Below are 57,671 nucleotides of genomic sequence, written 5' to 3'. Positions count from 1 at the left end.
TTCAGGTTGTTCTCATGCCAGACCAGGCTTTGCCGCTGCTGGGTCATGGCCGTTTCCAGCTGGGCCAGGAAGCGCTGGTAATTGAGCAGCCAGCTGCCATTCACGCCCTGCCCGCCACGATTGATCCACTGCGCCTGATACCCTTCACGGAACGACTCCAGCTCGGCCAGCTTGGCCTGGGCCTGAACCACCTGCTGCTGGAAGTGCCCCACGCGCTGGGCAGCCTTGCGCTCCGCCTCTTCGGCCATGTTGACCACGGGGGCCAGGCGCGCGGCGCGACCGGGCAGGCTCATGGCTTATCAGCCTTTGGCCGGAGGCGTGAAGATCGCCCCCAGCTCGTCGCGGCTCTGGCCCATGCCGACATTCTCGTCCAGGCCCTGGCGCAGGAAGTCCACCAGCCTGGGCTGCAAGGCAATGGCCAGGTCGGTTTCCGGATCGCCGCCGGCGACATAGGCGCCAACGCTGATCAGGTCACGGCTCTGGGACAGGCGCGACCACAGTTGCTTGAATTTCTGCGCCTGGCGCAAGTGGTCGGGATCCACCACCTGCGGCATGACCCGGCTGATCGAGGCCTCGATGTCGATGGCCGGATAATGACCTTCCTCGGCCAGGCGCCGCGACAGCACGAAGTGGCCGTCGAGCACGCCCCGCGCCGAGTCGGCGATCGGATCCTGCTGGTCGTCCCCCTCGGACAACACGGTATAGAACGCGGTGATCGAACCACCGCCAGGCTCGCCATTACCGGCGCGCTCCACCAGCTTGGGCAGCTTGGCAAATACCGACGGCGGGTAGCCACGTGTGGCCGGCGGCTCGCCGATGGCCAGGGCAATCTCGCGCTGGGCCTGGGCGAAACGGGTCAGCGAGTCCATCAGCAGCAGGACGTTCTTGCCCTTGTCGCGGAAGTACTCGGCAATACGCGTGCAGTACATGGCTGCGCGCAAGCGCATCAGTGGCGCATCATCCGCGGGCGATGCCACCACCACCGAGCGCTTGAGCCCCTCCTCGCCGAGGATATGCTCGATGAACTCCTTGACCTCACGGCCCCGCTCGCCAATCAGGCCGACCACGATGATGTCCGCCTCGGTGAAGCGGGTCATCATGCCCAGCAACACCGATTTACCCACACCGGTACCGGCGAACAACCCCAGGCGCTGGCCGCGACCGACGGTCAGCAGGCCGTTGATGCTGCGAATACCCACGTCCAGCGGCGTGCTGATCGGGTCACGGTTGAGCGGGTTGATGATCGGGCCATCCATCGGCACCCAGTCTTCGGCGCGCATGCCGCCCTTGCCGTCGAGGGCGCGCCCGGCACCGTCGAGCACCCGGCCGAGCATGCTCATGCCCATGGGCAGGCGACCACTGTCGTCCAGCGGCACCACACGGGCACCTGGGGCGATACCGGCGATGCTGCCCACCGGCATCAGGAAGACCTTGTTACCGGCAAAGCCCATCACCTCGGCCTCGACCTGCACCGGGTGGTAGCTGTCGTCGTTGATCACCAGGCAACGCCCGCCTACCGCAGCGCGCAGGCCTTCGGCTTCGAGGGTGAGGCCGACCATGCGCAACAGGCGGCCTTCGACCACCGGCTGCACCGGCAGCTCGATCGCCTCGGCGTAGCCGCCCAGGCGCTTGCCGAAGCTGGTGCGGTCAAGGCGCATCGTGGGCGTCCAGTTCGACTGTGAGGTCCGCCGCCGCCGGGTGCAGGGCCTGGTCGTGCAACTGGTCGAACAATTGCGCCACGGCTTTTTCGATGCGGGTTTCCATGGTCGCGTCGATGCGGCTGTGCAGGGTCTCGATCCGGCAGCCGCCTGGCAGCAGAGCTTCGTCTTCGAGCAGCTTCCAGCTCTCCTCGTGGCGTTCGCGCAAGGCCTTGGCCAGCTCGAAATCCTGCGGGTTGAGGTGGATGCGAATGTTGTCGGCGCCCATCGGCAGCAGCTTCAGCGCCTCGCGCAGCACCTGGGTGATCTGGCTGGAGTCGCTGCGCAGCTCGCGGCCGATGACCTGGCGCGCCATGTGCGCAACCAGATGCACCATGCTGCGTTCGATCTGCGTGTCCTGCTCGGCGATCGGCTCGAGCAAATGCCCCATCAGTTGCTCCAGGCTGGCCAGCTTGGCGGCGAGCGCCTCCTCGGCCTCCTGGCGCACTTTCAGTTGCGTGCTGTGAAAGCCCTCCCGCTCGCCGGTGGCGAAGCCTTCGTTGTAGGCCTCCTGGCGGATCGCTTCGAGTTCTTCGAGGGTCAGCGGCTGGACTTCTTCCAGCGGCACCTCTTCGACTTCTTCGATGACTTCCGGCTCGGGCTCGGGTTCCGGCTCAGGCTCCGGGTCGAAGCTGGGCAGCGCCCAGACATCGACGCCCTCGAGGTCGCGGGCACGAATCAGGTCGCTGGGGTGGGATTCTTTGGTGGGCATGTTCTCAGCTACTCATCTGCAAGCGACACGATCCTTGTAGGAGCGGCCTTGTGTCGCGAAAGGGCTGCAACGCAGCCCCAGCAATATATGCAACAACGCTGAAATCCTGGGGCTGCGTTGCAGCCCTTTCGCGACACAAGGCCGCTCCTACAGGGGCTCGCGTCGCCTGCAAAATCAGATCATTTCCTCGGCACCCTTGCCGCCGAGCACGATCTCGCCGGCCTCGGCCATGCGTCGGGCGATGGTGAGGATCTCCTTCTGCGCCGTCTCCACGTCGCTGACGCGCACCGGGCCCTTGGCCTCGAGGTCGTCGCGCAGCAGCTCGGAGGCACGCTTGGACATGTTCTTGAAGATCTTGTCCTTGACGCGCTCGTCGGCGCCCTTGAGCGACACCACCAGCACGTCGGACGACACTTCGCGCAGCAGCGCCTGGATGCCGCGGTCGTCGACATCGGCCAGGTTGTTGAAGACGAACATCAGGTCTTCGATCTGCTCCGACAGGTCGCTGTCGATCTCGCGGATCGCGTCCATCAGTGCACCTTCCACCGAGCTGTCGAGGAAGTTCATGATGTCGGCAGCACGCTTGATACCGCCCAGGGTGGTGCGCGCCGCATTGGAATTGCCCGAGAACTGCTTCTCGAGGATCTGGTTCAGCTCCTTGAGCGCCGCCGGTTGCACGGTATTGAGCGACGACACGCGCAGGACGATGTCCAGGCGCACCTTGTGGTCGAAGTTGCTCAGCACTTCACCGGCCTGGTCGGGGTCGAGATAGGCGACCACGATTGCCTGGATCTGCGGGTGCTCGTAGCGGATCACATCGGCCACGGCACGCGGCTCCATCCACTTGAGGCTGTCCAGGCCACTGGTGTTGCCACCGAGCAGGATACGATCGACCAGGCCGTTGGCCTTGTCCTCGCCCAGCGCCTGGTTGAGCATCTTGCGGATGTAGGCGTCAGAGCCCACGCCCAGGCTGGTCTGGTCGCCGACGATCTCGACGAACTCGCTCATCACCTGCTCGACCTGATCGCGATGCACGGTGCCCATCTGCGCCATCGCCACACCGACCCGCTGAACTTCCTTCGGGCCCATGTGCCGCAGCACTTGTGCAGCATCGGTCTCACCGAGCGACAGCAGCAGGATCGCGGCCTTGTCGACACGGCTCAGCTTGGCGGTAATGGCTCGATTGTCACTCATCGGCGTTGATCCACTCTTTGACGACCTGGGCTACGCGGCCCGGGTCTTCGGCCACCAGGCCTTTGATTGCGTTGAGCTGTGCTTCGTAACCCTCGGTCGGGCTCGGCAACAGAATGCTTGACGGGCCACCGAGGCTGACACGGTCGTTGGCCAGTTCGCCATCCAGACCGATCATCCCGCCCAGTTCCATGTCGCTGTCCGCAGCAGCCTGCTTGCCGCCACCGGTGATGTTGTTGAGGACCGGACGCAGCACGCCGAACACCAGCACCAGGATGAACAGCACGCCCAGCACCTGCTTGACGATGTCCCAGAACCACGGCTGCTGATAGAACGCGATATCGGCGATCTCTTCGCCACGGTCGGCGGCGAACGGCACGTTGATCACGGTCACGCTGTCACCACGGCTGGCATCGAAGCCCACCGCGTCCTGCACCAGGCGAGTGAAGCGCGCCAGGTCTTCGGTACCCCATGGCGCACGGGTGGTTTCGCCGTTGGCACCGACCTTTACCTGGTCGTCGACCACCACTGCCACCGACAGGCGGGTCAGGCGACCTTGCTGCTGGCGGGTGTGGCTGATCGAGCGGTCCAGCTCGAAGTTCTTGGTGGTCTGCTCACGCTTGTCCGACGGGTACGGCGCCAGCATCGGCTGGCCGGTAGCCGGGTCCATGATCTGCTGGCCATTGGCATCCACCAGCGGCTGACCAGGCTGAATGGCACCGGCCGGCGCCGCGGCACCACCGGTGGTTTGCGGCGCCGACGCCGGGCCTGGTGGCTGGTTGCTCAGCGCACCCGGCACGCCCTGCGGGCCCTGGCTGCTGGCGCGTTGTTCGTTGACGGCCTGTTCGCTGCGCAGCGCCGGCTGGTCCGGGTTGAACTGCTCGGAGGTCGACTCGACCGCACTGAAGTCCAGGTCAGCGGAAACCTCCGCCTTGTAACGGTCGTTGCCCAGCACCGGCTGCAGGATGTTGTGCACACGCTGGGTCAGCATGCCTTCCATGCGGCGGCTATAGTCGAACTGCTTGCCGGCCATGGTCAGCGCGGTGTCCTGCAGCTGCTCGGAAAGCAGGTTGCCTCGCTGGTCGACCACGGTGACTTGCGACTTGTCCAGCTCAGGCACACTGGTGGCGACCAGGTTGACGATGGCCATCACCTGACCGGCTTCCAGCGAACGGCCCGGGTACAGCTCGACCAGTACCGAGGCGCTTGGCTTACGCTCGTCACGCACGAACACCGAGCTTTTCGGGATCGCCAGGTGCACGCGAGCGGCCTTGACATTGTTCAGGCTGGAAACGGTACGCGCCAGCTCACCTTCCAGACTGCGGCGATAACGGGTGGCTTCCATGAACTGGCTAGTACCCAGCCCCTGCTCTTTGTCGAGCAGCTCGAAGCCGACATTGCCATCGCTCGGCGCCACGCCAGCCGCCGCCAGTTTCAGGCGCGCGCGGGAGAGGTCGTCGGCCTTGACCAGCAGAGCACCGGAGTTGGGCTCGACGTGATAGGGGATGTCTGCCGAGGCCAGGGTATCCATGACCTGCTTGGTGTCCATGCCGGCCAGGCTACCGTACAGCGGCCGGTAATCCGGCTGCTGCGACCACAGCACCACGGCGAAGCCGATCGCCACGCTCGCCGCCAATCCGACCATAAGGCCGACCTGACGCAGCATGGGCATCTGCGAGATGTTTTCCAGGAACGCCATGTTGAACCGCGCTGGCTTGGAACCAGGCGCACCGCTCTTGGCGGGGGCGTTATCGACGACTGCTTCAGCCATGACTTACTTCCGCCCTCAAACCGGCATCTGCATGATGTCCTGGTACGCCTGGACCAGCTTGTTGCGTACCTGGGTCAAAGCCTGCATGGACACGCTGGCCTTCTGCGAAGCGATCATCACGTCAGTCAGGTCGACACCGCTCTTGCCGATCTCGAAGGCATTGGCGAGCTGGGTTGACGCCTGCTGGGTCTCGCTGACCTTGCCGATGGCCTGCCCGAGCATGTCGGCAAAGCTGCTTTGGCCAGGCGCAAGCTCAGGGGCAGCGGTGGCTTTGGGCAACGACATGGCATCGGCCTGCATGGCCCGCATGTCCAACATCAGACGATTGAATTCAACACCTTGGCTCATGACCTTCTCTCTCCGGCGGCCGCATTTTTTTGACACTCATGCGGCGGATAGCCCTGAACTAGCAACTCATGTGCCAGCCCGCACCGCAAACATATAAATGACTGTCTTCAGCCGAACAGACTGGCTTCCACATCGAGCCCGGCGTCACGCATCTGCGCCAGCTTGTAGCGCAAGGTACGCGGACTGATGCCCAGTTTTTCGGCCGCTTCCTTGCGACGACCGCGCTCGGCGCGCAGGGTGTCGATGATCATCTGGAATTCATGGCGACGCATGTCGTCGCCCAAACCACCCGAATCCACCGCCACGTCCGCGGATAATGGCGATGTAGTGGCCATTGCTCCAGCCGACAATGGAATGGCACCTGCCAGACAGAAATCCGCCGCTTCGATCACCCCGCCCTGTTGCAGGATCAACGCCCGCTGCAAGGCGTTGTCCAGCTCGCGCACGTTGCCCGGCCAGGCGTGCGCCTGCAGGCAGGCGCGCGCCTCGGCCGACAGCCGCACCGGCGCATGCTTCATCTTCGCCACGTGGCGCGCCAGCAAGCGCTCGGCCAGCGGCAGGATATCGCCAGCGCGCTCGCGCAGCGGCTGCCAGGCCAGCGGGAATACCGAAAGGCGGTAATACAAGTCCTCGCGGAAGCGCCCCGCCGCCACTTCGCCCGCCATGTCGCGGTTACTGGTGGCCAGCACACGGATGTCCAGGGCGATCGGTTTGCGCCCACCGACCCGCTCCACCTCGCGCTCCTGCAACACGCGCAACAACTTGGCCTGCAGGCCAAGGGGCATCTCGGAGATCTCATCGAGCAGCAAGGTGCCGCCCTCGGCCTGCTCGAACTTGCCGGCCTGGGCCGCGATGGCGCCGGTGAAGGCGCCCTTCTCGTGACCGAACAGCGTGGCCTCGAGCATGTTGTCCGGGATCGCCGCGCAGTTGATCGCAACAAATGGCTGCGCCGCCCGCGGCGACTGCTGATGGATGTAGCGCGCCAGTACTTCCTTGCCAGTCCCCGACTCACCGGAAATGAGTACGGTCGAGTCGCTGCGCGCCACGCGCGCCGCCAACTCCAGCAGGTGTCGGCTGGCGGCCTCGCACGCCACCGGCCCTTCGTTGTCGGCTGCCGCCAGGCGCCCGGTAGCGTGGCGCTCGACCAGGCTCAGCAACGCCCTGGGCTCGAACGGCTTGACCAGATAATCCGCGGCCCCTTGGCGCATGGCCTCCACGGCACGTTCGACGGCCGCGTGAGCGGTCATTAGCAACACCGGCAACTGCGGATAGTGACGGCGTAACTGCGCCAACAACTGGTGCCCGTCCATGCCCGGCATGTTCACGTCGCTGACCACCAGGCTGTAAGCCTCGCCCGCCACCGCCTCCAGTGCCTCCTCGGCACTGCCGACCGCATCAAAGGCGAAACCGCCGATCTCCAGGGTATCGCCCAGCGCCTGGCGCAAAACGCGGTCATCCTCGACCAGCAGCACCTTGATTGCCATCACACGACCTCCGTTGCCTGCCCGTCGATCAACGGCAGTTCAACCTTTACACAGGTGCCGCGCCCGACTTTCGAGCGCAGCTGAAGCTTGCCCTGGTGCGCACGCACCACGGCCTTGACCACCGCCAGCCCCAACCCGGTGCCAGTAGCCTTGGTGGTCAGGAACGGTTCGCCCAGACGCCCCAGCAGCTGCGCATCGATACCACTGCCGGCATCGCTGATGTTCAAGTGCAGGGTGTGCTCACGACGGAACAGGTGCACCTTGAGCCGCGCCGGGCTGTCGCTGGCCTGCAAGGCGTTCTCGACCAGGTTGAGCAAGGCGCCGACCAGGGTGTCGCGGTTGCACAGCAATTCACCCAGTTGGCTGTCGCACTGCCAGCGCACTGCATGTCCTTGCACGTGGGGCTGGGCAGCCTGCTGCAGGGCCTGGAACAGGCCCTTCGGGGTCAACCGGTCACCCAGCGGCAGCTCGCCACGGGCAAACACCAACATGTCACGCACCTGGTGCTCCAGTTCGTGCAGGCGTTCCTTCAGGCTGCCGGCGAAGCGCTGGCGGGTTTCTGGCGCAAGCTCGCGCTCAGCGTCAGCCAGATGGCTGGCATAGAGCATGGCCGCCGACAGCGGCGTACGAATCTGATGCGCCAGCGAGGCGACCATGCGCCCCAGGGAAGACAGGCGTTCATGCCGGGCCAGCTGATCCTGCAGGCGACGGGTTTCAGTCAGGTCGTTGAGCAGCACCAGCTGGCCGGGTTCAGCATCCAGCGAACGCGTGGCAATGGACAGGCGACGACCGTCCCGCAGCGAAACCTCATGGCCGTCATCCTTGCGCGGGGCGAAGCTGCGGGCGATCACCTGGCGCCACAGCTGGCCGACCAGCGGCTCGCCGAGCAGTTCGCAGGCTGCCGGGTTGGCTTCACGCACCAGGCCCTGGTCGTCGATCACGATCACCCCACCCGGCAGCAGGTCGAGCAAGTTCTGCAGGCGGTTGGCCAGGCGCTCCTTCTCGTTAAGCTCGGCCATGCGCTGCGCGCCGACCACCGCCAGTTCGCCCTTGAGTTCGCTGACGCGGGCTTCGAGCATGCTGTAGGACTGGTTGAGCTGGGTGGATACCTGATTGAACAGGGCGAACGCCTGCTCCAGCCCCTGTCGACTCTCCTGTTCGACCGGGGTACGCCCCTGCGGATCAGGGACTCGGGAAAAGTGGGCGGCCTGGGGCATCGTGCTCTCTCGCGTGGCTGACCGTCATAAAAACGGTGTGATGCCAGCGGTGTAGCAATAGCCGTGCCGGGGATGGGGATTAGCGCTTACAGGCCCGGCCTCTTCGCGGGTAAACCCGCTCCCACAGGTACATCACAGGCACAAGCCTTGTGAGGCTCCTGTGGGAGCGGGTTTACGCGCGAGGAGGCCGGTACAGGCGGAATCAGTCTTCCACCTGGTCCTCGCCGCCCTGGCGGCTCATGCCGTACTTGCGCATCTTCTCGACCAAGGTGGTGCGGCGAATGCGCAAACGCTCGGCCGCGCGCGCAACGATACCATTGGCATCGTCCAGCGCCTGCTGGATCAGACCCTGCTCGAGACTGCCAAGGTAGTCCTTCAGGTCCAGCCCTTCTGGCGGCAGCATCGCATGGTTGCTGAAGTTCGGCGTATGCCCATTGATCGCCACGCGCTCTTCGAGGTCGCTGCGCAGGCTGTCGACCAGCTGCTCGTCCTCGTCGTCGATATAGCGGAACTTCTTCGGCAGCTCCGACACACCGATTACGCCATACGGGTGCATGATCGCCATGCGCTCGACCAGGTTGGCCAGCTCGCGGACGTTGCCTGGCCAGCCGTGGCGGCACAGCGACATGATCGCGGCCGAGTTGAAGCGGATCGAACCGCGCTTCTCGTGCTCCATGCGCGAGATCAGCTCGTTCATCAGCAACGGGATGTCTTCCACGCGCTCACGCAGTGGCGCCATCTCGATCGGGAACACATTGAGGCGGTAGTACAGGTCTTCGCGGAAGGTCCCGTCCTCGATCATGGTTTCGAGGTTCTTGTGGGTGGCCGCAATGATGCGCACGTCGATGCTCTGGGTCTTGTTGCTGCCCACGCGCTCGAAGGTGCGCTCTTGCAGCACACGCAGCAGCTTGACCTGCATCGGCAGCGGCATGTCGCCAATTTCGTCGAGGAACAGGGTGCCACCGTTGGCCAGCTCGAAGCGCCCGGCACGGCTGGTGATCGCGCCGGTAAAGGCGCCCTTTTCATGGCCGAACAGCTCGCTTTCCAGCAACTCGGCCGGGATCGCACCGCAGTTGACCGGCACGAACGGCGCTTCGCGGCGCTTGGAGTGGTAGTGCAGGTTGCGCGCCACCACTTCCTTGCCGGTGCCGGACTCACCGAGGATCAGCACGCTGGCGTCGGTATCGGCCACCTGCTGCATCATCTGCCGCACATGCTGGATGGCACGGCTGGTGCCGACCAGGCTGCGGAACAGGTTGGGCTCGCGCTGACGACCGCGCTCACGGGCCTGGTCGTACATCTCGCGGTAGACCTGGGCACGGTGCAGCGAATCGAGCAGCTGGCTGTAGCTCGGCGGCATCTCGAGGTTGGACAGGACGCGCCGGCGCAACTCTTCCGGGTAGTCCGCAGAAGAAATTTCACCAATCAGCAGAACCGGAAGGAACTCATCCCACGCAGCCACTGTCTTAAGCAGCCCAAGGACACTGCCTGGGGCATTGACGGTACCGATCAGCACGCAGAGCACTTCACGACTCGAAGACAGACTCCCTACGACCTGCTGCCAATCCTGGCTGGAGCATGGGAGGTTATCTTCGCCGAGAAAGTTCAGGACCACCGCCAGATCGCGGCGGCGGGCGCTGTCGTCATCGATCAGGAGAATCTTGGTTTCACGCCACATGCAATAGCAACTTCCCTAGTCATATCGGCGCCCTTCTCGGGCATGCTCGACATCTCCGACTGAATGGTCAGTGTTCGGACGTCTGAAATTCGAAAACAGCCACTAGTAAAGTCAAAAAAACCCGTGCAGTCAAATTAATGGCGCACGGCTTTCTGTATCATCTGTGGTCAACTGAACAGATGGTATACCTTGGCAGCGTTTTTCGCCTGACGGATTTGCGTCATCTCGTCGACTATTGATTGACGCTCGCCACTTGCAACGTCGATTAGTTGCCGGTAGACCTCGAGCAGCTGCTCCAGGCTGTCGCGCACATCCGCTTCCTGGCCCTGGGCTTCACCCAGCACATCATTGATGCGCAGACGGCATTCCAGGTCCAGTTCACCCACGGCATCCCAGTCGCGCTTTTCCAGCGCCGTCAGCAGCAGCTGACGGGTCTGTTCGATACGGGTGATCACATCGCTCATGTCATCCTCCTGGCTCAGGAAGCCGACGACTGGTCGCCGAGCGCGTCCCAACCTTCCTTCACAGTGATCAGCAAACGTGCGACTTCGTCGATGATGGCAGGGTCATTCTTGGCGTTGGCCTCGACAAGCCGACGGCTCATGTAGGTGTACAGGCTGTCCAGTTCGGCCAGGCTGTCGGCGTGGTTTTCCAGGTCCAGGCCTTCGCGCAGGCCACCGATGATGTCGATGGCCTTGCCGATCAGGATACCCTTCTGGGCCACATCCTTGCGCGCCATGGCACCCTTGGCCTGGGCCATGCGATCAAGTCCGCCTTGCATGAGCATCTGCACCAGACGGTGCGGACTGGCTTCGGACGTCTGAGCCACACCGTTGACTTTCTGGTATTGCCGAAGGGCCAACATCGGGTTCATGGATCTACCTCGTTGCTGCGAAAAAGGTTGCTTGTACCCTGTGTATCGCCGGGACGTCAAAAAACTTTAGAAGAAAAGCAAAAAGCCCGGGGCATCCACAGGACGCCGCCGGGCTTTTGGCAGAAACGCCTGATCAGGACTTCTTGGCCTGGGCGTTGATCGCTTCGAAGATCGAGGTGATCTGGTCGGCCTGGGCTTTCAACTTGCCCAAGGCGGTATCCAGCGCTACGTACTGCTTGGTCAGCGACTCGGTCAGCGACTCGGTGCGTCGATCAAGAGCTGCCTGCTGGTCCGCCAGCTGGGATGCAGTCTTGTCCAGGTTTGCCTTGCGCGTGGCCAGGCTGCCATCGGTCTTGTTGTACGGATCGATGGCCTTGTTCATCCGCTCGAAGATACCGTTGGTACCGGTGAACAGGTTCTGCACCTCAGGGCCGAGCTTCTTGTCGCTCATCGCCGAGGTGAACTTGGTGCTGTTGAACTCCAGCGTACCGTCCTTCTGGGTATTGATACCCAACTGGCTCAAGGTCGTCAGGTTTTCCCCTGCACCCACCTCGCTCAGCACCTTGCGCACGTCACCCAGCAGCGAGCGGGTAGTCGGGTCATTGGTGAGCGGGCCAAGCACCAGGTTGTCATCACTGTCACGACTGGTGGAGGTCAGCGAGGTAATTGCCTTCTGCATGGTGTTATAGGCATCGACGAAACTCTGAATCGATTTCTTCAGACCATCGTTGTCCGCTGCAACCGTCACAGCGGTAGGCGTACCCGTGGTGCCACCGGTCTTGGCGCTGACCCCGGTGAGCTGCAGCGTCATGCCACTAATAGCCTTATCGACAGTGTTGGACGCACTTTTGACCTTCAGGCCATCAATGCTCAACTCGGCATCCTGGGCCAGGGCACTGATGTAACCCGCGCCACTGCCGGACATCTGGGTGGTGCCGTCGATTTCCAGTTCGGCGATGCCGCTCAACGAGATATCGCTACCAGCGCCAGTGGTTGTGGAGCTCAGCACGAGGCGAGAGCCACCCTCTTCATTGACGATGTTGGCGGAAATGCCGTTTGCGCCCATTTCCTTGTTGATCTGGTCGCGCACGCTCTGCAGCGTGGCACCACTGGCAACGTCGAGGCTATAGGTTTTCCCACCCTGGCTGAGAGTCAGCTGGCCGGCGCTGATGGAGCTGCTCGCGCCCCCGGCGAACTGCTGGCTGGCCACTTTCGAGCTGGTCGCCAGTTTGTCCACGACGATGTCGTAGCTGCCGGCCACCGCAGAGTTGCTCGACGTGATCTTGACCACCGACTCATTCGCCGACTTCGCAGAGTAGGCATTGAAGGACGGTGCATCCTTGTCGTTGAGCTTCTTCATGGCGTCCTGGAACGCCGTCAGAGCACTGCGCAGCGAGCCGATTCCCGAGATCAAGGCCGTGTTGTTGCTGGTTTGGCGGGTGATCTGGGTTTGCTTTGCGGATGTGTCAGCCTTGACCAGCACGCTCACGATCTCGCCGATATTGAGACCAGAGCCCAGGCCAGTGGTAGGGGTGAGTGCGCTTGCCATGCCGTTATCCCTCTTGTCAACGCGCCGGCTCCGCTCCTGCAGCGCCGACATGCATCACTTCATTGATGTTCGCCGCCCATCATACCTTGGCGTCGAACAGAACACTGTTTACATCGCTCAGGCTATGGGCAATCCGCAACGCTTCTTCCGAAGGCAGTTGGCGAATCAATTCACCACTGTCACTGGCAATGACTTTGACAACGATTTTGCCGGATTCTTCATCTGTGGAAAATTCCAGATTGCGCTGGGAAGCCTTCAGGAACTTTTCGATTTCCGCGACAGCGCCCTTGACCTTGTCGGCATCCGGCACCGCCGACTGGCTTTTATGGCCGTCTTTTACAGGTTTTACTTCTTCCGGCGACCGAACTACCGGTTTGTCGACGGCCTGTTCGGCCGGTCGTGCGGCCGGATAAGACAGGTTCAGCTTTACGCTCATGTCCATGACCACAACCTCGCAATGAAAAGGCGGGGAAGCGCCGTATCAGCGCTCCCCCGCCGGCAACTAGGCAGATTAGCCCAGCAGCTTCAATACTGCCGACGGCAGCTGGTTGGCCTGAGCCAGAACCGAGGTGGATGCCTGCTGCAGAGTCTGCTGCTTGGTCATCTGAGCGGTTTCCGAAGCGAAGTCGGTGTCCTGTACGCGGCCACGAGCGGCTTCGGCGTTCTCGTTGATGTTCTGCAGGTTGTTGATGGTGCTGGTCAGACGGTTCTGCACGGCACCCAGGTCAGCACGGTTGGTGTTGATGGTCTGCAGAGCGGTGTCGATGGCAGCGATGGCAGCGCTGTAGTTGGTTTCGGACAGAGTGCTGCTCGAACCTTGAATGTTGATGCCCGAGCCGATGCCCAGCGAGGTGGCGTCGAACTTCTGGTTCAGGTCGATGGTGATCTGGTTGGCGCTGCCGGTGTTCGAGCCAACCTGGAAGGTCATGGTCGAAGCCGAACCGTCCAGCAGGTTTTTACCGTTGAGCTGGGTGCTGCTGGCGATACGGGTCAGTTCCGAAGCCATCGACTGGAATTCTTTGTCCAGAGCGATACGGTCATCGGTGCTGTTGGAGTCGTTTCGCGATTGAACGGCCAGTTCGCGCATACGCTGCAGGATGTTGGTCTGCTCTTGCATCGCGCCTTCAGCGGTCTGGGCGATGGAGATACCGTCGTTGGCGTTTTTGATAGCCATGGTCTGACCACGGATCTGCGAGGTCATGCGGGTAGCGATCTGCAGGCCAGCGGCGTCGTCTTTGGCGCTGTTGATTTTCAGGCCGGAGGACAGACGGGTCATCGAAGTGGCCAGTGCATCGGAAGCACGGTTCAGGTTCTTCTGAACGCCCAGGGAGGTAGTGTTGGTGTTAACAGTCAAAGCCATGACGAATTCCTCGTTGGATTGGGTACTACGGCTTCCGGCCTTGGCAATTCGCCGGGTGTGGCACAGAGAACCTTCGTAATGGTTATCGTCGTCAGGGCGGGTTGCTTTAGGAGATTTTTCAAAAAAATTGCTGGCATCCTGCCAGCCCAATGAAATCAAGGAGTTGGCGCCAGATTTCAGGCACGCAAACCAGCAGGCCGGAAAATGAAAACGCCGCCTGAAAGAGGCGGCGTTTCTGCAAGGCCATGAGCGGTCAGTCGCGGCGCTCGATGATTGCGGAGCCCCAGGACAGGCCCACACCAAAACCACTGAGCGCGACACGCGAGTGCTGCGAGCCCAGCACGTGTTTCTCCAGCAGCAGCGGGATGCTCGACGACACCGTGTTGCCGGTCTCGACCATGTCCTTGACGAACTTCTGCTTGTGCTCACCTTCGACGAAGCGTGCCGACACCGCGTCGACGATCGCTGCGCTACCCTGGTGCAGGCAGTACAGGTCGATATCATCGGGCTGCAGTTCACTGGCTTCGAGCAACTGCTGAAGGTGTGCCGGCACTTTGACCAAGGCAAAATTGTAAACCTGACGGCCATTCATGAAGAATTTGCCATCGGTAGTGCGCAGGTGTTCGGCGCCGGCACCATCGCTACCGAACAGCGATTTACCCAATTGCCAGATGGCGCCCTCGCCCATCCAGGTGGCTGTGGCGGCATCACCGAACAACATGGTGGTGTTGCGATCTTCAGGGTCGACGATCTTTGAATAAGGGTCGGCGGTGATCAGCAAGCCGTTCTTCAGACCGGCTGCTTCCATGAACCCCTTCATGGCGTAAAGGCCATAGACGTAGCCCGAGCACCCCAGCGAGATATCGAAGGCAGCGATCGCGGTGGACAGGCCCAGCTTGTGCTGGACGATTGCAGCAGTGTGCGGCAGGCCTTCGGCATCACCGTTCTGGGTGACCACGATCACCGCGTCGATGGATGCCGGGTCCAGGGATGGATTGGCAGAGAACAGGTTTTTCGCGGCCTCTACACAGAGGTCGGAGGTTTCCTGGGTAGCTTCCTTGCGTGGCAAGAACGTCGAGCCGATCTTGCCAAAGATGAAATCCTGATCCTTGCCGAATTTCGCGCCCTGGGCGTAGTTGTCCACGCCTTCAGTCGGCACGTAACTGGCGATGCTTTTAATGCCAATCATATGGCTTCCCAATTCAGTAACAGCGAAATACCCACCCCGCTCCAAATGGCAAAACGCCAGGCGATTGGTTGAGTTCCGATCCCTGACGGTTTGCCCGGGCGGCGAGGCGGTTCCCGGTTTCGACAATATACAGTGAAGATGCCCGTTCTGACTCCCGAGTCACGCGCTTTTTGTCGCCCGAATTGAACTGGGGGTAGTTCGCCCTATCCAGCGATACCTTGTTGGCTGGCCCATTGCCCCATGCTGGTGATGGATTGCTCCAGCGTGGTCCAGTCATCGAGGCCCAGGGCACGGGCTTTGGAGATGTCCGGCACATAATATGAAGGCGCTTGCGTCATGCCATCTTGGCCGAGGATCAGCACAGGCTTGCCAGGAGCCAGGCAAGCGACAACCCGGCGCGCCAGATCGGCAATGCTCAGTGCTTTGTCCGAACCGACATTGTAGGCCTGCCCACTTCCCCCCCTGACCAACAGCATCAGCAACCAGCCAGCCAGGTCTGCGCCGTGAAGGTAGCTGCGCACCGCAGTACCACTGGAACTCAGCGATAGCGCATTGCAGCGCAAGGCATCGCGCACGAAATTGCCGATGGCAAAATGTGCATCCATTGCCAACCCAGGCCCGGAGAACGCGAAGCAGCGGGTGAACACCACTTCCAGGCCATGGCGCTGTGCATAGATGGCGGCCAGCGTCTCTTGAGCCCGCTTGCCCTCCGCGTAAGCGCTGGCCGCCTGGGTAGAGTCACAGGCGCCAAGGCTGCTTTCAAGCACCGGACATCCCCATTCGATTGCGCCGTACTGCGCCCCCGAGCCGGTGAACAACACACGCCTGGCACCACTACGCACTGCCAGCTCCAGCACGCTGCGCGCGCCTTCGATGATCGTATCGTAGAGCCGCAGTGCGTCCGCCTGACCACCGGCTAGGGTATCGGTCGCCGCATGGATCACGCCGTCCAGGCGCACACCCGCCAACTGCCGGTCGAGCGACCGCACGTCAGCCTCCAGCCAATGTATCCAGTCAACGTTGGCATATTCCGGGTACTCAAGGAGAAATCGGCCCGGCGACCGCGATACAGCTGTCACGCGGACCGCAGCCCCCCTTCGATTGAGTTCGGCCAGCATCGCCAGAAGCCACTTGCCGAAGAAGCCTGTGCAACCGGTCAGCAGCAAGTGCTGCCCGGACAACGCCGTCACATCAAGGTACGGAGCAATTCGCTGGACATCAGCAACCATCACGTTTTTCATCGATACCTGCCTCATGCTGGCGACCCACCCAACCATCCATCGCGCCACCGGACCAACGCAGCCTCGTCGAGCATCCAGCCTTGCAATACGCACTGGCGCAGGTAATCGCCCAACTGGGCCACTGCCTCCAGGTCGCTGACATGAAGCCGGATCGCATCCACCCAGGCGGCAGTCTGACCAGCAACGCGCTTGACCGGCAAGTCGCCATGATGCGCTTCGATATCACTGCAGATCACCGGCACACCACAAGCCCCATGCTCCAGCAAACGCAGATTGCTCTTGCAGCGGTTCAGCAAAGAGCGCTGCAAGGGCACCACGGCCAGATCGAGATTCAATGAGGCAAGCTTGTCTGCATAACGCTCGGCGGGTACTGACGCGTGGACTTCATGCATGAAAGGACGCAGATGCTCAGGACAGCTGCCCAGCACCACCCAGTGCACCTCGTCGGCCAGGTCCTTGACAGCTTCGGCAATCAGCTCAAGGTCGTCCTGCTCGCCCAACCCACCAACCCAGCCGACTCTGGGCTTGTCGTCACAGCGGCGCTGGCATTGCAGGCCTGCCCATTGTTCAGGCGCAAGTCGATCCTCCAGCACCTGGATATCTGCATTGAAACCTTCGCAAACCTGCGCCATGAACGCTGTCGGCACGACCAGACGATCCATGCACTCGATGCCCAGGCGCAGCAGCGCCAGCACATCTTCAGGACGTTTGCGGGCAAACGGGCCCTGCAACCGAGCGTCCGGCAAGTAAGTACCAAGGTCATAGACCTTGAACGCCTTGCTGAATGCCTTCATGCGCCGCATGGCCTGGATGTGTTCCGGGTCGGTGTGTCCCTGCAGAATGATCGCAGCGGGTGCGAACCGCTCCAGGCCCGGCACACTCAGCCATTTGCCATGTACCGCACCCTGAATCAGGCCTCGCTCGTACAAGGCATCGAATGGCAGGGTCAGGCGATGCTGAATGGCCAGCGACGCATCGGTGTGAACAAGTACTGTCGGCAACGAAGCCTGCGCTGCCAGCGGGCGCCAGGATATCTGCGGGTCGGCATAGCTGAACTGATACCCGCGCTCGCCATGAACCAGGTTCGGGTTGCCCGCCGGATCCCGCGCGATCACGGGCAACCAGCGGGCGTACAGGCAATCTTCCTGCTCAGCGGTGGCAGAGGGTATCTCGGTGCCACTGACCAGCAATTGCGCACGGGGCGTCCATACATTGAGGTAGCCGGCCTGCTGCAGCTTCAGGCACAGGTCGACGTTTGCCCACGGCCCCATCTGCCCATCAAAGCCACCCACCGTGTCAAAAAGTTCGCGTCGTACCATCAGGCATTGCGAGCCCAGCGCGCTGTAATTCTGGTCAACCTCCAAACGATGCATGTAACCTGCGGCGTCGCCGGGCAGCCCATCGAAAGGCGCAGTTACCGGCCCCGACAACCCCAGCAGCAATCCCCCCTGGCGAACCCGACCATCACCATCGAGCAACTTGGCCGCGACCCCCGCAACTTCCGGGCGCATGGCATGGTTGAGCATCTGCGCCAGCCAACCGCTATCGATGACTCCGACATGCGGATCGAGGAACAGCAGGAACTCTCCCCTGCTTTGTGCAGCTGCATGGTTCAAGACCGTCTGCTGATCGAGATCTGCGTCAAAACGCAAGACCCGCAGATGCCCGACTTCCATGCCCTCGATGCCGCCAAGCCACTGCTCGGTTACCGAGTCGTCATTGAGCCGGTTCAGCAGCAGTACTTCGTAATTGTCGTAATCAGTGCTTTCCAGCAGGCTCTGCACGCAACGCTGGGCATACGCCAGTTGGCCCTCCAACGCAATCAGGATACTGACAGGTGGGCAGACATCATGGCCGTAGTCCAGCTCATAACGGCCTGGCAGGCGCGAGGTCACATGGGCTGCTGGGTAGCCACGCCTGCGCAAGTGAGCCTCGATCACTTCACGCTGCTCGGGCTGATCCTGAAGCATCGGTGGCTGCCCCATCACCAGCGGCTCGCTGATATGCCCCAAGCCTTCCAGACCGCCGGCCTCAACCAGGCGCAGAACATAGTCGAGCTCGAACGCCTGCGCATACCGGGCATCGAAACCTCCCAATCCTTGCCATACCTCACGGTCGAACAGCCAATGGCGCGCCATCGCGGCCGGCAAGCTCAACAGCAGATCGAGGTTCAGCGCCGGGCGCAGTTGCAGTTCGATCATGCCATTACCATCACGCATGACCTCATCGGCATACAACGCACGACAATTTGGCGCAGCTACGCGCTCCAGCATCAGGCTGAGCACGCCAGCGGCAGTCAGGGTTTCGCCAGCCTCGAGCACCATGAACAGCTCGCAGTCAGCATCGGCAAGGCACGCATTGACGGCACTTACCACATTTGGCGCGCCCCCGATCACCATCGGCACCAGCACGATGTTCGGCTCGGCAATTGCCGCCAGGCTTTCAAGCGTTCTGCTCAGCGCGGGCGTATCGGCCTGCTGATCGACCACCACCACCCCCAGCCGCAACGCCGGCCGTGCCTGCAGGTACTGACCGACTTGCGTGCGCTGTACATCGCCAAGCGTGCGTTGCTCGAGCCAGCGCTGCGCGTCACTGACCTGAGAGCGGACACGATACTGCTCGACCGCCTCTTGGGTGACGACGATGAAATGGTCAAGAGCCGACCAGAAGGTACGCTGGTGCTGCAAGAGACTCTCGCGCAGCAGCGGCATACTGGCCCTGGCTTGTTGCAGGCTCTGCTCAGAATTGCCCCAGGCTACGCCATAGCTGTTGTTCTCGTGCTGCGAGAGCGGCTTTGGCGCATAGGCATTGGGAAGGATCACCGCAACACAGCCGCACAACGCCGCTTCCGCCGCCAGGCCTGAGGGTTCGGTGCAGTAGAAGTATTCGCAGCTTTGGAACAACGCAGCCAGCTCCTCCCAGGAGCCCGGGCTCTGACCTGTTATTTCTACGGCATCTTCACCCAGCAATGCCGGGTCTATTTCCACTTGGCTCTTTCTGCCTCGGTAGTAGCAGACCTTGCCGGGCGTGCGAATGCGGCTATCGGAAGGGGGGCAAAAAATGCTCAAGTCGACCGCCGGCATGTAGAGCACACGGTCCTCCTCCATACCCGTTTGCAGCAACTCGCGGGTATAGGAAAACAGTACGTCCGTTTCGGCATACGGGCTGACGTTGTTGAGAAAGCCCGGTCGATTCAACAAGTAGCGAACCACTACGTTGCCCTTGAAGGGGTTACCGTCGACCACTTCCGGATAGACGACGATGGGCTCGACGCCTTGAGCCTTGTGCAGCGCGACAACCGTATCGGTCAAGAGGGGTGTCATCAGGCCAGGGTGCATGCCTTTTGCCGCGATGTAGGCCTCCTGCCCCGCACGCATCAGGGCGTCGCACAACATGTGCAGCACACGGATGCCCGCCGAACTGCGACGGTAGTCCGGGGCCATGATGTAATAGGGGCTGGGTCGCTTGGCAAACAACGAACGGACCATCTGGGTACTCCTGACAGCTGACGGGCATGCGCGAGCGGGCCTGCGCCTGGCCCGCCCGCTAGCTGATGGTTGAGTTACAGCGCGCGAATCGAATTGTCGTACTGTTCGAACTGCACTTCACCGGAATTGTTGTAGTCGGCAAATGACATGTCCTTCTTCGGTACGCGCCACTCCCCATACACGAAATCCAGGTAACCCAGCGCATCACTGGGTGCCTTGAGCGTGGCACCGAACAACTGGACCGGATCAAAACCGTCGAAATGCCGCTCCGGGCAGAACCACTCCGGCATGGCGCCGATTACCACTGCAGAGCCGTCGCGACGCACTCGGCGGGCGATGTCGGTCTCGAACGGGATGATCACCTCGCCTTCGCCGACGTTCTCGCAGGTGATGCGAATGGCGAAATCGACACCATGGGTAGCGATGACCTCCATGCGCCATTGCACACCCTCGAGCACCGGCAGCGCGGCACGATTCTCCCGCACCAGCTCGACCAGTCGTTCGAACTGCGCGGCGTTTACCGAAAAATCGATATCGTCATCCCAGGGAATGAAACCGCCATCACGGTAAGCGCCAAGCAAGGTGCCAAAATCGAGATAGAGATCGATACCGGCGGCATCAGTCATGGCGCCCAGCACCACGACCAGGTCCTCAGCCAGTTGGCGGGTCACAGGGTGGGAGAAAGGGTGAATGTCACGCATCCCCTTCATCTCGCGCTTGCCCGGAATGACCGTCGGAATGTATCCCAGACCCAGTTCGGCCAACTGTTTGAGGATGCTGTCGGACCATACGCTGGTGATCACCAGCACATCGCAGCCAGTCTCGGCGATCTGCTCGGCGGCGATGATCGGGTAACCATTGAACTCGCCGCCTTGTTTGCCTGGGTCATTGTCGGCCACCGCCAGGATGTTCAGCTCACGATTCTGCTCGATGAACAACCCACCACTCTTGCCAGCGCCGAAAAGGACGATTTTCTTGCCTTGCAGGTCCTGCATGTCACTTACCTCGATTCAATGCAACTCAATTCTTCTGCGCGACACAACGGCCGACCTTGGCGTCTTCATCGCGAAACTTTGCCAAGCCATGCCCTTCGATCTGGTACACGATACGAAAGCCAGCCCGTTCGATGCTGGCCAACGCACTGGCATGTTCCAGATAACGACGGTAGTGATCGGTACCGAAGATCTTTTCCTGATCGGCATCGTTCACTGTGCGGTATTCGAAGAAAACCTGGCTGCCAGCTGGCAGCAAGAGCCCGATCAGGTCAAGCAATGCCGCCGCCTCTAGCTCATCGATGGCATGGAGGAAGAACCGGGCATAGACTGCGACCTTGCGTTTGCCTTCGAGAAACCCCTGAATGGCACCACGGGCGTCACCCGCAGTGGAGTGCACGTAACGGGCACGAGCATGCGCGGAACGCGACCGGCACAGCTCGATCGCCTCCGTCGAAGCATCCAGCGCCAGCAACTCAAAGCCGTTAGCAGCGAAGAACTCGCTGTCGCGGCCATTGCCACAGCCGAACTCGATGATGCCGTCGACATCGCTGAGCTCGTTGATGACAAACGCGGCGAACTGCGACGGGTACGCAGGGGCGCCCTTTTTGCGACCGCTATAGAAGCTGTCCCAATAGCTCGACTTTTCCAACAGGCTCATGGTGTTCCCTCGTTCTCACTCATCGCATAGAGCACGGTGTCAAAGGTGCTGTGCGCGTGGCAGCGCAAGTAGAATCGGTAATTCAGGTCGTACCCGCGCAGCTGCTCGAAAATGCTCCACAGGTGTTCGGCCCGGTGATAGATACTGATCGCCAGGTTCGGCCGATAGCGGGCCAAGGTTTGCCGAGCGCCTTCCAGCGCTGCTGGCTCTTCACCTTCGATATCCATCTTGATCAGGTTGGGGGCAAATCCCGGCAAGGCGTCGTCGATGCGCACGCAGGTCACCGTCTCACCACCAGTCTCGACCAGATGCCCACCAGCGCCCAAGGCGCCGTCGAAACCGACCTGCCGGTTGCGGTCTGACACCCCGCAAGGGAAATTCACCGCATTCAGGTCACGCACGCTGTCAACCAGCGCTGCGTAGTTCTCAAGATTGGGCTCAAAACAGGCAACCGACGCGAACTGCAGACCCGCCTCACGCATTTCTGCCACGCTGTCGCCCACATAGGCACCACAGTCGATAAAACGCAGCGGCTGTGGCCATTGCGGCAGGTCTGCAGGGAAGTACTGGCGCGGCGACGGTGCGGGCAAGCACAGATAATCACCGCCGGTTCTGAACTCGACGATACGGTCGAGCAGTTCCTGGCTGGCTGCATCGGCCAGGTGCGCACGCATGAACGCGATCCGCTCTGCGTTGGCCTGGTAATAGCTGCCTTCGACAAGCCAATAACGGAACGGCTGATCCTGCGGGAACAGGTTGACGAACTCGACCAGGCTCAATACACGCCCGAAGCCAAGCGCGCGCAAGTCACGCACTACTTCAGCAACGTCTACGTAATTGTTGAAAAGCCCGATTACCACGCAGGCAGTTGCGGGGTCATGGCTATTGGCCCAGCCCTGCGCGGTAGCCACGCTGATTTCACCCACTTGGCCCAATGACGCATCACGGTCAAGAAAACCGTCCACGTCGATACCGCGATCGGCCAGGTAAGCCTGCACGCGCTGCCCCGCCAGGCGCGCGCCGTATACCAGCACATGCTTGAAGCGCTCCCGGTCAAGCATGGCAGGCCCCTCCGGCAACGCGCACCAGCACTGCATGGCCGTTGAGGTTGTGCATGAAGCGGAAGTCCGGGTTATCGACCATGAAGGCGTTCACAAGCCGGGTCACGCCTTCACACCCGAAGAAGCCATAGTCATCGAACACCACCACCGCGCCTGGCTGCAAACGCGGCAACGCCCAGTCCAGGACATCGCGCGCCGACTCGTAGACATCGACATCGATATGCAACAAGGCCAGACGCCCGGTTACACGCTCGGCGTTCTGCTCCGGAAACATGCCTTGCAGCAACTGGACCCGGTCGCTCACGCCGCATCGACGCGCCAGCGCCTCGACCATGCCGATGTCGGTATCGGCATGCTCGCCACCCTCATAGCGGGTATCGTAGTTCCCCGCCTTCACCACACCTGCGAAGGTGTCGGCCAGGAAAACTTGCCGGCCCGGCCGTTGAGTGGCAAGCGCCAACAGGCAACCGGAGCCACCGCGCCAGACACCGACCTCGAGAAAGTCACCGTCCAGCAGCTCCAGTTGCCGCGCCAGTGACCACAGCTCGTGCAAGCGATACTTGTCGACCAAGGTATTGGCCTGGACCAATTGCAGGGCATGCTCGAACGCCTGATCGCCGTGCCAGGGGGCATAACTGGCATAAGGCAACAGGCGCTCATGGTGGATTTCAGGCGAGCGAGCGTGTGCCCACGAGTGGGTGCCTCGCAGGTAGCGATAGCTCCAGCCCGTGAGCTTTCTCTTCAGCCACGCCATTTCAGTCGTGCTCCGAAACGGCCATCTGTGCCGCGAACTCATCCCGTGGCAGGAACGGGTACAGGTCTTCCAGCGCACCTGTCTCCGGCTTGCCTTGCTCGTTGATACGGGTCATCACACGCGGCACTCGCGCTTCCTCGACCTGCACGACGACCTCACACACCACCGGGCCATCACGGTCGAGCACCGCCTTGAGCTTTTCATCCAGTGCCGCATGGCTGTCTATCTTTGCGTACCCAACGCCATAGGCAGCAGTAAGCTGCTGCAGGTCGGGCAGCTGCAGGCCACTCTCAGCGTCGGCACCCACCAGCAGTTTGAAGTGCGCGTTCTGCGAAGTACGGATAGAGGCATAGCCTTGGTTGTTGATGACGAAACACTTGATCGGCAACTTCTGCGCCGCCAGGGTCGCCAGTTCCTGAATGTTCATCTGCACCCCGCCGTCGCCATCGACACAGATGGTCTGCTTGCGGCCGGCAGCCAGGCAGGCGCCGATGGCCGCTGGAACGCCGAAGCCCATCGAGCCGGTACCACGGTTGTGGAAGCAACGCTGGTCCTTCTTCAAACGCAGGTTGAGAAGGAACAGTTCCGACGCGAAACCGGAGCTGCCCGGCGCAATGACATCGCCCTCTTGCAGCAGGTCGGACAGCCTGTCACTGAAGTGGTACATGCTCACGCCGAGACTGTCATCGGCATGCTCGGCCTGCAGCAGCGGATAACGGGCACGCCAGGTCGCGATCTGTTCGCGCCACGCGCCGAAGTCCGGGAGGCGCTCGGCATTCACTGCGGCCTGCAGTTGCTCGATGAATGGTTTGACGTCACAGACCACCGGAACTGCAATGTCCATTTGCAACTTGGCGATTTCGGTCGCGTCGATATCAACCACGACCTTCTTGGCCTTGGGCGCGAAATGCGCATGGTTATAGGCAGTCAAGGCCATGTCCAGGCGCGACCCAAGGACGATCAACAGGTCGCAATTCTGCAGCGTGAAGTTGCTCCAGCGTGGCGCGATCGAACCTGGTCGCCCGCCATACAACGGATGGTCGTCTTCGATCAGGTCCATCGCCAGCCAGGTCGGCATGACCGGCACACCAACGCTCTGCGCCAGATTGCGGAAGGCTTCGACAGCGCCAGCCATGCGAACGCCGCTGCCTGCGATGATGCCAGGGCGTTTGGCCCCCTTGAGCAGCTCAAGGGTACGCGCGACCGGCTCGGTCAGGTCCACAGCCTTGGCCACTGCCGGCAACTTCGCACGACGCAGGGTCGATGGGTCGATCTGTACCGCCTGCACATCCAGCGGCACATCCAGCCACACCGGGCCACGACGACCGCTGAGCGCCGCATGCTCGAGTTCGTCGAACACCTCGGCCACTGCCAGAGGATCGGTCAAGGTCACCGCCCGCTTGGTGATCGAGGAAACGATCGAGACAATATCGGCCTCCTGCACGCCAAGCATGCGCAGACCGCTGTCGGCCTTGAGGTCGGCAGTCTTGACCTGCCCGGAAATGAAGAACACCGGGGTGGAGTCCAGCCAGGCTCCCAAGGTCGCAGTGACGGCGTTGGTCGCGCCCGGACCGCAGGTGGTCATGCAGGCGCTGGGGCCACCAGACAATTTGCCGGCAGCCTCGGCGGCGACTCCGCAAGCTTGCTCATGCAAGCACAGAATCGGCTCGAGATCGGGGTGACGCCCCAGGGCATCGTTCAGATGCATGGCGCCGCCACCCGGCAGGAAGAACACCTGCTTGATGCCCAGTTCCGCCAGCCGATTCATGATGTAGTCAGCAACTCGCACTTTGTTTCCCATCTCTCAAACCCCAGTTCGCCGAGCGTTCGGCTCAATTCAATCGATTCAAAAACGCCAGCGCCGACCAGAAACCTGCGCCGTGATCCTTATGGCCCTGCCATACCTCTGGAATGAAGCTCACCTGCGGATGGGCCTTGATCTTCGCCCAGCTCGCCGGCCAGTCGATGTCTCCGGTCCCCATCAACACACCTTCTCCATTGGTACCTTTGGCATCAGCTACATGCAGGTGCGCCGAGTACGGCAACAACAACGTCAGGGCCTGCTGGAAATCGAGACCAAAGTGGAAGCAGGTCATCTGCAGATGCGACAGGTCCAGACAAAGGCGCATACCGCTGTCTCGGGCCTGGGCAGCCAGCTCTTCGGGCATCATGAAAATGTTCTGATGGCGCTGGCCGCCGAAGTGCCAGGGAAACGGCGCCATGTTCTGCGGAGTCAGTTCGGTAGTGGCGAAGTCGACACGCGCGCACGACTCGTAAAAGCGCTCATAAAGCTGCGGACGCATTGCCAATGGGCGCGGCGCGTCTGCGGAGAACCCGCCGATGTTGGCCACGATCAGCCGGGCGTCGGCGTTGGGAAAGTACTCGGCGATTTGCAGGGTCGCATCCACCACCCGTTGCAAGTTGTCGATCGAGCGCTGACGGTAGGCCGGGTCATCGGCAACCAGGTCCAGCAGTTCGCTGTTCTCGAACAGCTCCGGTGCATGTACCACCAGGCGCGAACACTCCACTGGCGCGAGGTATCGCTGCGGCTGCAGGCTCAGATCGCGGTATGACAGATGAAACTCGAACAGGTCTGGCTGGATCCGCCGACGGTAATCGAGGAAGTCGTGATAGCGGACCGGCACACCCCAGCGGACCGGCATGTCGAACGCCAGCTTTTGTTCGGCCTGCTGCTCCTCAAGGTCACTTTCGAACAGGAAGTCGCCCAATGCGATGTCGCGCTGGGCCGCCTTGCCGAGCAACTCAGGCAAACGATAAGGCGCAAGTCCCTGGCCGGGGCTGGCGATGCGCAGCATGTCGGGCTCAAGGGTGCTGCCACGCGGAATGTCACGCGCCGCGATCACGCTCTTGGCCAGGTTTTCACGGTTGAGCAGCTCACCTTGACTGGCGTGGCGGCCTGGCCCCTTCCAAGGCAACGCCAACTCCAGCTGCCGGATACCCTCGACCATCTGGCGAAATTCGGCAGGCTCCAGGCTGGCCAGGTGGTCGGGGCCCTCCATTTCGCGGTCCAGGGTGATGTGCCGCTCCACCAGCTTCGCACCCAGGGCGACGGCTCCCAGGGTAATGGCGATACCTCGCTCATGCCCTGAGTAACCGACCAGGTCATGCAGTTCCTGCAGGCGTCGCAGGTAGCCCAACTGAATGTCAGACTCCGGCGCCGGATAGGCACTGTTGCAATGCAGCAGCGCAAACGGCGTGCCCAATGCCTGCAACTGCTCCACGGCACGAATGATTTCATGCTCGAAGGACATCCCGGTAGAAAGGATCAGAGGCTTGCCCAGGCTGGCGGCCTTGGCGATCAGATACGGGTTGCACAGGTCGGCCGAAGCAATTTTCAGCGCCGCCACGTCGAACCCGGCCAGCGCATCGACACTAGGCTCGTCCCAGGGAGTGCAGAGGTAGGTCACGCCCTTGAGCGCACAGTACTCACGCACCTGACGGTGCTCATCGAGGCTCAGCTCGACTTTGTCCAGCAGGTCCTGAATGTACTCGACACCCAGGTCCTCGGCGCGCGAGCCATCAGCCTTGCGTCGATACAACGCTTCACGGTTGCGCAACTGAAACTTGACACAGTCGGCGCCGGCCGCAATGGCCGCATCCACCAGCTGCCGAGCCAGCTCCAGGGAGCCGTTATGGTTGTTGCCCACTTCGGCGATGACGTAGACGCGCTCACCGCCCAGCGGGACGCCGTCAAGAAGAATGGAAGTCATTGGATTTTCGCTCGCCATGAGGTTACGCCGCTGGATTCAAAGCGGAAATTCTGGGTTTGGCAGCCAAGCTCGGCCAGTACGCCAATCACGCGCTGGCGCAGTTGTGGCTGCACATAGAACAGGAAGAAACCACCGCCACCGGCACCTAGCAGCTTGCCGCCCACCGCCCCCGCAGCGATTGCCGCGTCATAGATCTGGTCGAGGCGGCCGTGGCTGATTGCAGAAGAAAAACGCTTCTTCAAGCGCCATGCTTCATCCAGACAGACACCGACACCGCGTAGCTCGCCACGGATCAGGTGGCGGTGCATGCGCCGGCAGAGTGCGACGCTGGCATGCAGCAGTTCGGTTTGCGATTCTTGCGCCTCGATTTCTTCACGCTGCAGCTCGTGCAAGCGACCCGAGTCGTGGGAAATGCCGGTATTGCAAAGCAGGAGGCATGACTCGAACTCATTACGGATAGCCTCCTCCAGGCGAATCGGGTGAACCAGATTGCGCTGGTTTTCGAATTCGATCAGATTGAAGCCACCGAACGCTGAGGCGTATTGATCTTGCCATCCCCCCGCGATGCCAAAGCACAAGCGTTCTGCCTGGAACGCCAGTTCAGCGATCTCGTAGGTGCTCCAGCGGTCCTGGCGCAACTCGTTGAACACTGCGATGGTGGCCGTGGTGGCGGCCGAAGAGCCCCCCAGCCCAGAGCCCACCGGAAAGTCCGAACGCAGGAACAGGTCAAAGCCGTAGTTGGGCTTGATGACCGCAACGATAGTGGCCAGCAAGCTTTTCTCATCGGTAGCCAGCAAGTCTGCCAGGCAATCGAAATGCTCCTCGCGCCCCAGATCCTCAGCGTGAATACTGATCTGCTTGTCCTTGCGCGGCACCAGCGTGGCGTGGGCATACAGGCCAACCGTACAGCTCAGCACTGCCGCCGGGTGGTCGATGAAAAAATAGGTTAGGTCGGTGCCACCCCCACAGAAACTCATGCGCACAGGGGCTCGCGCCCTGGCCAGCACAGGCACTTCGGCGCTGGCGGCGAGTTGGCGGGTGTATACCTCGACCAACCGCTGCTCGCCGTCCAGGCCCGGCAAGGCGATGTACCCAAGGTCGAACAACTTCAGCAGTTCCTCACGCGAGGTTCCAACCGGAACTGCACGGAATTGCCGGTTCATGCAGGCGGTAACCGGCATGTCGGTCAGCCCGCCTTGCAGCAGATGACGACGGACGTCACCGTTGGTCACCACGCCCTGTAGCCGGCCGCCATCATCGACGACGAACACGATCTGGGATGCAGCTGCCTCGATCAGCTCAACTGCATCGAGAATACTGTGCCTTTCACTGATGCTCATTGTCTGGACTAGCGAACTCATCGGGCGGTGCTCATCTGAAAATCGACGGAGTAACGGGCGAACGATTCCGGTGTGCCGATATCGATGAAACGCCCCCTGTATTCACACACCACTACCGCAGCACGCCGCAACAATGCGGGCAGCAGGTCTCGCTCAAGAGAGCAAGGATGTGCGATGAGGCCGGCAAAGGCCTCGGTCTCGAAGGCATAGACCCCGGCATTGATAAGCCCCGGCCCCGTCACACCCTTCTCGCTTATCGCACTGAGCCCGCCACTACCGTCTACTTCAAGGCTGCCGAAACGGCTGCGCTCCTCAACCTTGACACCGACCATGGCGTTGCCGCTGGACACGCCCGCCAGACGATAGGCCGGGGCGTCGAGGTAAGTGTCGGCATTGAGCACCAGGTAGCGATCAGCTGCGGGATGTTCAGCCAACGCGTTCAGCAGTGCCCCCCCTGTACCGAGAGGTTGCTCCTCAATGACCAGATGCAGTGTCAGGCCACTGGCCTTGGCCAGTGCTGGCAGCTGCTCTGCCACCTGATCGGCACGGTAGTGAGCACACAGCACCGCCTCGCTGACGCCGGCTTGGGCCAACTGAACCAGAACGGCCTGCATAAAGGGCGCGCCATGCACACTGACCAAGGCTTTTTGAGAGCCCTGGGTAACGCTCTGCAGACGCGTGCCAAAGCCGCCGCACAGAACGTAGGCACGCATCAGCGCAGCCCCCGCACATAGCTCAGAAGCTTGGCCGAGGATCCGGAGTTGGCAGTTTGCTGGCGCAACTGCTGCGCCGTTTGATCAGTCATTGGTTCTCGCCTTCATGAGCCGCGACCTGCGCACGGCTGTATTGCTGCATGTCTTGACCATCGCGCCAGGCGCGATGCCATTCGAGGGTCTGCTGCAGGGCCTGCTGCAGATCCCACTGGGGGGCGCCAACCCAACTGCCGACGCGCCCTGGATGAATCGCGGGCAAGCAAACCTGCTTCGTGAGGCTGCGCGGCATGGTCGATCGCCCAGCGAGCACTGTTTTAAATGTCGACTTACCTTGGGCCGCTGCCCGGGAGCTGGCTGACAAAATACTGACCAATTCAGCAACTTGAGCAGACGAAGCAAAAAGACTGCCAACTTTCCTGCAGGGGCCAGAGGGGCACCACACAATTCTCCTGCACGGCACGCATGACAAGGCCTGGCGACGTTCGGTAGAAAAAGAAAAGCCGGGCTGGAGCCCGGCTTGGTACTGTGCGGAGGGTCAGTTCAGCTCGTTCAACCAGCGAGGCCCGGCAGCCCCCGGCAGCTCACCGATGCCATAGGCGCCGTCCACCGCCAGGGCCCGATTGAATGCCCATGGCCAACGCGCCACCAGGCCTTCATGGGAAGCCTGCGAAACCGGTGCCTGACCGAGACTGAACAGCTGCGCTTGCGGCGCCATGAGCACCAGCAAGCCCGCCTGTGCAACCTGCAGGCAAAGCTCGATGCCCGAAGCGTCGTCATGCGCCAACCCGCCCAAGGCGTCGAACACCTCCTTGCGCACCATCAAACCTTCGGCGGAGACGGCATGGCAGGCACGAACCACGCCCAACCCCAAGGCATCGCCCCCTTGGGCACTGGCAACCCCGAACCAGCTGGCATGCACCTGCTGGCTTTCCAGCAACTCATAACCGGCATGACTGATGGCACCCTCAGCGTCGTACATCTGGCAACCCACCACGCCGACCTCAGGGCGCTGGGCCTGGTTGAGCAGCGCTTCGATCCAGCCAGGGTTGGCGACCTGGCTGCTGTCGCTCATCAGCACCAGATACTCGCCACGCGCTTCGGCGGCCGCCAGTTCAAGACGCCGGGAGAGTTGCGCTGATGGGCAGGACACCATCCTGACGCGTCCACCCAGGCCCGCCAGCTGTTGCTCTTCACCCTGAGTCACCACCAGCACTTCGTAACGCGGGTAGCGCGTGCGCTGCTGGATACTGGCAAGGCTGACGGCGAGTTGCTGCATGTCACCGCTGGCTGCGAGGAGAATGCTCACCAACGGTGTCGCAGCATGCCGGAATTCGATTTCCAGGCGCCCCGCGGGCCCCTGCGCCACTTGCGCCTGATAGCCCAGCACACTCAGGTGCCGCTCGAGCGTGGCCTGGGCATCCGGCAGCATGGCTTCACGGTCGACCTGGCCCACCACGAGGAACTCGTCGATATGTGCCAATCCGGCCATGCCGTTGGCCTCGACCACGCGCAAGAGCAGGTCGAAGTCCAATGCCCGGTGGAATTTCTCGCTGTAACCGCCTGCTTGCAGGACTACGTCCTTGCGCACGAGCCAATGCGGGGCCATCAGGTCAGGGCGGGCACGCAGCAAATCAAAATCTGCCCCAGGACGCTGGATCGCGATCAGCCGCCCTTCTTCATCGCGCCGAACCTCGTTACCACAGACCGCCGTACAACCTGAGGCCTGGGCAAGTTCCACCTGCAGGCGCAGCAGTCCGGCGCCAGCCAGTTCGTCCCCCGCCTGCAGCAACATCAGCCACTGGCATGTCAGCTGCCCGACCACTTGATTGAGATGACTGACGAAATTGTCCGGCATGACCTTGATGAAATGCAGGGTATCGCGTGGCGTGGTGATGGCGGGCAATGCGCCAGCCTTGAGCACGACCAGACGGAAATCTCGCATCCCGCTGGCAACTACGCTATCGAAGGTGCGCTGCAAGGCCTCGTCGTCATCCTTCAGGTCAAGCACCAGCAAGGCCAGTTGCGCACCCTTGCTGCCGGCAAGGTGCCTGATTGCACGTTGTTTGCCAGCGGCATCCGGCGTCGCCGCAGCCAGCGCCCGCAAGACGGCCCCCGACGGTGTCTGCGCCAGGCGCACGGACAATTCGGGCGCCCCCACCTGCAACAGGCGTTCGAGCCATTGGCTCAACTCGTTGCGAGCTTCGCCCTCCTCGTCACCCAAGGTTTCGAGCAGCAGCTGGCAAACCTGCGGAGCAAACAGATTGACAGACAATGCCTGCCAATACCGCGCACTCAACGTCTCCAGATTATCGTTGGCGTGGCGCTGCAACAGGTCGCGCTGGCGCACCCAGGCACCTTCCAGCGCGCGCACATGCGCCTGCCCCACCGGCCAGGCATGGAGCAGAAACTCCAGCGCTGACAGCTGCCGGAACAACGGGGCGTTGTAATAAGGCATTTCCACGCATTGGTGAAGCTCGAAGCTGCGCACGGGCTCACCAACGACACTGGTCCACGGCGAGCTGAACAACAACGGCGCGCTACCGATCGAGCCAACCGCCAGCACGAACTGACGCAGGATGGCGAAACCGTCTTCGTCCGCAAAGCATCCCTCGCCCTGCTCGTCCGCGTCGCGCAGTGCCCTGGTGACTGGCGCCAGCACATCGTGGTTGACCGCAGCCTCCAGGCACTCACTGACTACCTGGGTTTGCTCCAGCACATGAATGTCACCCTGCTGCAACTGCGCGAAGGACAAACCGACCAACCAGCCCTCGGATAGCGCCGGTGCCTTGTCCAGGGCTGCACGCAAGGCATCCACCCGCATCACTGCTCGCCATGGCTGCAGGCCACTGCGCGCGAAGCGCAGGACGCGCGCGCGCAGCGCATCAACCGCGTGCTCATGACTGGTTTCACCCAGACGGTGATAGCTGACCGTGCCATGACCCGGCCGCATGCCCAATGCATAACCTTGTACGCCCTGGACACCCGGATGCTCCTGTAGCCAACGCTGGGCATTGCACAACGCATCAGCAATCAGGAAGTCGCTGTCGTGCGCAAGGACCACGAAAGGCGTTTGCAGGCCGTCGAGCACCTGCACCAGCGCAGCCCGCTGCAGCTCCCCTACGCCAGGATCGAGCACGCTGACCGGGCAACCCAGGCCACGGTAATACGCACTGGCGCGTTCACGATAGGCAGGATCCTCGCTACCCAGCAACACGATGCTGGTGTCGAGGGGCAACAGGATGCTGTCGGTTGCTTGTTCAGTCATGAGGTTGTCCGATGCTCAAATTCCAGTTTCGCCGCCAGAGGGCATGCCCTCGCTACGGCCATTCAGTCTGCCAGCCAGGCGTTGGCCCAATGTTGCAAATGGCGCTCGTTGAGCACGTAATCACGCAAGACCACCTCGCGCAGGGCGTCGCCCTGGCGGTAGCTGGCGTCAGGGTCGGCCAAGTGCATGCGGATCGCTTCAAGCCATTCATGCGGGCGGTTGTTGGCGATCCGGGTGCAGGGCAGATAGCCGTCGTAGGCCTTGGTCGACGAGCAGATCACCGGGAATCCGCAAGCGCCGTACTCCAGCAAGCGCAGGTTGCTCTTGCAGTCGTTGAACAGATTCTGCTCGAGCGGGGCCAGCGCCAGGTCCAGGTTGAGGCTGGCCAGTTTCTGCGGGTAATGCGCCATCGGTATGCCCTGGTGGAACTCCTTGACGTAAGGCCGCAGCGAATCCGGGCACATGCCGAAAAATACCCAGTCGACTTCATCGGCCAAGGTCTTGATGACTTCCTGCAACAGCTCCAGATCACCTCGGTGACTGGTGCCCCCTGCCCAACCGACGCGTGGCCGCGCAGTCGTCTGGCGCTCACTGTTCAGGCCGCTCCACAGGTGTGCCGCCAGCATGTTGGGCACCACGCGAATATCGCTGTGCATGCTCGACAAAGCATCAGCCAGCGGTTCGGTGGTCGCGATCACCCTGTCGCACATCGAGATGCCGCGCATGACCGCTTGACGTACGTTGGCAGGCATATTGCGAGCGTGATCGTTGCGTTTCGGCACATCGATGATGTAATCATCTATTTCGTAGATGTGCCTGGCGCCGGAAGAGCGCACCACACGCTCCATTTCTTCGACCGACGCCATCTTGCTTCGGTACTGGAAAATCACCACATCGGGCTTTTCACGCTCCAGTTCGATAGGTTCGGGCACGCGATAACTAACGCGGCCTTGCACCCAACCGGCTTTTTCCAGCTCAGAGAACGGTTGCGACAGTCGATAGTGACCCACTGCAGAGGAGTTGATGGGCAGTGCCAGCAGCGATGGCAAAGCGCGCCTGAGGAATGGGTCCCAGCCTTGGCGCAGCCCAGGCTCGAGAGCGAAACTGGCAGTCTTCAGCGTAAGATTGCGGTTATACGCGGGATCACGAGCGATCTTGGCCAGCCACCGACTATAGTAGAGATCCCTGTCCAACTCGGCTTGTCCGCTGTCCCGAGCCTTGGGCTCTCGACTGCCAAGCCGGGCGAGAATGGCCGAAGGCGTCCACACCAGCAGATAGCCTTGCTCACCGGCGCGCAAGCAAAAGTCGACATCTTGCAGCTCCTGCTTCAACCCCTCGACATCGAAACCGCCCAAGCTGACAAACAGCTCGCGGCGCACCACCAGGCAGTCAAGCGCCAGAGCACTCCAGTTCTGCGCGGACCTGAGTCGGGACATGTAGCCATTGCCATCTGCGGGCAAACCAATGAATGGGCTGCCTGCTTCGCCGTGCAGCCCAAGCACCAGGCCAGCCCCCACCACGGCACCCGCCATGTTGCACAGCTTGGGTCCCACCACGCCAACCTCTGGCCGTTGCGCCTGCGCCATGAGCTCGCCCAACCAGCTTCGCTCGAAGGCCACACACAGGGCATCGAGCATCAACAGGTAATCACCCCGTGCAGCAGCACTCGCTTCGTTCAACTGCGACACACGACTGCCAGCTGCTACTTCAATCACACGCAACTGTTCACTGCCCAGCCCCTGCATGGCCTCGAGCCACTGGCGCAGTTCCGCCGGGGTAGCCGCGTCAGCGATCAGCAGGACCTCAAAATTGCCATAGGCAGTGTGTTCGAAAAGCGACTCGAGACACCGCCGCGCCGCGCTCAGGTCGTCGCCGACAGTGAGCAAAATCGATACCCCGGCTTGCCCCTCGTGCCGGTACGCAACCCGACAGGCTGCCTGGCCATCGGCGCCCTCTACCTCTGCATCGACCCCAAGACGCCGCAGATGAGCCTGCACTACCCGCGGCGCCTCCTCAATACAACGCGGGTCGCTCAACCATTGGCCGAAATCCCACTGACTGTGCACCAAAAGTTCGTCAATGTGTTCTACAACCTGCAAACCATGGCGCTCGACCAGGCGCCAGAACAGATCGTGCGGGGCCAGGAGGTCGAAGTCCGGGTCAAAGCCACCGGCATCGAGCAAAGCCCTGCAATCGAATGCCAGCAAGCGCCCGACGTAAGGCAGGCTGCGCATAAGGTCGAGGTTGAAATCAGGCTTGAACACCGGAGTGCCGGGCTGCACCCCATCATGCGCGCCCTCGTCGAAATACAGACACAGGCGCTCGCGCAACGCCATGCGCTCGGCCATGATCGCCAATGCATGGGGCACCAGACGGTCTCCAGCCCGAAGCAGAAAAACCCAACCCGCTTCGTCACTCTGAACCAGACGCGCCTGCAATTGGGCCAAACCATTGCCTTGCAAAGGCAAATGCTCAATGCCCGACAGCTGCGGGATACCTAATGATGTCGGCGCCAGCACCAAGCTAGCAGATGGGGCATAGGACTGCGCAGAGATGCTGTCCAACGTAGCACCCAAGGCCTGCTCCTCGCCGTCTTCGCCCCAGATCACAACAATGATTCGAGGCTGCTTCGGCCATTGGGCGAAACGCTTGGGCAACGCTTTCAGCTGAGCATCCGACAATGCACGATTATCCAGCCACTGGGCATAGACCTCATCGAACGAAAGGCAGTCGCTACCCAGTTGCTGTTGCGTGCGCGCCAATTGCAGGGCACTGATGCCGTTGAGGTCATACTCGTCCCAATGGGCGCTGGAGTCATCCACATATCGCCCCAACGGCACGTAACGCACCCAACCTTTGGCGGGCGCATCCTCGCTGCCACGCGCCGCGAGCATCGCCTTGATCCAGCCCGTTTCGGCAGCATAGGCAAGGGTGATCCCGGGCTGATGACTCAAACGACCCGGGTGCAGGCGTTCAAGGCTGAGAAAACGCTCCAGATGCCCAAGGTTCCCCCTGCGCAACATGCAGAGGTACAGCGCCATGTCGAGGCGAGCCACGAAGCCTTGTCCCTCGTGCACAAGGGCCGGCATGAACTCCTCCAGCAATGCACGGCGCATCAACGCATGGCTCAGTCCTCCGAACAGGTTGGGGGCCCCCACCTCCAGCACCTCAAGCAGGTCGCTGCCTTTGGCCACGGCATTTTCCGGGCACATCATCATGTTCATCATGCGCGAAGGGAGCAACACATCGTTCGCATCGCAGAGCATATGCCGGCAAATGGTCATGCTCACATCGGCATGCTCGTTCATCACCGCCGCTTGCTGGCTGACGCAATCGGCAAACAGCAGGTCATCATCGCAAAGGAACTTGACCAGCTCGCCGCGGGCCTGCTCCAGGCATGCCAGAAGGTTGCCGGCAAAACCCAGGGTCTGCAGGTTGCGCAGATAACGCACGGGTTTGCCGGTCTCGCGGATCACGTCCTCGACGATGCGCTGGACGTCTGTACCACGGCTGTCATCGCACACCAGCACTTCCAGGCTTGGATAGTCCTGATTGACCGCACTCATCAGAGCGCTGCGCAGGAAATCAGGATTGAATGCCGGAATGGCGATGCTGACGAGAGCCGTTTGATTCACGATGAGGACCTGGGAGGTGGCTCACGCACCACCCAGGGATGGCGCGCGACCGGTGACTCGGGAGAAGAAATCAGATGTAGTTGGTCAAGGACAGGCTGGCGACCTTGGCGTAGGCCTGCAGCGAAGCCTGCAGCATGTTGGTCTGCATCTGCAGCCGCAGCATCACCTCGGCAGGGTCGCTCTCGCGGATCGAGCTCTGGGTCTTGGCATTTTCGGTATTCAGCGCTTCGTTGGTTTCCGCCTGCACATCCAGTGCCTGGCCGCGCCCGCCGATGGCACTGATCGAAGACGATACCTGGTTGCTGGCACTGGCAACGTTGCCAATGGCCGAATCCAGCGAGGCCAGGAAGTTCTGCCGGGCAACCGGGTCGTTATCGACAGGCGTTCCCAGGGCGGTTCGCAATTTGCTGATGGTGTCCAGCACGTTCTGGGTCTGGTGGGTATCGACCTTGACGCCGAACGAGTCACCTGCAGCCGGCGCGCCGGACAACTCGAAGCTGACACCCGCTGCCGAAGCAGTGGTGCCGTTCGGCCCGCCCAAGGTACCCGAGGCGACCGGGCGGCTACTGTCGGTGATCGGTGCAGCATACAGCTCGAAGGTGTTGGTGCCGGTGAACTTCAGCACGGCGCCACCCGACGGGAAAGCAGCCTTGTAAGCAGCCTGGTCGGTGATGGTGGCGCCGGTGACCTGCTCGGAAGAGGCGTTGCCGGGGCTGCGGGTACCCGTTACCTGGTCAGCCTTGGAACTCAGCGTGAAGCTGTGCCCGGCGATGGCTGCGTCTTCGTTGCCCTTGTCGCTATCCTTGAAGGTAACATCCAGGCGTAGATCAACGCCGCGGAAGCTGATGCTGGTGTTGTCGCCCTTGGGATCGAACTTGCCTCCCTGACTCGCTTCCAGCGTCACATCATTGCCAGTGGCATCGGTGATCTTGTATTCAGTGCTGCTGGTGAACTCGATGGTGTACGGCTCGCCACTACGGAAGCGGCTGTTATAGGTCGAGCTACCGGAAACCTGGCCGTTGGAAAGGCTGACGCGCCCGTCGTCGGTGGCCGGGGACACCAGTTTGGTCTCGCTGCGGCTGGTATTGAGCGCCTGCTCGAAAGCATCGAAACCCGTTTCATTGGCTGCCAGGCTGAGCATGTCGCCGACCTGCAGGTTCAACTTGCCCTGGTCGCCCTGGTAGCTGTACGTACCATCGGCATTGCGCACATAGGGTTGGGTGTCACCCTTGGAGCCCGAGAAGATGTACTTGCCGTTTTCATCCTTGCTGTTCATCAACGAAAACAGTTGATCCTCCAAAGAAGCCAGCTCATCGGCATTGGCCTTGCGATCGGCATCGGTGAACGTGGCATTGCCCGAGCTCACGGCCAGTTCGTTGACCCGCTGCAGGATGGTACCAATCGAGTTCAGCGTGCTTTCAGCAGTACCCAGGGCGTTGCGCACGCTGGTGATGTTGCCGCTGTACTGCTTGAGCATGTTCTGCTGCTGCTCCAGCTGCAGCAACCGCGCCGCCCCTACCGGGTCGTCCTTGGCCGAGCGCACGCGGATACCATCACTGGCCTCCTGCTGAGTCTGCACGGTCTTGGCAAAGTTGCTCTGGTAGTTGGCGCTGTTGGTGTTATAGAACTGCGAAGTAGAGATGCGTACGCTCACGATCTACGGCTCCTTAAAGACTGTTGATCAGGGTGGCGAAGGTTTCCTGGGCCGCCTTGATGATCTGCGACGACGCGGTGTAGTACTGCTGGAACTTGATCAGGTTGCCGGTCTCTTCGTCGATCGAGACACCCGACACACCGTTACGCGCATCCAGCGCCGAGGTGTGCAGGGCGGTGGTAGCGTCGCTGTCCATCTGCGCCTGGCCGGCCTTGCCGCCGACGTTGGACACCAGCTTGGCATAGGCATCGGTGAAGCTGATGCCCTTGCCATTGGCACCCACTTCCACGGTGGACTTGGTCTGCAGGTCGATCACCGACTGGCTGTTGCGGTTGTCTGCCGAGCCCGCGCCGGTCAGCGCCACGGTGTAGCTGTCGCCATTCTTCGGCGCGCCGGAGACGCTCATTTCGAAGGTGAAGCTGCTGCCCAGCGAGTTGCCGCTGCCATCGACCATCGGCACCGACAGTTGCAGCTTGTTTTCCTGGCCCGGGATGATCGTGCCGCTACCGATGTTGTTGCCCTTGGCGTCGAACATCGTGTACGCCTGCGGCGAGCTGCCGTCGTCACCGAACACCAGCTTGACCGGGGTCGAGTACTTAAGGCCGGTCTGCAGCTGCGAGCGCTGGGCGGCATCGTAGATGTCCATCTCGGAGGTCAGCGTCGGCTGAGTGATCACGCCCGTGCCTTTGTTGCCCGAACCGCTGGTGGCGGTCAGCGGTGCGGCCAGCGCCAGGCGCTTGGGGTCGGTCAGCACGGTATCGATGTTCGCCGCGGCATTGCGCGTCGGGGTGATCTTGAAGCTGTCGCCTGCGCTCAGGGCACCACCGTTGAGCGACAGAGTGAAACCGTCGATCACTGGCGCCGGGTCGTCGTCGAGGCTGTAGGTACCCATGTCAGTGCCATCAGGCAGCTTGCGCACGGTGTACTGCTTGTCGCTGTTGAAGGTCACCTGGTAATCGCTGGTGGTCAGCTTGCCGGTGTCCTTGATGGTCACGTCGAGGTTGCCGGAACCTGCACTGTTACCAGTCTTGGCGACACTGCGCTGGGCGATGGCCGCGGCGCTGTTGATATCGCCGAACAAGGTGGCACCGAAGTCACCGTTCTTGTCGATACCCTGGGCCAGCTGGCTGTTGATGGCATCGGCCACCACCAGGGCCACGCGGCCAAGCTCGTTGAGCGCCGGGTCGAGGGTTTCCTTGCGGTAGCGGATCAGGCCGCCCAGCTCACCACCGGTGGTGCTGTTGGTGATGTCCATCTTGGTCGAACCGCGATTGAGGATCAGGCTCATGCGGGTCGGGTCGGTGGCGCTCGGCTCGACGCCGATGGTCTGGGTGGTGTTGCCCAGCACCAGGGCCTGGCCGTTCTTCAGGTAGATGTCGTAGTTGCCGTTCTTCTGCTCGACCACGTCGGCACCGATCAGCGACGACAACTCGCGCACCGCACCATCGCGCTGGTCGAGCAGGTCGTTGGGCTGGCCGTTGACGGCGGTCATCTTGGAGATCTGGCCGTTGAGGTCGGCAATCGACTTGGTCAGGGCGTTGACCTTGTCGGCGATCGACGCCATGTTGGCGTTGATATCGCTGTTCTGCTGGTTGAACTGCGCCGACAGGGTGTTGAAACGCTTGGCCAGGGACTGGGCGCTGGTCAGCAGCAGCTGGCGCGAGGCGTCCTCGGTCGGCTTGGCGGCAGCATCCTGCATGGCACTGAAGAAGCTCTGCAACGCGGCGGTGATGCCGGTGTCGCTGCTCGACAGGGCGGTGTCCAGCGGGGTGATCTGATTCAGGTACGAGGTGGCGTCGCTGCTCAGCGAGGTGGTGGTACGCAGCTGGTTCTCGAGGAACGCGTTGTACACCCGGCGCACGTCAGCCAGGGTGGTACCGGAGCCGATGAATACCTGGCCGACCTGCTGGGCGCCCTTGGTCTTCTGCACGTTCTGCTGGCGCGAGTAGCTCTCGACATCGGCGTTGGCGATGTTGTTACCGAGGGTGTACATCCCCGACTGCGCGGCGCCAAGCCCCGACATGCCAATATTGATCAGACTCGCCATGGTTCCATACCCTTAAAGTTTCGTTGTGGTACCGAGCATTGCGTAGCTCTCGTACGACTTCATCTGTCTTGCGATCTGCGAGATCTTGCTGGCGTAGTTCGGGTCCGTGGCGTACCCGGCCTTTTGCAGCTCTCGCACAAATTGTTCTGGGTTATCGGCCGACTTCACCGCATCTTGATAGCGCGAATTGCTCTGCAGCAGGCTTACCAGGTCGTGGAAACTGTCCTGGTACGAATCGTAGGAACGGAACGCCGCCGTCTCCTTGACGAACTGGCCGTCGCGGAATTCGCTGGTGATCGCCCGCGCCGAATCGCCTTCCCAGTTACTGCTGGCCTTGATGCCGAACAGGTTGTGGCTGCTGCTGCCGTCACTGTTGCGCATGACCGACTTGCCCCAGCCGGTTTCCAGGGCGGCCTGGGCCACCAGGTAACGCGGATCGACACCAATCCGCTTGGCGGCCTGTTCCGCCATCGGCAGCATGGTGGCGACGAACTCGTCGCTGTCGGCAAAGGCCTTCTTCGGCGCCAGCGGCGGCTGCGCCACGGCACGGCCAGTGATGCGCAGGCCGTTGTCCGGGATGGCGATGGCCTTGGCCACCTGCTGCCCGTCACGGGCCGGCACGGCGGCCGTATTGGTGGCTGCGGCCGGGCTGGTGGCCGAAGGCACGATGCCGGCCAGCAGGCGATCGGTGAGCTTGCCCGGCAGCGCCAGGCGCCGCGAGTTGAGCGCGGCGACGTCGTTGCGCATGGCCGTGGTTTTCGTCGCCTGCACCGGGTCGGCCACCTTGTTGCCCCACAGCGTCGGCGCGCTGCCATCGACACGCGGGAACGGGCTGGTGTTGACCGGGGTGCTCTTGTTCTTCGACAGCTGGCGCACCAGCACGTCCTGCAGGCCGATACCGCCACCCTCGCGGGACATGCTCACGGCCAGCTGCTGGTCGTACATGTCGCGGTACTGCTTGACCGTCTCGCTGTTCATCGGGTTGTCGTCGGCCAGCACGTCGCTGGCCTTGCGCGAGGCCTTGAGCATCTCGCTGATGAACAGCGACTCGAACTCCTGGGCCACCTTGCGCACGTTGGCATCGCTGTCGCGGTCACCGTGCTTGAGTGAGCTCAGGCGGTTGAGGTCGGTGTAGGCACCGCTGTCAGCGTGACTGGAGACCAGGCTTTTCGAATTCATCCGCGGCGTCCTCAGATCACGATCAGGTCGGCCTGCAAGGCGCCGGCCTGTTTCAGTGCTTCGAGGATGGCCATCAGGTCGCCCGGTGCCGCGCCGACCTGGTTCACCGCGCGGACGATCTCATCCAGCGTGGTGCCCGGGCCGAACTTGAACATCGGCTTGGCTTCCTGCTCGGCATTGACCCGCGAACGCGGAACCACCGCCGTCTGGCCATTGGAGAACGGCCCCGGCTGGCTGACGATCGGGTCTTCGGTAATGGTCACTGTCAGGCTGCCGTGGGTCACCGCAGCCGGCGAGACCTTGACGTTCTGGCCGATGACGATGGTACCGGTACGCGAGTTGATGATGACCTTGGCCACGGCCTGGCCCGGATCGATCTCGAGGTTTTCGAGGATCGACAGGTAGTCCACGCGCTGGCTTGGATCCATCGGTGCACTGACCCGCACGGAACCACCGTCCACAGCCTGGGCCACGCCTGGGCCGAGCAGTTCATTGACCTTGTCGACGATGCGCTTGGCGGTGGTGAAGTCCGGGCGGTTGAGGTTCAGGGTGAGGCTGTTGCCCTGGTTGAAGCCGCTCGGCACGGCGCGCTCAACCGAGGCGCCGCCAGGAATACGGCCGGCCGACGGAACGTTGACGGTGATCTTCGAACCGTCACGGCCTTCGGCATCGAAGCCGCCGACCACCAGGTTGCCCTGGGCGATGGCGTAGACGTTGCCGTCGATACCCTTGAGCGGGGTCATCAGAAGGCTGCCGCCACGCAGGCTCTTGGAGTTGCCGATCGACGACACGGTGATGTCCACCACCTGGCCCGGCTTGGCGAACGCCGGCAGGTCGGCATGCACCGACACTGCGGCGACGTTCTTCAGCTGCACGTTGCCGGAGCCTGGCGGCACCTTGATGCCGAACTGCGACAGCATGTTGTTGAAGGTCTGCAGGGTGAACGGGGTCTGGGTGGTCTGGTCACCCGTACCATTGAGCCCCACCACCAGGCCATAGCCGATCAACTGGTTGGAACGCACGCCGGAGATGCTGGCAATGTCCTTGAGACGCTCGGCGTGGGCACCGAACGCGCAGGACAGGAGCAGGGTCGCGGCTATCAGCTGCCTAAGCTTGAACATGTTCATCCGTACTCAGAAGGGCCAAAGCGGGCTCATGAAGAAGCGGTCCAGCCAACCCGGCTGGCTGGCATCGGCGAACGAGCCGGTGCCCGAATAGGTGATGCGAGCATCGGCCACGCGGGTGGACGGCACGGTGTTATCGGTGGCGATGTCGTCGGCACGGATCAGGCCGGCGATACGCACCAGCTCTTCACCGGTGTTCAGGGTCATCCACTTCTCGCCGCGCACGGCGATGATCCCGTTGGGCAGCACTTCGGCCACGGTGACAGTGATAGAGCCGGTCAGGGTGTTGCCCTGGGTGGCCTTGCTGTCGCCCTTGGTGGTGCGGTCACCGCTGTAGCCGGCCTCGAGCGAAAGGTCGCCGCCGCCGAACGGGTTGTTGGTGTTGGGGGTGGAGCCGAACAGCGAGGTCAGACCAATGTCGGCCTTGCTGTTCTTCTGGATCTGGGAACCGGCGTTCTTGCTCGCCGACGTGCGTTCGTTGAGGGTGATGGTGATGATGTCACCCACGCGGAACGCTTTGCGGTCGGTGTACAGGCCCTGCTCGAAACCGGCCTGGTAAATCGAACCGTTGTTGGCTGCCGCCGGCAGCGGGGTGCGCGGCAGAACCGGCGCGTAATACGGGTCGTTCGGCTTCGGCGTCGGCGCGACGCAACCTGCCAACACAACCGCCCCCCCCAGGGCGAACACAGACAACAGACGTTTCATGAAACTTACCTCACGGTGTAACGGGAGTAGAACCTGTACCAGGGCTTTAGAGCTGTTGAGTCACGAACGACAGCATCTGGTCGGCGGTGGAAATGACCTTGGAGTTCATCTCGTAGGCACGCTGGGTGGTGATCATGTTCACCAACTCTTCCACGGTGCTGACGTTGGAGTTTTCCAGGGTCTGCTGCAGGGTGGTGCCGAAGCCGTTCAGACCCGGGGTACCGACTTGCGGCGCGCCGCTGGCTGCGGTTTCCAGGAACAGGTTGTCACCGATCGCCTGCAAGCCAGCCGGGTTGATGAAGTCGGCGGTCTGCAGGTTGCCGATCACCTGTGCAGCCGGGTTGCCGGCGGTGGTGATCGACACGGTGCCGTCCTGGCCAACGGTGAAGGTCTGGGCGTCGTTCGGCACCACGATCGCAGGCTCCAGGGCAAAGCCTTGGGCAGTGACGATCTGGCCATCGGAGTTCAGGTGGAATGTACCGTCACGGGTGTACGAAACGGTGCCGTCCGGCTGCAGCACCTGGAAGAAGCCACGGCCGTTGACCGCCATGTCCAGCGGGTTTTCGGTGGTCTGCAGGCTGCCGGTCTGGAAGTTCTTCTGGGTGCCGACAATGCGCACACCGGTACCGACCTGCAGGCCCGATGGCAGCTCGCTGTCCTGGGTCGACTGCGCACCTGGCTGACGCTTGATCTGGTACAGCAGGTCGGCGAACTCGGCGCGATCCCGCTTGAAGCCGGTGGTCGAGACGTTGGCCAGGTTGTTGGAAATGACGGTCAGGTTGGTGTCCTGGGCGGACAGGCCGGTTTTAGCGACCCAAAGAGCCGGAAGCATCAGTATTCTCCTCGTGCGCCTGTTTTACGGCACCCGTTCAAAGTTGGTTAGCCGATTTGCAAAACACGCGCCATGGCTTCATCGCCTTCCTTGGCCGCGTTCATCATTTTCACGTGCAGCTCGAACTGGCGGGACAGCGCCAGCACCGAAGTCATTTCTTCCACGGCGTTGACGTTGCTGCCTTCGAGGAAGCCCGACACCACCCTTACATTGACGTCGGCGGCAGCCGGCTGGCCGTTCTGGGTGTGAATCAGCCCGTCCAGGCCCTTGGTCATGCTCTTGATGTCCGGGTTGACCAGCTTGATGCGGTCGACCTCGGCCATCACCCGCGGGTCTTCACCCATCGAGCGGATGCTGATGGTGCCGTCGGCACCGACTTCGACTTTCTGCTCTGGCGGAATGGCGATCGGGCCACCGTTGCCGATCACCGGCATGCCGTTGCCGGCACGCAGCACGCCGAGGGCGTCGATGTTCAGGCTGCCGGTGCGCACATAGGCTTCGCTGCCATCCGGCGCCTGCACGGCGATGAAGCCCTGCCCGCTCACGGCCACGTCCAGCTCGCGCCCAGTCTCGACCATCGGCCCTTCGCTGAAGTCGGTGGCCGGGCGTTCGGTCATGGCAAACGCCCGTGACGGAAAGCTGTCACCGAACACCGGCATCGAGCGCGCCTGCTCCAGGTCGCGCTGGAAGCCATTGGTGGAAACGTTCGCCAGGTTGTTGGCGTGGGCCTTTTGCGCCAGCGCGTTCTGGCTGGCGCCGGTCATGGCCACGTAAAGCATCTTGTCCACAGTCATCCTCCGCTGCACTGACGATCGTTTGCCGTTCGCCGTTGCTGTGCAGGCTCTGAAGCAAGTTCCGAACCAACTTCTCGAATTCATGAAAAAGCCCGTGAATACGGGCTTTTATCGGGGTTTTGCGATTGGGATGCCGCCGGTTATCCGGCGCCGGGTTGCCGATGGCGGCAATCCTCTACCGGCCTCATCAAGGCTCGCGGCAACCGCCATTGGTGAATGGACCGGCGAATTTTTTCCAGCCCTCCCCCGGCGGCCACTGCGAACACACCAGCCGGCCATCCACCTGGCTCTCCCAGCGCCACCAGGGCGCGGTGCCGGCCTGGGCCTGGTACAGGCAGAAAGCGGCGATCAACGTGACAACCAGCCTTTTCATGATCCCTCCTGCAAATACGACTGACCCCTTTACAGGAAAGGGGTCAGTCCACGCATGCTCAGCCAGCGACCATCAGGTCATCTGAATGATGGTCTGCATGATGGTGCTTTCAGTGGAGATGGTCTTGGCGTTCGCCTGGTAGTTGCTCTGCGCCTTGATCAGCTCGACCAGCTCTTGCGTCAGGTTGACGTTCGAGCCTTCCAGCGCGTTGGACTCGACACTGCCCAGGGTGCCGGTCTTCGGCGTATCAATACCCGGAATGCCCGAGGAATAAGTCTCGGTCCAGCGGGTGCCACCGATCTGCTGCAGGCCTTGGTCGTTGGCGAAGCTGGCCAGGGCTACCTGGCCGATGGCACGCGACTGCTGGTTGCTGAAGCTGGCGAACATCACGCCGGTGGAGTCGATGCTAAGGCTTGACAGGATGCCGGTGGCATAACCGTCCTGGGACTGCGACATGCGCGCGGTCTCAGTGTTGTACGAGGTGGTGCTGTTCATCGACAGCTTCATGCCGTCGGCGTTCTCCGCCGAACCGTTGGAGGCCCAGTTACCTGCAGCATCCTTGGCGGCCGGGACCCAGCCCTTGAGGGTGAAGGTATTGTTGGTCACCGCCCATTCGGCGTTGGCCGGAGCACCCGGCGGAATGCTGGCCGGGTCAGTGGCCATGGACGCCACGCTACCGTCGGTATTGAAGGTCATGGTCGCTTCCAGCGGCGCAGTGGACGTCGGGTCCATCGGGTTGCGACCATCTACCAGGGTGTACATCGTCCACTGGTTGGTGTCGGTCTTGCGGTAGAACTGTTCCATGGTGTGCTCGTTACCCTGACTGTCGTAGACCTTGGTCGGGAACGACTTGGTGTACGTAGTGTCATCAGTCGGGTCGAACACGATGTCACCGGCAACCGGCGGCGTCGACGGCAGCGGGATAGACTTGGCCGAGGAATTCAGGTTGATGCCCTGGTCGATCAGGGTGGTGGCCTTTGGCTGCAGCGCCGAGGTGTCGATCTGCAGGTCGGTCAGCACACCTTTCTTGATGTTGCCGCTGCTGTCGGCAGCATAGCCCTGCAGGCGCAGGCCATCGGAAGTGACGACATAGTTGTCCTTGCTGGTCTGGAAGGCACCGGCACGGGTGTAGACCATCGAGCCGTTGTCGGACAGCACGAAGTAGCCCTGGCCCTGGATACCCATGTCCAGCACGTTGCCGGTGTTGTTCACGTCACCCTGGGTGAATTGCTGGGAAACCGCGGCCAGTCGCACACCGTTGCCGACCTGGTTCTTGCCCACGCCCAGGCGATTGGCGCCGGCGTAGACGTCGGCGAACTCGGCACGCGACGACTTGAAACCGGTGGTGTTGACGTTGGCAATGTTGTTGCCGGTAACGTCCAGCTGCTTGTTGGCTGCGTACAGACCGCTAAGGCCGATATTGAAAGACATGCTGTTGCTCCTTGTGCCGTTCTGGCCTTAGATACCGATGGTTTGTACGTCGGACAGGGAAACCTTGCCGACCCCGGCGAGGTTGAGCACCATTTCGCCCGTGGTGTTGAAGCTTACGCTGGTGACCTTGGCCGGCAGCAGGGTGTTCATCTGCACCGATTTGCCATCCACGGTGGTGCTGGCAGTGAAGGTGTAGGTTCCCGGGTCGACCTTCGCGCCGCTCGAGTTGGTGCCATCCCAGATGAAGTCGGCGTAGCCGGCTTTCTGTTCGCCCACCTCGATGGTCTTGACGGTGTTGCCGTCCTTGTCCTTGACGGTGATCTTCGCCCCGTCGATGGCCTGCGGCACGACGAACTGGCCATTGAAACTGTCGGCGGTATCGACCACGGCCTTGTCGTTCTGCACGATCACCGAGCGGCCGACCAGCGACGACGCCTGCAGCGCCTGGGACGAGGCCATGGCACTGGTGATGTTGGTGACCGACTCGTTCAGCGAGGTGATGCCCTCAAGGCTGCTGAACTGCGCCAACTGGGCCACGAACTCGCCGTTGTCCTGCGGGTCGAGCGGGTTCTGGTGCTGCATCTGGGTAACCAGCAGCTGCAGGAACGCATCCTTGCCCAGAGAGCTGTTGCCGGTCTGGGACGCGGTATCAGTGGTGGTCTTCTTGGTGGTGCCAGTGCTGACACCGGACGCCGCGATGACGTCGTTGAGGTTGACACCGGTAGAGGAGGTATCGATGGCCATGGTCCGGCTTCCTTATCACTGACCCAGGGTCAGCACTTTCTGCATCATGTTCTTGGCGGTGTTCATCAGCTCGGCGTTGGTCTGGAACGCACGGCTGGCGGAGATCATGTCAGCCATCTCCTCGACCACGTTGACGTTCGGGTAGTAGACGTAGCCGTCCTTGTTCGCCGCCGGGTGATTCGGCTCGTAGCGCGCCTCCAGATTGCTCTGGTCTTCGACGATGCCCTTGACCTGCACGCCCTGCCCCGCCTCGCCCTGGTCCTCGAACAACGACTGGCTGACGCCGCTTTGCGCGTTCTGGAAAGTGGTGGCGAACACCGGGTGGCGCGCACGGTAGGTCTGGTCGATGCTCGACGACACGGTTTCGGCGTTGGCGATGTTCGAGGCAACGGTGTTGAGGCGGGTGTTCTGCGCGCTCATGCCGCTGCCGGCAATGTTGAAAACACTGGAAAGGGACATGAATTACTCTCCGCGCAGGGCCGAAACCAGCCCTTTGAATTTACTGTTGAGCAAGGTGAAGCTGGCCTGGAAGCCGATGGCGTTTTCCGTGTAGTTCGATTGCTCGATCTGGGCGTCCACGGTGTTCTGGTCGATCGACGGCTGGGTCGGCACGCGGTATTGCAGCGAGTCGTCAGCCATTGCCAGGCCTTCGGCCTCGATGTGGCGGCTGTTGGTGCGGTCCATGGCGAAGCGGCCGCTTTGCTGCTTCTGGCTCTCGGCGGCGAGCACCGAAGAGAAGTCCATGTCACGCGCCTTGTAGTTGGGCGTGTCGGCGTTGGCGATATTGTTGGCCAGCACTTCGGCGCGCTGAGCGCGGAAGCCCAGTGCCTTTTCGTGAATGCCAAGCGCCTTGTCGAAACTGATGCTCATGTCGGGAAAACCTTCGAAGGTTGGCCGGAATTTCGTTGAGCAAGGTATAGCAAGGGCTGTGCCACATTCCCGAAAGCCCGGAAATGCTGGGTTGTAGCGCGGGCGGCTGATGGCGCGATGCCAGAAAAGCGGCAAAGTGCTTCCGCCTGGCGAAGCGAAAGCGGCAATTTCCGAGTGGCAAAAGCGGCAAAACAAAAAATTGACGTCAGAGGGTGGGCAGGTGCTTGGCAGTGCATGTATCGCTTCAAGATCGAGCGCCGTCCGCGCGGCGTTCGATCTTGAAACGACAACCCCACCAACCCTACCCAGCAATCTCAAATCTCAATAACCCTTGCCCCATTGGAAATTAAATAGACTTTTCCTACAGCCGACTCAGGAATTTCCCGCCCTCACTCCATGATGTGATTTCCCCTGCACAAAACTGGCAGGGAGACGCCTCATGTTGCTCTGGCACATCGTGCCCACCTGGCGCGATATCGAAACACGCATCACCGATGAAATGGGCTATCAGGGAGGCGCCCATTTCCGTACTTACCTCAACGAACAGGTGCCGTCACTGGCCCTCAACCTGCGCCGCGTGGACACCGTGCGGCGCGCGTTCCACAAGGCGGAATGGGTAGCCGGCGACCTGCTGCGCCAGCGCTTCGCCGACCTCGACATCAAAAGCATCCTCGACGACCTGATCGGCGTCGCCGAGCAGATGGCGATGATCGTCGCCGGCAGCGCCCTCACCGGCGGCCTGCTCGGTGCCGGCATCGGTGCGTTCGCGGGAGGTGCCGGAGCCATTCCCGGTGGCGTCGCAGGCACTGCCATCGGCTTCAAGGTCAGCGGCTGGATACTCGGCGCACTGGGCATCGCCTCTCTCGCCGAATTTTTCGTCGATGGCCTGCCGCGTATCGGCGAGTACTACCTGGACGGCATCGGCATCGCCTGGGAAGGCACCCGCGGTGAAGAAGGGCTGAACGCGTTCAGCCAGGACAACCCGTTTGCCATCGACCAGGCAGCGCATTTCATTGCCACAGGGCATGTGGAAGTGGTGATGCTGCTGTTGGGCGCCATGGTGTCCTACCTCACCCGCGGGCGCGGCAATGCGGGTGTGCTTGCCCAGGAAATGGCCACCAGCAAGAAAGGCGCGCGGATTGGGCAGTGGATGCTCAAGCACGAGGCGGCTTTGAAGAAACGGCCGGATCCGCAGGTGCCAGAACGGCGCACAGGAGCGGTAGCCGGGCGTGATCCGGCAGTACCGGACGCACATAAAAATGACAAGGGGTCGACAAAAAGCCACCCCGGCGTCATGGCATTGCATCATGTCGAATGCTTTAAAACAGGCAAGTTGCCGGAGTATAAGACAGGGGAATTCAAGCGACAGTTGAACGGTCAAGAGGATGGGCTCAACTGGATGACGGTTGAGGAGTTCTTGGAGAGTGTTACGTCCCCAAACAAACGGAATCCCGGCATTGCCCAAAAAGCCAGGGTGCATTATGAGGACGACATCCGAAACAGCATTGCACAAGAGCTCCGGAAAACACTTGACCCTTTAGACGCTGAATTGGCCGCAATCGAAAAAGCCAAAAACCGGATGTCCGTGTTAGCTGCACTGCACAACCCCGACCTCATAGCAGGCGGCAAGGATATAATCTCTGATTTCGGCGACCGCCAAGTGAATTCCACGATAGGACCACAATGGAAAACGAAGCTACCAAACCTCAAAAAGGCTGCCGAGACGGTTCCGCCAGAACTTAGAAGCACAACGCGCATGAACACAAAATTACACAAATGCTAAAAGGGCATCCATGATGGATAAAGTTTTTGCCAGGTTCATCGAAATTTTTGGCCCCGCCATCGACCGCAGGGAAGTGCCACCGTCAAGCCTCGACCGCTACAAAGACAAGCTACCCCCTAAGCTCTTGGAGTATTGGGCTGAACATGGCTGGGGAGGATACGGGGAAGGCATTTTCTGGTTAGTCAACCCACAGGAATATGAGGCAGGCGTATCGTCCTGGATAGAAGACACAGCACTCAACACGCAAGATACTTATCACCTCATCGCCAGAAGCGCCTTTGGCGACCTGTACCTGTGGGGGGAAAAATCCGGGGCATCGCTCACAATATCAAGCGTTAGCGCTCAGTATGTATTCCACAAAAACAGCTTCACAAAAACTGAACTAGATGCTGAGCTTCAGGGCTTTATCCTTTCAACACGAGTAGAGTCGAACGACTTCAACGACCTATTCAAGCCTGCGCTACGCACACTTGGCCAACTTAAGCATGACGAAATGTATGGATTTTTCCCAGCACTCATGCTGGGCGGCTCCGACTCCCTCAAGTTCTTGAAAAAAATCAGTGCAGTTGAGCATTTGATTTTCCTTGCTCAACTCACTGATCTAGAACCCTATTTTTTCTCGGAAGTACCGACTTGAGAATGTTGTTCAGCAGATCAAGAGCCGCCCGCTCGGGCGGCTCGATTTGACGGGAGCTACAGAACCACCGGCATGCACCAGGCACTCCGTTCTTACTTGGCCTGGTAGATGATCCCCGGGCTGCACTGAACCATCTGGTAGTGGTCCGGCAACCCGTTCAGCGCCTCCGAGGCACCGAGGAACAGGTAGCCCCCAGGCTTCAGGGTGCTGTGGATGCGCAACAGGATGTCCTTCTTCACCTGTGCCGAGAAGTAGATCAGCACATTGCGGCAGAACACGATGTCGAACTTGCCCAGGCTCGCATAGCTGTCGAGCAGGTTGAACGACCGGAACTCGACACGGCTGCGGATGGCCGGCTTGACCGCCCAGCGCCCCGGCGCCTTGGTGTCGAAGTAACGCTGCAGGCGCTCCTGGGACAGGCCGCGGGCAATCGCCAGGCTGTCGTATTCACCGGTCTTGCAGTTGTTCAGCATAGAGCCGGACAGGTCGGTGGCAACGATCTGCGCGCCCATCTTCAGCTGGCCCAGGTTGCTGCGTTCGAATTCGTCGATGGCCATCGAGATCGAGTACGGCTCCTGGCCCGACGAGCAGGCCGCTGACCACATGCGCAGGCGCTGCCCGGGGTTGTTCCTGATGAACTCGGGAATGACCTTGTTCTTCAGCACTTCGAACGGGTAGGTATCGCGAAACCACAGGGTCTCGTTGGTGGTCATCGCATCCACCACCTGCTCGCGCAAACCGCCCCGCGGCTGGGTCTGGATACGCTGTACCAGCTCGCCCAGGCTCTTGATGCCCTGCTGTTCCATCAGCTTGTTGAGACGGCTGGAAACCAGGTACTGCTTATTCTCGCCCAGCAGGATGCCACAGGCTTTTTCCAGGAATACCCTGAACTGTTCGAACTCCAAATTACCCGTAGACACTACTGCCGCCTCTTTTCAATCACTGGTGCCGGGAGCATGCCCCCGGCTGCTTCAATGCGCTGCCTTGATCCGGTCGACCACGCGCTGGGCCAGGTCGTCCGGCTTGAACTTGGCCAGGAAATCATCAGCCCCGACCTTCTTGACCATCGCCTGGTTGAACACTCCGGACAACGAAGTATGCAGGCAGATGTGCAATTTTTGCATACGCGGGTCGCTGCGGATCTCTGCGGTAAGCGTATAGCCGTCCATTTCCGGCATTTCAATGTCGGAGATCATCATCAGTAACTCTTCTTCCGGCTTCTTGCCCTCGTCGACCAGCTTGCGCAAGTAGTCCAGAGCCTGACGGCCATCGTTGAGCGCCACCACCTCCACACCCACCGTCTGCAGGCAGCGGCTGACCTGCTTGCGCGCCACCGACGAATCGTCGACGGTCAGCACCCGCAGCAGCGTGGCCTTGTCCTGCACCTCGGCATCGACCACGCCGGCAGACACCGACTCGGACGACGGCGCCACCTCGGCCAGCACCTTCTCCACGTCGATGATCTCGACCATGCGGTTGTCGACCCGGGTGACGGCGGTCAGGTAGTGGTCGCGCCCCGTGCCCTTGGGTGGCGGATGGATCTCTTCCCAGTTCATGTTGACGATGCGCTCGACCGAGTGCACCAGAAAGCCCTGGGTCTTGGTGTTGTACTCGGTGATGATCACGAAGCTGTTGCGCGTGTCTTCCTGCAACCCCGGCAGGCCGGTCGCCATCGACAGGTCGAGGATCGGGATGGTTGCCCCGCGAATGTTGGCCACGCCGCGCACCACCGGGTGCGACTTGGGCAGCACGGTCAGCTCCGGGCACTGCAGCACTTCGCGAACCTTGAACACGTTTATGCCGTAAAGCTGCGCCCCGTTGAGACGGAACAGCAGCAACTCCAGGCGATTCTGCCCAACCAGCTGCGTGCGCTGGTTGACTGAATCCATTACCCCCGCCATGCCTGACTCCTTATGCGTTCTGCCTTTTTGGTGCTACGTGGTCACCAAGTCGGCACGGGCTTTGCTTTTTTGAGCGCCATGTACACGAAAACGACAAATTTCCGACGACTGACACACCTGCTGAGCGGCACGCTCGCCGTGCTATGCCTGCTGGCACCCGGCGTTCGCACGCTGGCGGACGCGGTTACCTTGCCTGAACAGCTTATCGGTGTCACCCAAGGGTTTCTTGAATTCAGTGTCGAGGACTACCTGGCCACCACCCAGACTCCCGGGCGCTACGAAATCCAGGTCAACCCGCTCGACCCGCGCCTGCGCATGCCGCTGTGCAGCCAGCAACTGGACGCCTCGCTGGAGAGCCCGGCGCAGCCGCTGGGCCGGGTGACCGTACGGGTACGCTGTGACGGTAGCGCGCCGTGGACCCTCTTCGTGCCGGCGACGGTGAAGCTGTTCCGCGACGTGGTGGTGGTGACCCGCCCGCTCAAGCGCGACAACGTCGTTGGCGAAAATGACGTGGCCCTGCGCGAGCGCGACGTCGGTACGCTGACCCAGGGTTTTCTCACCGACCTCGACCAGGCGGTAGGCATGAAGATGGTGCGCTCGACGGTGCTCGACCAGGTGCTCACGGCGCAGCATCTGGAGCAAGCCGAGGTGGTGCGCAAGGGCGACCACGTAGTGATTACCGCACGCAGCGGCCCCTTGAGCGTGCGCATGCCGGGCGAAGCCTTGGCCAAGGGCGGCCAGGGCGAGCAGATCCGCGTGCGCAACCTCAATTCGCAGCGGGTGGTCAAGGCTCGGGTCACCGGCCCCGGCCAGGTTGAGGTCGCCATGTAGATTGCGCTGGCGGTGTGTAACTGCTTTTCCTAAACTGTGCCAGAAACGGGTTCGCGAGCTTGCTGACAGGCGGCTAAGCATTTGTGCCTAAAGTTTCTTTCGGGTTGGCCGAAAACAAGGCAAGCGTCCAAATACCCAGAGGTTTCTGATCATGGTCATCGACTTCAGTCGTTTGAATAACTCTCCGTCCGTCACGGGCGGCGTTCGTGGCAACGCCACGTCCGGCAACGCCGAGAAAAGCGGCGAAACCCAAGAAGCGCCGAAAAGCGCCAGCGCCAGCGGAGAAGCGGTACACCTCAGCCAAGAGGCCCAGCAGTTGCAAAAGGTCAGCGACAAGCTGCGCGACCAGCCCGTCGTCAACAGTGCCCGCGTGGCGCAGTTGAAACAGGCGATCGCAGACGGCAGCTACCAGGTCGATGCCGGCCGGGTCGCCAGCAAACTGCTCGATTTCGAAGCCCAGCGCTGACCGTTCGTCGCGCTGACTTCACGGACGCTATGTAAAGCCAAGAGTTAGCCATGCACGACATCACTTTGCTGCAACTGATCGAAGACGACATCGCCCCGACCCAGGAACTGCTCGACCTGCTCCAGCAGGAGTCGGTGGCCCTGCACGGCCGCGACATGGCGCCGCTGGAGGGCATCCTGGCCCGCAAGCAGTCGCTGATCGTCCTGCTCGAGCAGCAAGGCATGCGCCGCAACAACCTGCTCACCAGCCTCGGCCTGAGCGCCAATCGCGCCGGGGTGCAGGCATTGGCGGCTCAGTCGGACAACGGCGAGCTGATCCTGCAGCAGCTCGATGTGCTGACCCAGTTGATGGATGCCTGCCAGAAGGTCAACGAGACCAATGGCCGGATCATCCAGGTGCAGCAACACGTCACGGCCAACCAGATCAGAATCCTTCAGGGTGGCGAAGCACCGTCGCTCTACGACAGCCGTGGCGCCACTTCACCACTTGCCAAGCCCCGGGCGCTCAGCCAAGTGTGATTACTTCTATCAAGGCACGGAACATACTGGCAAAATGCCGTTACTTGCGTGTGTCGTTTTTGCCTGGAGATTGAAAACCCGTGTTCAATGAAGCCGATGCCCCGCAACCGCCGAAGGTGCTGAACACGCCCTTGGAGATCGCGGCCAACCTGCGCCAGCTACAAGACAGCCATGATCCGCTGATCATCACCTTCCATGAGCGCAGCCAGCGGTTCCAGAGCTACGTGGTACACGTGGACCGTGACAGCAATACCCTGGCGCTGGACGAGATGATCCCGCGCGACGGCGAAAAATTCATCGAGAACGGCGAACCGTTCCGCGTCGAAGGCTTCCATGACGGCGTGCGCATCGCATGGGAATGCAATCAGGAACTGAAGATCAGCGAAGTCGACGGCCACCGCTGCTACCGTGGCGCAATGCCGGAAGAGATGACCTACCACCAGCGTCGCAACGCCTTCCGCGCCGCGCTGAAGCTGTCGCAACTGGTCGACATCATCCTCGACGGCAGCTTCCTCAAGGGTAATGGTGCCTTGCGCGGCAAGTTGCTGGACATCTCTGCCACCGGCTGCAAGCTGCGCTTCGAAGGTAATGTCGAAAACCGCCTGCAACTGGGCCAGGTGTACGAGCGTTTCAAGGCCAGCAACCCGCTGGGCCTGGTGGACACCATGGTCGAGCTGCGCCACCTGCATTATGAAGAGCGGATCAACACCACCTTCGCTGGTGTGCGCTTCCATAACCTCAATGGCCAGGCGCAGCGCAAGATCGAAAGCTTTGTGTACCAGCTGCAGCGTGAAGCGCGGCGGTTCGACAAGGACGACTACTGAGTCGCCTGCCAATACAAAAATGCCACCCATCGGGTGGCGTTTTCGTTTCTCCTGTGCCGGCCTCCGCGGGTTCACCCGCGAACAGGCCGGCACAGGTTCAGACTGACTTGCTGACCTCATCCTGCTGAGCCTCGGCAACCGGCTCGGCCTTCTGATCATCCTCGGTATCTTCAGCCGCCACCGGTGTCTGCATCACTTCCTGCACGGTCTGCTCATCCACCCGCGGGTCGAGCGCCGCCGACAGTGGCGAACCGGCCGCCGGCATGGCCACGTGGCCCAGCGGCGCATCCTGCACCTGGTGCAGCCCGGTAACCGCCTTCGGCCGGATGCGCCACACCAGCACCAGGGCAAAGAACGCGAAGAACGCATACAGCATCTGCGCCCCCAACACCTTCATCAGCACCCCCGCCGCCAGTGGCCCGATACAGGCGCCCACGCCATAGGTGACCAGCAGCATGGCGGTCAACGACACCCGCCGCTCGCTCTCGACGTGGTCATTGGAAAACGCCACCGCCAGCGGATACAGGCAGAACTGCAGCAGCGAAATCACGAAGCCGATGCCAAACAGCGCCTCCAGCGGCACGCTGGGCAGGATGGCCAGCGGCGCCGACGCCAGCGCCAGGCCCACCGCAACGCTGCGGATCAGCACCGCCCGGTCGTAGCGGTCGGACAACCAGCCCAGCGGCCACTGCACCAGCAGCCCGGCAAAAATGCAGCAGCCCATGAACAGACCGATCTGCTCGGTCGTCATGCCCTGGCTGGAGGCGTACAGCGGCGCCAAACCGTAGAACGAACCCACGATCAAGCCTGAACCCAGCACCGTGCTGAGCGACTGCGGCACCCGCTTGATGAAGAATTTCGGCTCCATCGGTGCCGGGCGCAGGGGCGCCGGGTGGATGCGCCGGGTCATCGCCACCGGCACCAGGCACAGGGCAAAGCACATGGCCACCAGCATCAGCAGTTCCGGGCCCAGCTGCGGGTGCACCACCAGAATCAGCTGGCCGAGCACCAGGCCAAGATAAGAGGCGATCATGTAGCCACTGAACACCGCACCACGGTACTTGGCTTCGGCCTGCTCGTTGAGCCAGCTCTCGATGACCATGTACTGGCACATCATGCCGAGGCCGACGATCATCCGCAGCCCGACCCACACCGGCAACCAGCTGGTCATGCCATGCCCGAGCACCGCCGCACAGACGATACCGGCGCAGGTCGCATAGGCGCGAATGTGCCCGACCCGGCCGATCAACCGGTGGCCGATCTTGCCGCCCAGCGCCAGGCCGAAGTAGTTGGCCGCCATCAGCGCACCGACCCACAGACTGTCGACATGATCGGCCGCCAGGCGCAGCGCCAGGTAGGTACTGAGCAGGCCCGAGCCGATCAACATCATCAAGGCGGCGAAATACAACGACTGAAAGGGCTTCCAGATGTTCCGCATACGTCCCGTCGAACTCCCTGGTCAGGTGGCGTTGGCTTGCTGGCAAGCATAAAAGCAAAATGGTCGCGGCGCAGTCCCCTGCCAGACAAATAGCCGGACAGGGGCGCGTCCAGTACCGGTTGTGTCGCGATCAGGCCTGTGCGGCGAGTACGCGCCGTTCCCACGGGGTGATCTCGTTGAAGAAATCCGTCAGTTCCAAGGTCTTGCTGGCCAGGTAGCCGTCAATGAACTCGCTGCCGAACAGTTCCCGTGCCAGGGTGCTGCGCTTGAGGCGTTCGAGGGCCGCATGCAGAGTGCACGGCAGGCTCAGGTGTGCCGGCACCTCGAACTCGCCCTGGATTGCAGCGGTTGGCTGCAGGCGCTGCTCGATGCCGTGCAGGCCGGCGGCCAGGCTGGCAGCGATGGCCAGGTAGGGGTTGGCGTCGGCACCCGGCAGGCGGTTCTCGACCCGCCGCGCCACCGGGGCGCTGGCCGGAATGCGCAGGCCGGCAGCGCGGTTGTCCTCGGACCAGCAGGCATTGTTCGGCGAGGCGTAGGGATGGCACAGCCGCTGGTAGGAATTGACGTTGGGCGCGAACAGCGCGGTGAAATCGGCCATGCACGCCTGCTGGCCGCCAATGAAGTGGTAGAACGCATCGGTCGGCTGACCCTGCTCGTCGCTGAAAACGTTGCGCCCGCTGGCGATCTCCACCACGCTCTGGTGAATGTGCATGGAACTGCCCGGGGTGTGCGCCAACGGCTTGGCCATGCACACCACGCTCAGGCCATGCTTGAGTGCCACTTCCTTGAGCAGGTGCTTGAACAGGAAGGTCTGGTCGGCCAGCAGCAGCGGGTCGCCGTGCAACAGATTGATCTCGAACTGGCTCACGCCCATTTCGTGCATGAAGGTGTCACGTGGCAGGCCCAGGGCCGCCATGCACTGGTAGACCTCCTGGAAGAACGGGCGCAGGCCGTTGTTGGAACTGACACTGAACGCCGAGTGGCCAAGTTCGCGGCGGCCATCCTTGCCAACCGGTGGCAGGAAGGGTTGCTGCGGGTCGGTGTTGGGGGCGAAGACGAAGAACTCCAGCTCGGTCGCCACCACTGGCGCCAGGCCAAGGGCGGCGTAGCGGGCGATCACCGCCTTGAGCTGCCCGCGCGTGGACAGCCCGGAAGGCCGGCCATCAAGTTCGTTGGCATCACAGATGGCCAGCGCCAGGCCCTCCTCGCTCCACGGCAGCCGGTGGATCTGCGCAGGCTCCGCCACCAGCGCCAGGTCGCCGTCGTCACTGCCGTAGAAACGCGCAGGCGGGTAGCCGCCCATGATGCATTGCAGCAGCACGCCCCGGGCCATCTGCAGCCGGCGGCCTTCGAGGAAGCCCTCGGCGGTCATCACCTTGCCGCGGGGAACGCCGTTGAGGTCGGGGGTGACGCATTCGATCTGGTCGATGCCCTGGAGGAGCTCGGCAGGCGAGCGGTGGGCGGCGGTGGTCATGACGCTTGTCCTTGTTGTTATAGGCTGACAACAACATAGGCTTAGGGTGTTTAAAATATCAAGCACCCTGCATGCAGTACTGCGCTGCCCTGGTA

Annotated in this window: 51 protein-coding genes (1 of these 51 running past the window's edge); 6 read left to right on the top strand and 45 right to left on the bottom strand. The window is 61.8% G+C overall.

Annotated features, from left to right (window positions below):
• The 41 genes from fliJ to flgB form a co-directional block, all read right to left on the bottom strand.
• Window positions 1–293: the 5' portion of a flagellar export protein FliJ gene (fliJ, locus tag ACLEJU_RS23885; protein ID WP_435425619.1), read on the bottom strand. Its footprint begins 160 nt before the window's first position; the window shows 293 of its 453 coding nt (coding positions 1–293); its start codon is at window positions 291–293; the stop codon falls past the left edge of the window.
• A 6-nt stretch (window positions 294–299) separates the two neighbouring features.
• On the bottom strand, window positions 300–1,658 hold the full coding sequence (gene fliI, locus ACLEJU_RS23880; RefSeq protein WP_435425618.1) for a flagellar protein export ATPase FliI: 1,359 nt from the start codon (window positions 1,656–1,658) through the stop codon (window positions 300–302).
• Window positions 1,648–2,409, bottom strand: a complete 762-nt coding sequence (gene fliH, locus ACLEJU_RS23875; RefSeq protein ID WP_435425617.1) for a flagellar assembly protein FliH — start codon at window positions 2,407–2,409, stop codon at window positions 1,648–1,650. Before fliH ends, fliI begins: the two co-directional genes overlap by 11 nt.
• A 174-nt stretch (window positions 2,410–2,583) precedes the next feature.
• Window positions 2,584–3,603, bottom strand: coding sequence for a flagellar motor switch protein FliG (fliG, locus tag ACLEJU_RS23870; protein ID WP_060508302.1), 1,020 nt, complete (start codon window positions 3,601–3,603; stop codon window positions 2,584–2,586).
• Window positions 3,596–5,371 (bottom strand): flagellar basal-body MS-ring/collar protein FliF, encoded by a 1,776-nt coding sequence (gene fliF / locus ACLEJU_RS23865; protein ID WP_435423628.1) that lies wholly within the window; start codon window positions 5,369–5,371, stop codon window positions 3,596–3,598. The genes fliG and fliF overlap by 8 nt, the downstream gene beginning before the upstream one ends.
• 15 nt (window positions 5,372–5,386) lie before the next feature.
• Window positions 5,387–5,719, bottom strand: a complete 333-nt coding sequence (gene fliE / locus ACLEJU_RS23860; protein WP_435423629.1) for a flagellar hook-basal body complex protein FliE — start codon at window positions 5,717–5,719, stop codon at window positions 5,387–5,389.
• Between the two features lie 107 nt (window positions 5,720–5,826).
• On the bottom strand, window positions 5,827–7,203 hold the full coding sequence (locus tag ACLEJU_RS23855; protein ID WP_435423630.1) for a sigma-54-dependent transcriptional regulator: 1,377 nt from the start codon (window positions 7,201–7,203) through the stop codon (window positions 5,827–5,829).
• Complete coding sequence (locus ACLEJU_RS23850) at window positions 7,203–8,420, bottom strand: sensor histidine kinase (protein ID WP_435423631.1); 1,218 nt, start codon at window positions 8,418–8,420, stop codon at window positions 7,203–7,205. The genes ACLEJU_RS23855 and ACLEJU_RS23850 overlap by 1 nt, the downstream gene beginning before the upstream one ends.
• Before the next feature lie 202 nt (window positions 8,421–8,622).
• Complete coding sequence (fleQ, locus tag ACLEJU_RS23845) at window positions 8,623–10,098, bottom strand: transcriptional regulator FleQ (protein ID WP_435423632.1); 1,476 nt, start codon at window positions 10,096–10,098, stop codon at window positions 8,623–8,625.
• 167 nt (window positions 10,099–10,265) lie between these two features.
• Window positions 10,266–10,562: a flagellar protein FliT gene (locus ACLEJU_RS23840; protein ID WP_400692628.1), complete on the bottom strand. Its 297-nt coding sequence runs from the start codon at window positions 10,560–10,562 to the stop codon at window positions 10,266–10,268.
• 14 nt (window positions 10,563–10,576) lie between these two features.
• Window positions 10,577–10,972, bottom strand: coding sequence for a flagellar export chaperone FliS (gene fliS, locus ACLEJU_RS23835; protein WP_435423633.1), 396 nt, complete (start codon window positions 10,970–10,972; stop codon window positions 10,577–10,579).
• A 133-nt stretch (window positions 10,973–11,105) separates the two neighbouring features.
• Entirely contained in the window at window positions 11,106–12,521 is a 1,416-nt protein-coding gene (fliD, locus tag ACLEJU_RS23830; protein WP_435423634.1) for a flagellar filament capping protein FliD, read from the bottom strand.
• Between the two features lie 79 nt (window positions 12,522–12,600).
• Window positions 12,601–12,963, bottom strand: coding sequence for a flagellar protein FlaG (locus tag ACLEJU_RS23825; RefSeq protein ID WP_435423635.1), 363 nt, complete (start codon window positions 12,961–12,963; stop codon window positions 12,601–12,603).
• Window positions 12,964–13,032: 69 nt separating this feature from the next.
• Entirely contained in the window at window positions 13,033–13,881 is an 849-nt protein-coding gene (locus ACLEJU_RS23820) for a flagellin domain-containing protein (RefSeq protein WP_435423636.1), read from the bottom strand.
• A gap of 118 nt (window positions 13,882–13,999) precedes the next feature.
• Entirely contained in the window at window positions 14,000–14,128 is a 129-nt protein-coding gene (locus ACLEJU_RS23815) for a hypothetical protein (protein ID WP_435423637.1), read from the bottom strand.
• A 6-nt stretch (window positions 14,129–14,134) separates the two neighbouring features.
• Window positions 14,135–15,070, bottom strand: a complete 936-nt coding sequence (locus ACLEJU_RS23810; protein WP_435423638.1) for a ketoacyl-ACP synthase III — start codon at window positions 15,068–15,070, stop codon at window positions 14,135–14,137.
• A 203-nt stretch (window positions 15,071–15,273) separates the two neighbouring features.
• Window positions 15,274–16,299, bottom strand: a complete 1,026-nt coding sequence (locus tag ACLEJU_RS23805; RefSeq protein WP_435423639.1) for an NAD-dependent epimerase/dehydratase family protein — start codon at window positions 16,297–16,299, stop codon at window positions 15,274–15,276.
• 23 nt (window positions 16,300–16,322) lie between these two features.
• Window positions 16,323–19,799 (bottom strand): glycosyltransferase, encoded by a 3,477-nt coding sequence (locus ACLEJU_RS23800; RefSeq protein WP_435423640.1) that lies wholly within the window; start codon window positions 19,797–19,799, stop codon window positions 16,323–16,325.
• 74 nt (window positions 19,800–19,873) lie between these two features.
• Window positions 19,874–20,794 carry a LicD family protein gene (locus tag ACLEJU_RS23795; RefSeq protein WP_435423641.1) on the bottom strand — a complete coding sequence of 307 codons (921 nt, stop codon included), beginning with the start codon at window positions 20,792–20,794 and terminating at the stop codon, window positions 19,874–19,876.
• Between the two features lie 25 nt (window positions 20,795–20,819).
• A complete protein-coding gene (locus ACLEJU_RS23790; protein WP_435423642.1) occupies window positions 20,820–21,452 on the bottom strand; it encodes a class I SAM-dependent methyltransferase in 633 nt (210 codons plus the stop codon).
• Complete coding sequence (locus tag ACLEJU_RS23785) at window positions 21,449–22,513, bottom strand: FkbM family methyltransferase (protein ID WP_435423643.1); 1,065 nt, start codon at window positions 22,511–22,513, stop codon at window positions 21,449–21,451. Before ACLEJU_RS23785 ends, ACLEJU_RS23790 begins: the two co-directional genes overlap by 4 nt.
• Window positions 22,506–23,267, bottom strand: coding sequence for a TylF/MycF/NovP-related O-methyltransferase (locus ACLEJU_RS23780; RefSeq protein ID WP_435423644.1), 762 nt, complete (start codon window positions 23,265–23,267; stop codon window positions 22,506–22,508). Before ACLEJU_RS23780 ends, ACLEJU_RS23785 begins: the two co-directional genes overlap by 8 nt.
• Window position 23,268: 1 nt before the next feature.
• Complete coding sequence (locus tag ACLEJU_RS23775) at window positions 23,269–25,068, bottom strand: thiamine pyrophosphate-binding protein (protein ID WP_435423645.1); 1,800 nt, start codon at window positions 25,066–25,068, stop codon at window positions 23,269–23,271.
• Window positions 25,069–25,099: 31 nt separating this feature from the next.
• Window positions 25,100–26,998: an N-acetylneuraminate synthase family protein gene (locus ACLEJU_RS23770; protein ID WP_435423646.1), complete on the bottom strand. Its 1,899-nt coding sequence runs from the start codon at window positions 26,996–26,998 to the stop codon at window positions 25,100–25,102.
• On the bottom strand, window positions 26,995–28,338 hold the full coding sequence (locus ACLEJU_RS23765; RefSeq protein ID WP_440776754.1) for a GHMP family kinase ATP-binding protein: 1,344 nt from the start codon (window positions 28,336–28,338) through the stop codon (window positions 26,995–26,997). The genes ACLEJU_RS23770 and ACLEJU_RS23765 overlap by 4 nt, the downstream gene beginning before the upstream one ends.
• A gap of 17 nt (window positions 28,339–28,355) precedes the next feature.
• Window positions 28,356–29,051, bottom strand: a complete 696-nt coding sequence (locus tag ACLEJU_RS23760) for a sugar phosphate nucleotidyltransferase (protein WP_435423648.1) — start codon at window positions 29,049–29,051, stop codon at window positions 28,356–28,358.
• Window positions 29,052–29,139: 88 nt separating this feature from the next.
• Window positions 29,140–29,340, bottom strand: coding sequence for a hypothetical protein (locus tag ACLEJU_RS23755; RefSeq protein ID WP_435423649.1), 201 nt, complete (start codon window positions 29,338–29,340; stop codon window positions 29,140–29,142).
• A gap of 246 nt (window positions 29,341–29,586) precedes the next feature.
• Window positions 29,587–32,316: a glycosyltransferase family 2 protein gene (locus ACLEJU_RS23750; protein ID WP_435423650.1), complete on the bottom strand. Its 2,730-nt coding sequence runs from the start codon at window positions 32,314–32,316 to the stop codon at window positions 29,587–29,589.
• Window positions 32,317–32,378: 62 nt separating this feature from the next.
• Window positions 32,379–35,951, bottom strand: a complete 3,573-nt coding sequence (locus tag ACLEJU_RS23745; RefSeq protein WP_435423651.1) for a glycosyltransferase — start codon at window positions 35,949–35,951, stop codon at window positions 32,379–32,381.
• 70 nt (window positions 35,952–36,021) lie between these two features.
• Complete coding sequence (locus tag ACLEJU_RS23740) at window positions 36,022–37,605, bottom strand: flagellar hook-associated protein 3 (protein WP_435423652.1); 1,584 nt, start codon at window positions 37,603–37,605, stop codon at window positions 36,022–36,024.
• A 13-nt stretch (window positions 37,606–37,618) separates the two neighbouring features.
• On the bottom strand, window positions 37,619–39,652 hold the full coding sequence (gene flgK / locus ACLEJU_RS23735; RefSeq protein WP_435423653.1) for a flagellar hook-associated protein FlgK: 2,034 nt from the start codon (window positions 39,650–39,652) through the stop codon (window positions 37,619–37,621).
• A 12-nt stretch (window positions 39,653–39,664) separates the two neighbouring features.
• On the bottom strand, window positions 39,665–40,831 hold the full coding sequence (gene flgJ, locus ACLEJU_RS23730; RefSeq protein ID WP_435423654.1) for a flagellar assembly peptidoglycan hydrolase FlgJ: 1,167 nt from the start codon (window positions 40,829–40,831) through the stop codon (window positions 39,665–39,667).
• Window positions 40,832–40,842: 11 nt separating this feature from the next.
• Window positions 40,843–41,952 carry a flagellar basal body P-ring protein FlgI gene (locus tag ACLEJU_RS23725; protein ID WP_435423655.1) on the bottom strand — a complete coding sequence of 370 codons (1,110 nt, stop codon included), beginning with the start codon at window positions 41,950–41,952 and terminating at the stop codon, window positions 40,843–40,845.
• A 12-nt stretch (window positions 41,953–41,964) separates the two neighbouring features.
• Window positions 41,965–42,660, bottom strand: a complete 696-nt coding sequence (gene flgH / locus ACLEJU_RS23720) for a flagellar basal body L-ring protein FlgH (protein ID WP_435423656.1) — start codon at window positions 42,658–42,660, stop codon at window positions 41,965–41,967.
• A 46-nt stretch (window positions 42,661–42,706) separates the two neighbouring features.
• The gene (gene flgG / locus ACLEJU_RS23715) at window positions 42,707–43,492 is read right to left on the bottom strand and encodes a flagellar basal-body rod protein FlgG (RefSeq protein ID WP_027921148.1); all 786 of its coding nucleotides are present in this window, start codon (window positions 43,490–43,492) and stop codon (window positions 42,707–42,709) included.
• Between the two features lie 47 nt (window positions 43,493–43,539).
• The gene (flgF, locus tag ACLEJU_RS23710) at window positions 43,540–44,280 is read right to left on the bottom strand and encodes a flagellar basal-body rod protein FlgF (RefSeq protein WP_099814220.1); all 741 of its coding nucleotides are present in this window, start codon (window positions 44,278–44,280) and stop codon (window positions 43,540–43,542) included.
• A gap of 193 nt (window positions 44,281–44,473) precedes the next feature.
• Window positions 44,474–44,659 carry a hypothetical protein gene (locus ACLEJU_RS23705; protein ID WP_435423657.1) on the bottom strand — a complete coding sequence of 62 codons (186 nt, stop codon included), beginning with the start codon at window positions 44,657–44,659 and terminating at the stop codon, window positions 44,474–44,476.
• A gap of 72 nt (window positions 44,660–44,731) precedes the next feature.
• The gene (flgE, locus tag ACLEJU_RS23700) at window positions 44,732–46,090 is read right to left on the bottom strand and encodes a flagellar hook protein FlgE (RefSeq protein WP_435423658.1); all 1,359 of its coding nucleotides are present in this window, start codon (window positions 46,088–46,090) and stop codon (window positions 44,732–44,734) included.
• Window positions 46,091–46,117: 27 nt separating this feature from the next.
• Window positions 46,118–46,834 (bottom strand): flagellar hook assembly protein FlgD, encoded by a 717-nt coding sequence (flgD, locus tag ACLEJU_RS23695; RefSeq protein ID WP_435423659.1) that lies wholly within the window; start codon window positions 46,832–46,834, stop codon window positions 46,118–46,120.
• Window positions 46,835–46,849: 15 nt separating this feature from the next.
• Window positions 46,850–47,293 (bottom strand): flagellar basal body rod protein FlgC, encoded by a 444-nt coding sequence (flgC, locus tag ACLEJU_RS23690; protein ID WP_027921143.1) that lies wholly within the window; start codon window positions 47,291–47,293, stop codon window positions 46,850–46,852.
• Window positions 47,294–47,296: 3 nt separating this feature from the next.
• Complete coding sequence (gene flgB / locus ACLEJU_RS23685; protein WP_103446465.1) at window positions 47,297–47,704, bottom strand: flagellar basal body rod protein FlgB; 408 nt, start codon at window positions 47,702–47,704, stop codon at window positions 47,297–47,299.
• Between the two features lie 439 nt (window positions 47,705–48,143).
• On the opposite strand from flgB, the gene ACLEJU_RS23680 reads away from it, so the two are divergent.
• Entirely contained in the window at window positions 48,144–49,487 is a 1,344-nt protein-coding gene (locus tag ACLEJU_RS23680; RefSeq protein WP_435423660.1) for a DUF6861 domain-containing protein, read from the top strand.
• Between the two features lie 13 nt (window positions 49,488–49,500).
• Window positions 49,501–50,124, top strand: coding sequence for a GAD-like domain-containing protein (locus ACLEJU_RS23675; protein ID WP_435423665.1), 624 nt, complete (start codon window positions 49,501–49,503; stop codon window positions 50,122–50,124).
• 92 nt (window positions 50,125–50,216) lie between these two features.
• On the opposite strand, the gene cheR is transcribed toward ACLEJU_RS23675, so the two are convergent.
• Window positions 50,217–51,044 (bottom strand): protein-glutamate O-methyltransferase CheR, encoded by an 828-nt coding sequence (gene cheR, locus ACLEJU_RS23670; RefSeq protein ID WP_159411538.1) that lies wholly within the window; start codon window positions 51,042–51,044, stop codon window positions 50,217–50,219.
• Between the two features lie 51 nt (window positions 51,045–51,095).
• On the bottom strand, window positions 51,096–52,025 hold the full coding sequence (locus tag ACLEJU_RS23665) for a chemotaxis protein CheV (RefSeq protein WP_435423661.1): 930 nt from the start codon (window positions 52,023–52,025) through the stop codon (window positions 51,096–51,098).
• Window positions 52,026–52,103: 78 nt separating this feature from the next.
• On the opposite strand from ACLEJU_RS23665, the gene flgA reads away from it, so the two are divergent.
• The 4 genes from flgA (at window position 52,104) to ACLEJU_RS23645 (ending at window position 54,664) form a co-directional block, all read left to right on the top strand.
• Complete coding sequence (flgA, locus tag ACLEJU_RS23660) at window positions 52,104–52,856, top strand: flagellar basal body P-ring formation chaperone FlgA (protein ID WP_159411539.1); 753 nt, start codon at window positions 52,104–52,106, stop codon at window positions 52,854–52,856.
• Window positions 52,857–53,007: 151 nt separating this feature from the next.
• The gene (gene flgM, locus ACLEJU_RS23655) at window positions 53,008–53,322 is read left to right on the top strand and encodes a flagellar biosynthesis anti-sigma factor FlgM (protein ID WP_435423662.1); all 315 of its coding nucleotides are present in this window, start codon (window positions 53,008–53,010) and stop codon (window positions 53,320–53,322) included.
• 50 nt (window positions 53,323–53,372) lie between these two features.
• Window positions 53,373–53,840, top strand: a complete 468-nt coding sequence (locus ACLEJU_RS23650) for a flagella synthesis protein FlgN (protein ID WP_060508334.1) — start codon at window positions 53,373–53,375, stop codon at window positions 53,838–53,840.
• Between the two features lie 80 nt (window positions 53,841–53,920).
• Window positions 53,921–54,664, top strand: coding sequence for a flagellar brake protein (locus tag ACLEJU_RS23645; RefSeq protein ID WP_435423663.1), 744 nt, complete (start codon window positions 53,921–53,923; stop codon window positions 54,662–54,664).
• Window positions 54,665–54,761: 97 nt separating this feature from the next.
• Here ACLEJU_RS23645 and ACLEJU_RS23640 read toward each other — a convergent pair whose 3' ends face one another.
• Window positions 54,762–56,102: an MFS transporter gene (locus ACLEJU_RS23640; RefSeq protein ID WP_435423664.1), complete on the bottom strand. Its 1,341-nt coding sequence runs from the start codon at window positions 56,100–56,102 to the stop codon at window positions 54,762–54,764.
• A 130-nt stretch (window positions 56,103–56,232) separates the two neighbouring features.
• Window positions 56,233–57,474 (bottom strand): glutamine synthetase family protein, encoded by a 1,242-nt coding sequence (locus ACLEJU_RS23635; RefSeq protein WP_435423666.1) that lies wholly within the window; start codon window positions 57,472–57,474, stop codon window positions 56,233–56,235.
• Window positions 57,475–57,671: the final 197 nt, after the last annotated feature.

The sequence above is a fragment of the Pseudomonas sp. SMN11 genome (assembly GCF_052041945.1).
In the GTDB taxonomy this organism is placed as follows: Bacteria; Pseudomonadota; Gammaproteobacteria; order Pseudomonadales; family Pseudomonadaceae; genus Aquipseudomonas.
This window is presented reverse-complemented; position numbering and strand designations above follow the sequence as displayed.

Coding starts and splice junctions, on each gene's coding strand:
- fliI (WP_435425618.1), bottom strand. CDS start 1,658: ATGCGCCTTGACCGCACCAGCTTCGGCAAGCGCCTGGGCGGCTACGCC.
- fliH (WP_435425617.1), bottom strand. CDS start 2,409: ATGCCCACCAAAGAATCCCACCCCAGCGACCTGATTCGTGCCCGCGAC.
- fliG (WP_060508302.1), bottom strand. CDS start 3,603: ATGAGTGACAATCGAGCCATTACCGCCAAGCTGAGCCGTGTCGACAAG.
- fliF (WP_435423628.1), bottom strand. CDS start 5,371: ATGGCTGAAGCAGTCGTCGATAACGCCCCCGCCAAGAGCGGTGCGCCT.
- fliE (WP_435423629.1), bottom strand. CDS start 5,719: ATGAGCCAAGGTGTTGAATTCAATCGTCTGATGTTGGACATGCGGGCC.
- ACLEJU_RS23855 (WP_435423630.1), bottom strand. CDS start 7,203: ATGGCAATCAAGGTGCTGCTGGTCGAGGATGACCGCGTTTTGCGCCAG.
- ACLEJU_RS23850 (WP_435423631.1), bottom strand. CDS start 8,420: ATGCCCCAGGCCGCCCACTTTTCCCGAGTCCCTGATCCGCAGGGGCGT.
- fleQ (WP_435423632.1), bottom strand. CDS start 10,098: ATGTGGCGTGAAACCAAGATTCTCCTGATCGATGACGACAGCGCCCGC.
- ACLEJU_RS23840 (WP_400692628.1), bottom strand. CDS start 10,562: ATGAGCGATGTGATCACCCGTATCGAACAGACCCGTCAGCTGCTGCTG.
- fliS (WP_435423633.1), bottom strand. CDS start 10,972: ATGAACCCGATGTTGGCCCTTCGGCAATACCAGAAAGTCAACGGTGTG.
- fliD (WP_435423634.1), bottom strand. CDS start 12,521: ATGGCAAGCGCACTCACCCCTACCACTGGCCTGGGCTCTGGTCTCAAT.
- ACLEJU_RS23825 (WP_435423635.1), bottom strand. CDS start 12,963: ATGGACATGAGCGTAAAGCTGAACCTGTCTTATCCGGCCGCACGACCG.
- ACLEJU_RS23820 (WP_435423636.1), bottom strand. CDS start 13,881: ATGGCTTTGACTGTTAACACCAACACTACCTCCCTGGGCGTTCAGAAG.
- ACLEJU_RS23815 (WP_435423637.1), bottom strand. CDS start 14,128: ATGGCCTTGCAGAAACGCCGCCTCTTTCAGGCGGCGTTTTCATTTTCC.
- ACLEJU_RS23810 (WP_435423638.1), bottom strand. CDS start 15,070: ATGATTGGCATTAAAAGCATCGCCAGTTACGTGCCGACTGAAGGCGTG.
- ACLEJU_RS23805 (WP_435423639.1), bottom strand. CDS start 16,299: ATGGTTGCTGATGTCCAGCGAATTGCTCCGTACCTTGATGTGACGGCG.
- ACLEJU_RS23800 (WP_435423640.1), bottom strand. CDS start 19,799: ATGGTCCGTTCGTTGTTTGCCAAGCGACCCAGCCCCTATTACATCATG.
- ACLEJU_RS23795 (WP_435423641.1), bottom strand. CDS start 20,794: ATGCAGGACCTGCAAGGCAAGAAAATCGTCCTTTTCGGCGCTGGCAAG.
- ACLEJU_RS23790 (WP_435423642.1), bottom strand. CDS start 21,452: ATGAGCCTGTTGGAAAAGTCGAGCTATTGGGACAGCTTCTATAGCGGT.
- ACLEJU_RS23785 (WP_435423643.1), bottom strand. CDS start 22,513: ATGCTTGACCGGGAGCGCTTCAAGCATGTGCTGGTATACGGCGCGCGC.
- ACLEJU_RS23780 (WP_435423644.1), bottom strand. CDS start 23,267: ATGGCGTGGCTGAAGAGAAAGCTCACGGGCTGGAGCTATCGCTACCTG.
- ACLEJU_RS23775 (WP_435423645.1), bottom strand. CDS start 25,068: ATGGGAAACAAAGTGCGAGTTGCTGACTACATCATGAATCGGCTGGCG.
- ACLEJU_RS23770 (WP_435423646.1), bottom strand. CDS start 26,998: ATGACTTCCATTCTTCTTGACGGCGTCCCGCTGGGCGGTGAGCGCGTC.
- ACLEJU_RS23765 (WP_440776754.1), bottom strand. CDS start 28,338: ATGAGCATCAGTGAAAGGCACAGTATTCTCGATGCAGTTGAGCTGATC.
- ACLEJU_RS23760 (WP_435423648.1), bottom strand. CDS start 29,051: ATGCGTGCCTACGTTCTGTGCGGCGGCTTTGGCACGCGTCTGCAGAGC.
- ACLEJU_RS23755 (WP_435423649.1), bottom strand. CDS start 29,340: ATGCCGCGCAGCCTCACGAAGCAGGTTTGCTTGCCCGCGATTCATCCA.
- ACLEJU_RS23750 (WP_435423650.1), bottom strand. CDS start 32,316: ATGACTGAACAAGCAACCGACAGCATCCTGTTGCCCCTCGACACCAGC.
- flgK (WP_435423653.1), bottom strand. CDS start 39,652: ATGGCGAGTCTGATCAATATTGGCATGTCGGGGCTTGGCGCCGCGCAG.
- flgJ (WP_435423654.1), bottom strand. CDS start 40,831: ATGAATTCGAAAAGCCTGGTCTCCAGTCACGCTGACAGCGGTGCCTAC.
- ACLEJU_RS23725 (WP_435423655.1), bottom strand. CDS start 41,952: ATGTTCAAGCTTAGGCAGCTGATAGCCGCGACCCTGCTCCTGTCCTGC.
- flgH (WP_435423656.1), bottom strand. CDS start 42,660: ATGAAACGTCTGTTGTCTGTGTTCGCCCTGGGGGGGGCGGTTGTGTTG.
- flgG (WP_027921148.1), bottom strand. CDS start 43,492: ATGCTTCCGGCTCTTTGGGTCGCTAAAACCGGCCTGTCCGCCCAGGAC.
- ACLEJU_RS23705 (WP_435423657.1), bottom strand. CDS start 44,659: ATGAAAAGGCTGGTTGTCACGTTGATCGCCGCTTTCTGCCTGTACCAG.
- flgE (WP_435423658.1), bottom strand. CDS start 46,090: ATGTCTTTCAATATCGGCCTTAGCGGTCTGTACGCAGCCAACAAGCAG.
- flgD (WP_435423659.1), bottom strand. CDS start 46,834: ATGGCCATCGATACCTCCTCTACCGGTGTCAACCTCAACGACGTCATC.
- flgC (WP_027921143.1), bottom strand. CDS start 47,293: ATGTCCCTTTCCAGTGTTTTCAACATTGCCGGCAGCGGCATGAGCGCG.
- flgB (WP_103446465.1), bottom strand. CDS start 47,704: ATGAGCATCAGTTTCGACAAGGCGCTTGGCATTCACGAAAAGGCACTG.
- ACLEJU_RS23680 (WP_435423660.1), top strand. CDS start 48,144: ATGTTGCTCTGGCACATCGTGCCCACCTGGCGCGATATCGAAACACGC.
- ACLEJU_RS23675 (WP_435423665.1), top strand. CDS start 49,501: ATGGATAAAGTTTTTGCCAGGTTCATCGAAATTTTTGGCCCCGCCATC.
- ACLEJU_RS23665 (WP_435423661.1), bottom strand. CDS start 52,025: ATGGCGGGGGTAATGGATTCAGTCAACCAGCGCACGCAGCTGGTTGGG.
- flgA (WP_159411539.1), top strand. CDS start 52,104: ATGTACACGAAAACGACAAATTTCCGACGACTGACACACCTGCTGAGC.
- flgM (WP_435423662.1), top strand. CDS start 53,008: ATGGTCATCGACTTCAGTCGTTTGAATAACTCTCCGTCCGTCACGGGC.
- ACLEJU_RS23650 (WP_060508334.1), top strand. CDS start 53,373: ATGCACGACATCACTTTGCTGCAACTGATCGAAGACGACATCGCCCCG.
- ACLEJU_RS23640 (WP_435423664.1), bottom strand. CDS start 56,102: ATGCGGAACATCTGGAAGCCCTTTCAGTCGTTGTATTTCGCCGCCTTG.
- ACLEJU_RS23635 (WP_435423666.1), bottom strand. CDS start 57,474: ATGACCGCCGAGGGCTTCCTCGAAGGCCGCCGGCTGCAGATGGCCCGG.